Origin of the sequence: Agromyces excoecariae, assembly GCF_051715505.1 — a bacterium.
Lineage (GTDB): Bacteria > Actinomycetota > Actinomycetes > Actinomycetales > Microbacteriaceae > Agromyces.
Map to the genome: position 1 here is coordinate 1 of NZ_JBPSLA010000011.1, position 57,671 is coordinate 57,671.

Genomic DNA, 57,671 nt, shown 5'->3' on the forward strand with positions numbered 1-57,671 from the left:
GGCCGCGCGGGCGGCGCCCCCCCCCCGCGGGCGGCCCCCCCCCCCGGGGGGGGGCCCCCCCCGCTCCGTCGCTTCGGCGGTCAGCCCATCTCTGCTGCGAGCCGTTTGGCGCGGACGGCGCGCGACACCTGGGCGATGATCACGAACGCGAGGGCGACGATGAACACCGCCGACGCGATGACGTTCGCCTCGGCCGGGATGCCTCGCGACGCCGAGATGTAGATGTACTTCGGGAACGTCGTCACGGAACCGGAGTTGAAGTTCGTGATGATGAAGTCGTCGAAGCTCAGGGCGAACGACAACAGTGCAGCGGCCACGATGCCCGGTGTCAGCAACGGGAACGTGATCCGCCAGAACACCTCGCGAGGCGAGCCGTACAGGTCTCGTCCGGCCTCCTCGAGCGCCGGGTCGAGGCTCGCCACACGGGCCTTGACCGTGACCACGACGAAGCTGATGCAGAACATCGTGTGCGCGAGGATGATCGTCAGCATGTCCTTCGGCACGCCGACGGCGAGGAACTGCGCCGCGAGGCCGGCGCCGAGGACCACCTCGGGCGTCGCCATCGGCAGGAACAGCAGGAGGCTGATCGCCGACCGGGCCCGGAAGCGGTAGCGGACCAGCGCGATCGCGATCATCGTGCCGAGCGTCGTCGCGACCACCGTGGACACGAGGCCGATGAGGATGCTGTTGCCGAACGCCTCGCACACCGCGCCGCCCTCGACGTTGCAGACGTTCAGCCACTTGTCGAAGGTGAACCCGCGCCAGGCGATGTTCGACTTCAACGAGTCGTTGAACGAGAACACGAAGGTGTAGGCGATCGGGATCAGCAGGAAGATGAACGCCAGCGTCACGTAGATGGGCAGGAGCCAATCGCCGAGCCCGACCCTGCGTCGACGCGGCTGCTGGGGCCCGCGCCGATCCTCGAGCTCCTCGCTCTCGGTGAGGCCGCCGAGGACGGCCGCCGCCTGGACTTCGCCGCTCACAGCAGGTCCTCCGTTCCGGATCGCTTCACGTAGATGCCGACGAGCAGGAGGATCGCCGCCATGAGAATGATCGAGAGCGCCGCGGCCGCCGGGTAGTTCAGCAGCACGAGGAAGTTCGCCTCGATCACGTTGCCCATCATCTGCGTATCCGGACCTCCGAGGAAGTCGCGGCTCGCGTTCACGTAGTCACCGGCCGCAGGGATGAACGTGAGCAGCGTGCCCGCGACGATGCCGGGCATCGACAGGGGGATGGTGACCTTGCGGAACACCGTGAAGGCGTTCGCGTACAGGTCGCTGCCGGCCTCGAGGTAGCGCGTGTCGAGGCGCTCGAGCGTCGTGTAGAGCGGCAGCGTCATGAACGGGATGAAGTTGTACGTCAGGCCGAACACGACCGCGAACGGGGTCCCGGCGAAGTAGGCGTCCGGCGCGATCAGCGACAGGGCCTTGAGCGAGGTGATGATGATCGACTCGTCCGAGAGGATCTGCTTCCACGCGAGGGTGCGCAGCAGGAAGCTGATGAAGAACGGGGCGATCACGAGCACCAGGAGCAGGCTCTGCAGCAGCGGCCGTCGACGCGCCTTGACGCCGATGAAGTACGCGATCGGGTAGCTGAACAGGAGCGCGAACACGGTCGCGAGCAGGGCGTAGCCGAACGATCGGAGGATGTGCGGCCAGTAGTCCTGGATCACGGTGACGTAGTTCTGCCAGTTGAACGCGTAGTCGTACACGCCGATGTCGCCGAACTCGCTCGGGGCCTGCAGCGAGGTCAGGATCAGCGAGATGAGGGGCGTCAGGAAGAACAGGACGAGGTAGAGGATGCCGGGCAGGAGGAGGAAGAGCGCGATGGGGCTCTTCCTCCGCGTCGCCTGGGGCTGCGCCTCCGTCGTCGCGAATGCTGCGAAGGCCATGGCTCAGTTGCCCTCGAGCTCCGTGATGAGCGCTTCCCGGCGCTGCACCGCGATGGACTGCGTATCGGCGTCGGCGGGGAAGCGCGACGACTCGTCGGGCTCGTCGGCGAGCCCGAACCCGTGCTCGACGTCCCAGCTCAACCAGACCTCGGAGCCCTCGTGGGCGACCGGCCCGAACGTCATGTTCTGCGCGAACACCGAGATCGTGCTGACGCCCGGGACGGCGACGATGTACTCGGTGCTCACGCCGGCGAACGAGACGTCGATGACGCGGCCGGGACCGAGCAGGTTGCGACCGGCGACCTCCTCGGGCTGCTCCGCATGCAGCGTGACCTTCTCGGGGCGGACGCCCACCGTGACGAGCCCCTGGTGACGCTGCGATCGGGCCGTCGGTACCGTGAGGCGGTGCCCGCCGGCGTCGACCGTCATCGCCGTGTCGGTCGTGCCGACCACGTCACCCGTGAACAGGTTCGACTTGCCGAGGAAGTTCGCGACGAATGTCGTGCGCGGCAACTCGTAGAGCTCTTCGGGTGCCCCCATCTGCTCGATCGCGCCCTTGTTCATGACGGCGACCGTGTCGGCCATCGTCATGGCCTCCTCCTGGTCGTGCGTGACGTGCAGGAAGGTCAGGCCGACCTCCTCCTGGATGGTCTTCAACTCGAGCTGCATCTGGCGACGCAGCTTCAGGTCGAGGGCACCGAGCGGCTCGTCGAGCAGGAGCAGTGCCGGCCGGTTCACGATCGCACGAGCGAGTGCGACTCGCTGCTGCTGCCCGCCCGACAGCTGCGCGGGGCGACGCTGGGCGAGGTGGTCGAGCTCGACGAGCCTCAGCGCCTCGTGCGCCTTCGCCTCGGCGTCGCCGATACGGCGACGCTTCAACCCGAACGCGACGTTGTCGATGATCGACATGTGCGGGAAGAGCGCGTAGCTCTGGAACACCGTGTTCACGGGGCGCTGATGCGCCTTCGTGTCCGTGACGTCCTTCCCGCCGATCACGATTCGTCCCGCGGTCGGCTCCTCCAGTCCTGCGACCAGTCGCAGTGTGGTCGTCTTCCCGCAACCCGACGGGCCGAGCAGGGCGAAGAACGACCCGGCCGGGATGGTGAGGTCGAGTTCCTCGATCGCCGTGAAGCCCGGGAACCGCTTCTGGATGCCGACCAGCTCGAGGTCTGCGCCGCTCTCGGCGAACTCTCGGATCGACATCACGAACCCAGGAGGATCTGCTGGAACTGCGTCTGGTACTTCTGCTCCTCGGCGCCGGAGAGCGCTCGGAAGATGAACGCGTTCGAGAGCGTCTCCTCGTCGGGGAAGATGAGCTGGTTCTCGGCGAGCTCGGGGTCGATCGCGACGGCGGCCTCCTGGGCACCGACGACGGGGGTGATGTAGTTCACCCACGCGGCGACCTCGGCCGCGACCTCGGGCTCGTAGTAGTAGTTGATCAGGGTCTCGGCATTCGTCTTGCGCGGCGAGCCGATGGGGATCAGGAAGTTGTCGTTCCACAGCGTGCCGCCGGCGGTGGGGATCGCGAACTGCCACTTGTCGCCGGCCTCCGCGTTCAGGACCGTGATGTCGCCCGACCAGCAGATCGCCGCGAGGGTGTCCTCACTCTTCAGGTCCTCGAGGTAGGAGTTGCCCTTGATGTTGCGGATCTGGCCGTTGGCCACCTGCTCGTCGAGGATCTCGATGGCCGCATCGAACTCCGCGTCGCCCCAGTCGGGGCTCGAGATGTCCACGCCGTTCTGGAGCATGATGAGACCCATCGTGTCGCGCATCTCGGAGAGCACGCCGACGCGGCCCTTCAGCTCCGAGTTCCACAGGTCCTCGACGGTCTCGAGCCCGCCGGGGACCTTCTCGGTGTTCCAGCAGATGCCGGCGAACCCGCCCTGCCACGGGAGGGAGAACTTCCGCCCCTCGTCGAAGCTCGGGTTCGCGAGTGCGGGAGCGAGGTTCGCGATGTTCGGGATGTTGGCGCGGTCGAGCTCCTGCGTGTACCCGAGGCGGATCCAGCGCGACACCATCCAGTCGGTGAGGCACACGGTGTCGGCGCCGATGTCCTGGCCGAGCGCGAGCTGGTCCTTGACCTTGCCGTAGTAGGTGTTGTTGTCGTCGACCGCGACCTCGTAGTTGACCGAGATGCCGGTCTCCTCCTCGAAGGCCACGAGCGTGGGGTAGTTGCCATCGTCGTCCTCGTCGATGTATGCGGCCCAGTTCGCCCAGTTCAGGGTCTTGTCCGTGTCGGACGTGTCGGCCGCCGCGGTGGGCTTGGCCTGGCCGCCGCCGGTCGAGCAGGCGGCGAGGGCGAGCGCGGAGGCGCCGGCTCCCGCACCGGCGAGGAGCCCGCGACGCGACAGCTGCGCCTGACGGGCTTGCGCGACGAGGGCGCGGACGACGGGGTCCTGGGGAAGGGGACGGCTGCTCACGAGGTCTCCAATCGACATGCATGCGCGTGCAGGGGTGCGAAGATACTGACACACTGCGTGGCGGAAAGCAGCAGATGATGTCCGAATCGTTAATTTCTGCGAACATCACGCACGGAATCAGTACTTGATTCCGGTTCTGACTGACGGAATCCGTCGTATTCCGGCGGCCATGCCGCGCGTTCCATCGTCCGGTCGGCTCGGACGCGCCAGCACTGGTCGCGATCGGCGTCGAGCAGGGGCGGGAGGCCCGCTTCGCGGGCCAGTGTGCGCAGTTCCGGCCCGCCCCCGTGGACCACGAGGTCCGCCCGTGCGCGCGCCGCAGCCACGAGGCTCCACTCGGCCGCCCAGGCGTCGGCGTCGCCGACGATGATCACGCGCGAGTCGCCGACGCCGCCGCCATCGAGTTCCTGCCTCGCGCGCCGTGCCGCATCAGGACCGTCGGCCAGGCGGATGACCCGGTCGCCCGGGACGATCCGATCGAGCGCGTCCGCGTCCGCGCCCGGCCGAGCGGAGGCGAGCGCGACGTGGCGGGCCGGGTCGAGTCGCAGTGGTGCGGCGTCGATCCGCGACGACGCGGCCGAGGTGCGCTCGGCGTGCAGGAACTGGGCGGCGCGTCCGAACCACTGCCCCGCCCCGGGAGGTGCGTCCGCCCGATGCAGGCGACCCTCTCCGCCGGCGTGGACGAGATCAGCGCGACTCGGGTGCCTCAGAAGGACATCGACGGGCGCTGCGTCGCGGAAGCCCGTGCCGAGTGCGCCCGTGCGTCCCGCCGAGAGGACGATCGCGGGCCCTCCGGCCCGGACCGCCCGCATGAGGTCGGCCACCGTCGCGAGCGCGGCGAGGCGGTGCTCGTCGGGCCATCCCGCGAACCGCAGGTCGACGTCGTCGACCACGACGAGGCGTGGGACCGGCTCGCCGACCTCCGGCGACGCCCCGGCCGCGTCCCGGAGCGCAGCGAGCGCATCCCACACCGCGCTGCGCGCACCCTCCAGGCGCAGCACCGCGTCGGCGCCGTGGCGACGCGAGACCTGCATTGCGAGCGCGTCGAGGAGTTCGGTCCGACCCGAGCCCGGCGCACCGAGCACGACGAGCGGGCCGTCGACCTCCGGTGTCCACGACACCACGCTCCGGCGCTGCGCGTCGGGTTCATCGACCACGCCCAGGAGCAGCCGACGCGACTCCGCGGGCTGCTCCGTCGACGAATCGAGCGCGCCGGCCCCGACCACCGCGCCGACCTCGTCGAGCCCGATGCGCGTCGGCAGCGGATCGAGCCAGGGCCGGCGCGGCGGCGACGCGTGCGCATGCCTGGCGGCGACCAGGGCGATCGACTCCGGCTCGGCGAGCGCCGACTGGAACTCGACCACGCGGCCGTCCCCGGTGGCGACCAGCCCGCGACCCGGTCGTGCGGCGTCGAGGTGCGCAGCGCGATCGATGCCGAGCACCGCGATGCTGTCGGCCCGTTCGAGCACGCGCAGCGACACCCTGATGCCGCAGTTCGCGCTGACCTGCTCCCGCACGATGCCGTTCGGGCGTTGCGCGGCGAGCACGAGGTGCACGCCGAGCGAGCGGCCGCGGGCCGCGACATCCGCCACGACGGCCCCGAGCTCGCCGAAGCGCTCGATCATCGCCTGGAACTCGTCGACGACGACCACCAGTCGCGGGAGCGTCACCTCGCGGGGCAGGTCCGCGATGCTCCGGACACCCGACGCAGCGAGCACGCGCTCGCGGTGCCGGAGCTCGGCTCGCAGGCTCTCCACCGCGCGCGCCGCCTCGCGTTCGTCGAGATCGGTGACGAGTCCGGTCACGTGCGGGAGCCCGCGCACCGGCTCGAACGCCGCACCGCCCTTGAAGTCGACCAGCAGGAACGCCACGCGGTCCGGGCCGTACCGTGCGGACATCGCCGTCAGCCATGCGACGAGCAGTTCGCTCTTGCCGCTGCCCGACGTGCCCGCGACGAGCGCGTGCGGACCGTCGACGAGGTCGATCGCGAGCGGCCCGTTCGCAGCGATGCCCACCGTCGCCGCGAGGCTCGACCGATCCTCCGCCGGTTCTGCGTGCGCCAGCAGTGCGGCAAGGTCCGCGGTGCGCGGCAACTCCGCCGGGTCCGGTGCCGCCCCCGTGCGCACCGCGATCCGCGCGAGCCGGTCCGCGGCGCTCCTCGCCTCGGCATCGGACATCAGTTCAGGCACCATCGCACGTGGGGCGGCTCCGATGGCCCGGACGAGTGCGTGTCGCGGTGAGGTCACCTCGACCACCGTCCGCACGCCGGGCGGGAGGGCCGCGGCCACGGGCGCGACGGCGATCATGCCGACGTCGGCGATCGGGCGTTCGATCGCGTCACCACGCCGGGCGCGATCGACAGCCCCGGCATCGGCATCCGCATCCGCATCCACGATGCGGACCACGGCCGTCCCCGGTCCGGACGCCCGATGCGGCAGCCGGGCGAGCCAGTCCCACGCCGCCCTCGGGCCGACGATGCGGCACTCCACAGGCCCCGTCGCCTCGGCCACCTGCAGGATCGCGGCGCGCGCCGCCGCACGCGCGAGCGACGGCACCCCGACGAAGCCGACGCCATCGACGAGCCTGACGCACACCGGCGCATCGGCGAGCACGGCCGCCTCGGCCACCAGGCCGAGGGCGTCGGGTTCGTCGACCGTCGCCCCGTCGATCGACACCCGGCTCGCAACCGGCCCCGACCCGATCGCCACCACCTCGGGCGGCCGCGAACCCCAGGCCGGAGCACCGCGTTCCGGCAGCGATCGGGCGGCGGGCGTCGCTCGCCACGCCGCCACCCGCTCGAACTCATGGCGCCGTGCGACCTCCGCCCGGAGGCGCGCCAGGGCCTCGCCGCGGGAGATGGACCGGGCATGACGCGTCCGACGCGCGGACCGCCGTGCGTCGAGCATGGCGGCAACCGCCACGATCGGGCCGAGCGCGGCGAACGCGAGCGAGGCCATCGATCCGGTGATCGCCCAGATGGCCACGGCGCCCGCGACCGGTGCGGCGGATGCGATCCACGGGAACGAGGCACGTGGCGGCTCCGGCGGGAGCGGCGGAAGGTGGAGCGTCGGCAGCGCGTCGAGGCTCGGCACGGGGGCATCCGTCATCCCTCGAGCAGAGCACGCGAGCGCCCCTCATCCGAGCGGTCGGTGCCGGCGGTGCGGCCGATGCTCGCGATCAGTCCGCCGTGGAGGACGGGCCGCGCCGAACTCAGGCGACCACGAAGGCCTGCTCGCCGATCTCGACCCGGCTTCCCCTGGGCACCAGCACCCGGCGGCCGGGCTCGCACCGGACTCCCCCCTCTCCAGGGCGGCGCACGACCGTGCCGTTCGCGGAGAATCGATCGGCGACCCAGAGCTCGCCCTCGTGCTCCCCGAACTCGAGGTGGGTCTTCGAGACCGACAGCCCTCGGTCCACGATCTGGACGAGGTGGTCGAACGTCTCCCCCGGCTCGGCGAGGGGCCTCCGTCCGACCAGCCCACTCCCGCCGACGGTCACGACCTCGCCGGTGGTGAAGGTGAGCACGTACCGGGCGGATGGCTCGGGTGCAGTCTCCCGCGCGGGGGGCGAATCCGCCGATGCGCCGGATCGCGCCGTCGGCGGGACCTCGGGTCGCTCGCCCGCCTCGGCCTCGGCCTCGGTCGTGTCGGCGGCCTCCACCGGCTCGGCGTCGCCGGTCTCGCCCAGCGACACGCTGAGCACTCCGGACTCCGACCGGTGGATGACGAACGTGTCCCCGGGCCGGGGGTCCTGGGGGCGCCTCGACTCGGGCGTCGCAGACGTCGAGCTCCCGCACTCGCCGCAGAACATGGCGCCGTCGGGAAGCGCCGCGCCGCAGATCCGACAGGTCACGTTCCGGCCCCCCTCCGCGAGCCAGCGTAGCCGCCGAGCGAACCGAGCGAGACGCGCGCCTTCGCGCGTTCGAGCCAGGATCGCGGCTCGTCCATGCGGCGCTGCAGCTCTTCCACGGCCGCCCAGACACGCTCGTCGTCGCCGTCGCCCGGTCCGTCGGGTCCGTAGACCGCCCGGTCGACGACGGCGGCGAGCACCGCCGGCCCCAGGCCGCCGACGACCGCCGCCTGCTCGGCGCGGGTCGCGGTCTGAGCCATCGGGTAGCCGTAGTCGGTCGCCTGGTCGGCGAATTCCTCCCAGCCGCCCTCGATCCGCTCGGCGGGGGTCGACGCTCCGCGCCGCAGGCGACGGCGGCGGGTCTTCGCGGCGATCACCGCAAGGAAGGGGCTGGCGAGGAGGGCGAATGCGGCGAGCACCAGACCCGCGATGCGGAGCACGGCGAGGGCCGCGTCGAGCCAGGCGTTGCCCCGGTCCGGATCCTCCGAACCGGAATCCGGCTCGGCCGCGAGGTCGTCGACTGGCGTCGGGTCCTCCGGCGGCGGAAGCGCGGACTGCGGGCGCGAGACGACGGTCGGCTCGTCGGGCTGCCGCTCCGGGATCGGTCGGACCTCCGGATTGGGATCGATCGCGATCCACGCGCCGTCCTCCGTCTGCACCTCGATCCACGCCCGCAGGTCGGCGCTTCGGAAGACGACGGCGCCGCTCCCGGCGTCCGCGCCGTCATCGACGGCCGGCAGGTACCCGACGACCACGCGCGCCGGGAAGCCGATCGCCCGGGCGAGCATCGCCGCCGCGACGGCGTACTGTTCTCCATCCCCGACCATCGGCTTGGCGGTCGCGAGCTCGGAGATCCGATCGAGGGCATGGCCGGACCGGCTGGGGACCTCGTCCTCTCCGACGCCGTGACTGACGTAGCCCTCGCGGTGGAATCCCTCGACGACTGCCGCGAGTCGCACACCCGGTTCGTCAGAGGATCGCGTCCACCGCTCGAGGAGCCGAACGAGCGCATCCGGCGGATCAGGCGACTCGGGCAGGACCGCGCCGCCCGGGCGGAGCCCGGCGAGGTCGACCGGCTCGATCCAGGCGATCGAGTCCGCCGTGTACCCGTCCTCGCTCCGCAGGCCCGAGCGCACGCCCGCGGTGCCGGTCACGTCGTTGTACGCGAACTCGTCCTCGAGGGTGCTCGCGCGCGGGCCGGAGAACGCGATGCGCTCGAGTTGGCCCACGCCCGGCACCCAGACGTCGTCATAGGCGAGGACCGCGACCTCGAGACGAACCGACTCGCCCGGCGTCGCCGACTGGTCGAGTCGATACGGCAACCGCGAGAACTGGCCCGATGCGCCCGAGCGGTCGCTGCCACCGACCGAGTAGACGATGCCGTCGTAGGTGTCGAGCGTCGCGATCCGCAGGCCCGCGCCATCCGGGAGCCCCTCGACCCGGAGCATCTCGACGTCGGCGACCTCGGGAGCGAAGGCCGCTCTGAACGCGGCGAGCGGGCTCTCGTGATCGTTCGGCTCGAACGGCGGGCGCAGCTCCGCCCTCACCACGTCACGCGGCCCTGGCGGGAGCGCGAACGTCGCCGCGGTCGCTCCGACGAGCGCGACCGCCGCGACGACGGTCGCGCCGATGATCCGCCGCACGTCGGCCAGCGTCGACTCCGCCGAGCGCTCGACCACGGCCCTCCGGCGCTCCGCGATGCCGACGCGCACGAGCCAGGCGAGCGCGGCGATGAGGAAGGCGACGCCCGCCTCGAACGCGGCCTCGTCGTGCACCACGCCGAGCACGATCCCGGCGACGAGCAGGACCGCGGGCGGGAGCAGCGCCACGGCCGGTCTCGACGTGCGCAGGGCGATCGTCACGGCCGTCGCCGTCGCGACGATCCCGAGGAGGAACGGCGGGACGAGCAACGACTGGTACGACCCGACCGGAACGGAGATCGTCACCAGCTGCTTCCACGACAGCGCCATCGCGGCGACGAGCTCCACGAGCCCCTCCGCGGTCGGCAGAACCTCGGCATAGGCGCTCGTCGGTACGGCCACGGGCACCCCGAGCACGAGGTAGGCGCCCCCGATGGCGGATACGACCGCCCACGACGGCCACGACCACGCCGCGCCGGCGAAGCCGATCGCCGCCCCGGTGAGGATCGCAATGCCCGACGCGTGGACGAACGCCGGGCTCTCGTAGATCGGCCACCAGGGGAGCATGGCGGCGGCCACCAGGGCGATGATCATCGACGTGCTGACGATCGCCGAGCCGAGGCTCGACCCCGCGATGCGGAGGCGCACCCGACCTCGCGAGGAGCGCTCGCGGCGTGCACCGGCGATCGCGCTCATGCGACCGATGCCGTCCTCGCGAGCATCGCCGTGAGGTCCTCGAGGTACCCGATCCCGTAGACCGACAGGCCGCCGACGGATCGTGCGCTGGCCTCCCCCTCGGCCGAGCAGCGAACCGCCACGGTCTCGATGCCGAGCGGGAGGCGCGATGCCGCCTGACGCAGGTCGCCCACCGCGCGTGCCCCGCCGGTGACGACGAACGCGAGCGACACACCCGAGATCGACTCCGCAGCCGCGCGCGCCATGTCGCCCAGGCTCGACGCACGGTCGTCGGGCTCGACGAGGCACAGCGCGTCGAGCAGCCGGTCGCGGGACGCGGTGGGCAGTTCCCCGATCGCCGGCTGCCGCCGTCTCGTCCCAGCGTCGCCGTTCGCGTGCGACGCCGCGGCGGTGCCGCGTCGGGTGACCGACTCGCGACGCACCCGCTCCCGCCCTGAGACCACGAACGCGAGACTGCGGGCATCCCGGATGGCTCGTGCACCGATGGATGCGGCGACGCTGACGGCGAGCTCGAAGTCCTCCTCGTCCTCGTACCCGTCCGCCGCGAGGTCGAGGAGCACCATCAGGCGGCTCCGCCGGGTCTCCTCGAACTGGCGCACCATGAAGGTGCCGGTCTTCGCCGAGCTGCGCCAGTGGATGTACCGCCGGTCGTCACCTGGCTGGTACTCGCGCAGCGCATGGAACGCGATGTCGCTCGCCGTGAGGTCGCGCGTGGGCGAGCCCTCGAGGTCGCGCAGGAAGCCGGTGCTGAGCGCCGACACGGCGATCGTGCGGGGGTGCACGTGGAGCATCCGCACCTCCGACCACACGATCTCCCGTCGCATCAGCCCGATCGGGTCCGCGCGCACCGTGCGGACCGGACCGACCGCGACGACGCCGCGGCGTTCCGTCGGGATCGACACGCGTTCGTCGAAGGTGCCGCCCCGGGGCAGCGCGGGCACGAATCGCGAGACGACCCGCCGACCGACCGGGACCTCGATCCGCGCCCCCGAGAAGCGACGGCGCCCGGGATTCCGCGCGACGAGGTGAGCCTCGGCGGACTCGCCGACCGCGACGCGCGGCACCGGGAGCGCGAGCTCGATCGCGCCGGCGCCGCGACCTGCGAGCCAGAGGGAGGCGAGCGCGATCACCACGACCGCACCCCATCCGACGATCGCGAGTTCGAGCCATCCGAACCCGTAGCCGAGGACCAGGGCGACGACGGATGCCGCGACCGCACCCCACCCGAGGGGCGTCACGACGCTCCGATCCGGGCGGGTCCACCGCTGGACCACGGAGGTCGCCCGTCGGATCGCGACGACCGCGCGCGCGATCGTCACCGCGAGCAGGCCCTGCTTGGCGGCCTCCTCGGGGATGGACGTGCGGGTCTGGAAGGTCACCCCGCCTGCCTCGCTGAGGGTGGCGGCGTCTCGATGAGCACCTGGGCGATCAGGTTCGATGCCGTCACGCCGTCGAACTCGGCCTCGGGATCGAGGATCAGTCGATGCGCGAGGACCGGCTCGGCGAGCGCCTTCACGTCGTCGGGCACGACGTAGTGGCGGCCGCGACCGGCGGCGTGGGTCTTCGCGGCGCGCACGAGGGAGAGCGCCCCGCGGACGCTCACCCCGAGTCGGACCTCGGTGGCGGTGCGCGTCGCGTCGACCAATCGGGACACGTAGTCGTTGATGGTGGGGTCCACGTAGACCGTGCGTGCGAGGGCCGCCATCTCGACGACCTGTTCGGCGTCGAGACGCGGCTGCACGCGGTGATCGTGTGCGCGCTGGTCCGTGCCCTCCAGGATCCGGATGGTCGACGCGTGATCGGGATACCCGATCGAGGTCCGCATCAGGAATCGGTCGAGCTGCGCCTCGGGAAGTCGGTACGTGCCGGCCTGCTCGACGGGATTCTGGGTCGCGATGACCATGAACGGGCGGCCGACGGCGTGGGTCTGGCCGTCCACGGTGACCTGTCCCTCCTCCATCACCTCGAGGAGCGCCGACTGCGTCTTCGGGCTCGCCCGGTTGATCTCGTCGGCCAGGACGATGTTCGCGAACACCGGACCCGGGTGGAACTCGAAGACCCCAGAACGCTGGTCGTAGACCGAGACGCCGGTGATGTCGCCGGGCAGCAGGTCGGGCGTGAACTGGACCCGGTTGCTCGATCCCGCGACCGATTGCGCCATCGCGCGCGCGAGTGACGTCTTGCCCGTGCCCGGGACGTCCTCGAGCAGGAGGTGGCCCTCGCTCAGCAGTGCGGTGAACGCGAGCCGGATGACCCGGTTCTTGCCGAGCAGGATCTCCTCGACCGCTCCCACGAGCTCGTCGAGGTTCGACGCGAACCGTGTGGCGTCCTCGGGGGTCATGGTCATGCGGTGCTCCTCGTGGGACTCATCGGGACTCGAACCTCGCGGTGACGCCCGCGACCTCAACATCCAACCAGACGGTGTCGCCCGGCTTCGCCCCGGCCACCTGGCAGGAGGTCGCGCTCTGGGCCGTGCGCCCGACCCGGTCGCCATCGGCCCCGCACCGGAAGGCGGCCGGGAGGCCGTTGTTCGCCGGCGCCGCCGTCCACGACCAGGTCGAGGTGGCCTCATCGTACGACCGACCCGGGAGCGCGAAGGTGAGGGTCGGCGACTCATCGCCCGGGAACGTGCCCGACCATGGTCCGCACGTGCCCCAGACCGTGCAACTGCGCACCTGGAAGCGCGCCGTCTGCCCGAACGGCCGGTTGAGCAGCTGGCGCAACCAGCCGGTGCCCGAGAAGTCCTTGGGCGAGCCGACGCGGGCGCCCGCGCCGTCGATCGCGACGATCTGGAGTCGCTTCGTGCCGCCGTCGACGCTGTCGATGTACCGGTCCCACGTCTCCGCGTTGGACCAGTCCATCGCGCTGTTGACGTCCTGGATCGCGCCCGGCGCCGGGCGCACCACGGTGGTGGTCACGTCGGTCGACACGCATCCGGCACGGTTCCAGCCCCAGACGACGAAGCCGTATCGCGCCGACTCGACGTTGGTGCCGCTGAACCGGACGCTCGACGCGCCGGGACCGACCCGCACCATCTCGGCCACGCTGCCGCCCACGGTGGGGGCGACCACCGTGCCGGGCGCGGGGGTCGTGACCGAGCAGGCCTGTGCGCCCCCTGGGACCGCCGTCTCCCCCTCGACCAGGCGCTGCACGAAGTACCCGCCGATGCCGTCGCCGTTCCCGTCGAAGGGCGGCCAGGACACGACGACCGTCCCCGCCGCGGAATCGGCATCGACCGAGATCCCGCCGGCGATCGGGGCACCGAAGGGCGTCCCGGTCGTGCTCGCCTCCGTCCACGCGGCGAGCGCGGGCAGCGCGCCGTTCCGCGCACTCACCGTGATGCCCACCGAGCCGCCGTTGGCCAGCCCCTGCGACTCGACCGAGCAGACGGACGCCGTGCAGGCGCGATCGGCGTCGAGCTCGACGGGGGAACCGGCGATCCACACGACGTAGGTGCTGACGGGACTTCCCGCACCGGCCGCGACGGGAACCCACTCGACTCGCAGCCGGCCGTCGAGCGGCACCGCTCGGAGTCCGGACGCTGCGGGCGGGATGACGTCGGACCAGACGGGGGTCGGGAGCTGCACCGCCTCGCCGAGCCCGATCGCGTTGCGCGCCTGGATGCGCACGACGACCGCGGCGCCGGGCCCGTTGCCGGGCGTGGGCACCGTGCAGGTGGTCGCCCCGCACTCCGAGGCGGCGAGCTCGTCCCCTCCACCGGGGTCCGACAGGCTGATCCGGTAGGCCTCGATCGGCGAGTTGTTCGACGCGCCGGCGCCGAACGAGAGGTCGAGCTCGCCGTCGCGGAATCCGGTCAGTCGCGCATCGGTGACGGGGTCGGGACGGTCCTGCACGGAGATGGTCACCGTGCCCCATGCGTATCGGCTCGAGTCGTTCGTGGCGTCGGCGACCTGGTACTCCAACGTGGTGTTGACCGGCTCGGCTCCGGGCGAGACCGTGACCGACAGGCGCGAGCGGTCCGCGTCGGGCACGACGGTCAGTCCCGCCGGCAGGTTCTCGGCCCCGAGCCCCCGAACCCGGATGACCCGCAGCGGCGTGCCGGGGAACGGGTTGCCGGCAGCGTCGTTGTCCAGCACGTCGACCGCGGTCGTCAGTCCGCGCGGGGCGACCGCGACATCCGGAGCAGGTCGCGCGAGCGGCCGGGTGGACGGAACGACGCGAAGTTCGATCCGACCGGGCGTGCCCTCCACCCCGTCGGCCGAGACGCCGACCGTGATCGAGGTGCGGGTGCCCTGCAGCGTCGACTCCGACGCGCGGACCCGGAGTTCCTGGCCGTCCAGCGCAGCCCCGAACCCGTCGGGAAGGTCCCCGATGAGGCGGAACTCGAGGTCGGCATCGTCGCCTCCCGGGAGGCTCGTGAGGCGTTCGAGGTCGATCGCCTTCTCCTGTCCGGGTTCGAAGTCGATGACGCCCCCCTCGAACGCGGGCGGCTGGCCGGCCCGCGGCGTCACCTCGATCGGGATGACGATGGTTCCGGTGCGCCCCTCGGGGTCGTCCGCCGAGTCGCCGTCCGTGACCGTGAAGGAGATGGACGCCGGACCGAAGTATCCGGGCTCGCTCCGGAACCGGACGGTGTCGGCGTCGACGGCGAGCTCGCTGTCATCGGAGTGGGACGCACGAACGGTCGCGGCGTCGGTGAGCCTGACCGGCCGGCCGGACGCGGCGACGACGTAGTCCTCGAGGTCGAGGACGACCTCCTCGCCGCTCGTCACCTCGACCGGCGGCGCGTCGGTGCGCAGCTGCGGCAGCGCGTCGTCCCGCCCCGGCACCCAGATGAACGCGTAGGCGCGCAGGTCGGGATCGTCGGGGTGCGCGACGGAGAACGGCACGATGCGACGCCGGTCCTGGACCGCGATCTGCACGGTGCCGCCGGACACGCGCGCCCCGTCGGAGTACCCGGGGACCAGCGCGACATCCGCGTCGGCGGCGTCGGCGTCGGCGATGAAGACCTCGTCAAGCACGTCGACGTCGACCTCCTCCTCGTCGAGCACGTCGGTGAGGCTCAGGGCGACGTCGGCCGCCTCCGGCCGGCTCAGCGGCGCGTCGGGGTCGGCGGTGATGCGCACGTAGCTCGACGCGCTCGCCTGTCGCTCGTTCTCGACGGTGTAGATCGCGCCGTACAGGCCCGGCCCGCTCGGGACGTCGACGACGACCATGTCGTCGACCTGCTCGACGGCCGCTCCCGGGGTGTTCGCCTCGACGCCGGTGAGCCGCAGCGCCGATCCGTCGGGGTCGGTGTCGTTCTCCAGGACGCGGACGGCGACGGTGCGTCCCGGTCGCACGGTCACCTCGTCCTCGATCGCCACCGGATGCCGCGCACCCTCCAGGCCGGGCGCGACGCCGACCCGCACGGTGCCGGTCGCCCGCGCGCCCAGGGCGTCGACGACGGTGTACGCGAACGTATCGGTTCCGGCGGAGTAGTCTCCGGCGCGGTACTCGAGCCAGTCCGTTCCGCGGTCGACGACGGTGCCGCGTTCCGGGTTGGACTCCTGGCCGATCAGCTGCACGGAATCGCCGTCCGGATCGATGCCTCCGAGTGCGATCGGGATCCGCACCGTACCGCCGGCGAGGACCCGCGCCGTCGCGGTGCGCGGGACGGGCGGCGAATTGCTCTCGATGTCGGCGTCGCGGACCGTGATCCGGACCGAGGCGGTCCCGAACTGCCCGTCGGGTCCCTCGACCCGGTAGACCGCCTCGAATTCGCCGGGTCGGTCCGGGGCGTGGTAGCGCAGGCGCGATCCGGAGGTGAACAGGAGCCCGGCCTCGGGCTGCTCGACGAGCTCGGGCGAGAGCGTCAACCGGTCGCCGTCGGGATGCTCGTCGTTGTCGAGCACCGGGATGTCGACGACGTCGCCGGTCCGCGCCGACGCGGTGTCGGCGACCGCGACGGGGGGCTGGAACTGCTCGGGGTTCGGCACCTCGACGACCGTGACCGATCCGGTCGCGTCGCCGAGGCCATTGCTCACGCGGTACCCGAACGTGGTGGAGCCGGTCGCGAGCGGCTGCATGAGCGTGACCCGCAGGACCCGATGCTCCACGATCTCGACCCGGAGCGCGGGGTCGATCGTGTCGGCGAGCCCGGTGATGATGAGCAGGCCGCCGGTGGGGTCGATGTCCGAGGCGAGGACGTCGACCTCCATGGGCTGCTCGAGCCGGAGGAACGCCGTGTGGGGCACCGTGACCGGGGTCGTGTCGCGTTCCGGGGGCGCCGAGACCTCGACGCGGACGAGCCCGGTGGCGGTGCGTCCCTCGTCGGTGACGGTGTACTCCAGGTAGTGCGTGCGCACGTCCTCGGTCCGGAACCGGAAGGTCCCGGCATCGAAGTCGGGGGTGATCACGGCCTCCGGCTTCGCCGGGACGGCGGTGAGGTGGGGCATCCCCGTGCCGCCGCGGACGTGGCGGAGCGGTTCGAGCTCGATCTCCTCGCCGGCGGTGGCGAGCGCCACGAACGACTCGGCGATCAGCGGCGCTTCGCCGGGCGCGCGCACGGCCACGACCAGGGCGCCGACTCCCTCGTCCCGTCCATCCGAGACGGCGAGCGAGACGGTCCGCGACGCCCCCTCGCCGGCCTCGTCGAACACCACGACGCCGTCGGCGGTCGAGGAGACGCGGTCCGGCGCGTCCACGCTCGCGCGGCGGAGGAAGATCGGATCGCCGTCCGGATCGACCCACTCCCCGAGCACCGCCGTCGTGACCCGTCCGCCCTGCTCGACGATCGCCCGGCTCTCGCGCACCTGGCGGGGCGCCTCGTTCTCCTCCGGAGGCCGCACCGTGATGCTGACGAGGGCCCGAGCCGTACCACCGCGGCCGTCGTCGATCGTGTAGCCGAACTCGAACGCGCCCTGGGCCGAATCGTCGAGCGTCACCTGCACCTGCTGTCGATCGGCGACGAGGTCGAGCCGGGCACCGTCGGGCAACTCGCCGTCGACGGCCGAGACCACCAGGACGTCGCCGTTGGCGTCGTAGTCGTTCAGGAGGACGGGAAGCAGCGTGGCCCGCCCGGGGCGGGCGCCGAACTCGTCGTCGAGGGCGACCGGAGCCACCTGGGCCTTCTCGATCGTCGGCGTCGCGTCCGGATCGTTCTGCTCGACCGTCTCGTCGTCACGTTCGATCGCGAGGAGGTCGTCCCAGTTGTCGATCAGGCCGTAGTCGCCGGATGCCGCCCAGGTCGCGCCCGATCGCCGGTCGTTCAGCACGACGGTCTCGCCGTTGGCCCGGAAGTCCGGCGACAGGGCCCCGTCGGCCCCGCGCAGGTCCACCGAGGCGCCGACGCCGCCGTCGCACTCGCGCCACGCCGTGCCGTCGCCCCACGCCGCGTGGCGGCAGCCCCCGTGGACGAACGGCGGCGCGGGCTCCCCGGCGTGTCCGTCGGCGAGCTCGACGGGTTCGGAGCCGTCGAACGGGAGCTCGAGCAACCGCTCGCGCGTCGACACGAGCACCCCGCCGCCCGCCGTCGCGGGCCGCTGGAGGACCGGTTCGTCGCCGGGACCCGCGAGCCCTTCGAGGGAGGTCGTCGCCCCGCCCTCGAACGTCACGACCGACGCATCCTCGTCGAGGATCGCCCACCTGCCCGCCACCGAGGTGATCTGGGTCACGACGTCGTCGTCGAGCGGTCCGAGCTGCCAGGTGGCCTGGGTCCGGTCGGGGTCTGCCGCCGACACGCGCGAGACGACGCCGGTGGTCGGCGTGTAGGCGAGGATGCGTCCCGATTCGTCGACCGAGATGGTCGAGCCTGCTCCGAACGACAGCGCGGGGTCGGCCTCGGCTGCGAAGGTGGCGAACTCGTCGACCGGCCAGACCCAGAGGTCGCCGCCCGCGGTGACGACGACCCGGTCGCCGGCCAGCGCGAGCTCGGCGTCACCGGGAACCGCGACGGTCGCCGTCACGGTCGACGTGGTCGGGTCGACGATGCCGACGCTGGCGCGATCGCGGTCGAGGACGAGGACCGTGGCACCGCTCTGGACGACCTCGGAGCGCGTCCCCCCGGTGTCGACGACGGCGTTCAGCTCGTGCACGGCGGTGTTCGCTCGTCCGACGGTCTGCAGTCCGTCGTTGGCCACCCACACGGAGGCATCCCCGAGGTCGACGCGCTGGGCCGTGTAGCCGCCGGATGCCACCGCGATCCCCGCCACGAGGGCGACGACGGCCGTGACCGACGCGCCGGTCACGATCGCGGAACGCCGTCGTGCCCACGCGGCCCGCAGGTTCATCGCGGCACCTCGTCGACCTCGGCGCAGCGCTCGGCGCTCGGCTCCCCGGTCCTGCCGTCGCGCCAGACGGTGACCGTGGCGCAGACGGTGCCCGGTTCATCGATGGTGACGGCGTACTCCGCCGCGCGCTGCGGTGCGGAGGACCGCCCCTGCACGGTGACGATGTAGGCGTCGCCCTGGCGCAGGCCCGGGTCGTCCCAGGTGAACTGCACCGTGCCGCCGTCGGTGCCGGCTCGCACGTCGGCGACGACCGGGATGTCGCTCGCGCTCCCCGCCACCGTGAGGAGTCCGGCGACGACGAGCCCGACGAAGACCGCGGCGGCGATCGCGACGCCCAGGATGAGTCGCCCGGTCGACGGCGGCGAGCTGCGCCCGCGCCCGGAGAGCGACCCCTGCGAGTGCGGGTCGAGGCTGCGCGGCGCCGCGCGGGACGCCCCGGACCGGCGTCGCCGCGAACGCCCCGACGACGCGGCCACGCTCGTGCCGGCCCCGATGCGCGTGCGCTCGTCGAGGTCGATGGCGGTCGCGAGCGCCCAGTCGTCCATCGCGACCTCGAGCTGCGTCTGCGGGAGGGCGAGCTCCTCCTCGACCGCCTGCAGGTCTCGGATGAACTCGAGGGCGCTCCCCTGGCGGTCGGCCGGCCGCCTGGACATCGCACGGGCGAGCACCGCCTCGAGGCTGCGCGGAACGTCGGGTCGGCCGGTGGGCGGCACCTTCGCCTTCTCGATCCGACCGACGAGGGCGACCGTGCCGTTGTCGCCGCCGGGGACCTCGAACGGACTGCGACCGGCGAGGAGCGAGTACACGGTCGCGCCGAGCGACCAGACTTCGCTCGCGACCGTCCCCGCGACCTCGTCGAGGAGGACCTCCGGGGCCGACCACGGCACGGACAGCCCGATCGCATCGCTCGCCTCGGCCTGGCCGAGCGTCGCGGCGATGCCGAAGTCGGAGAGCACGGGATGCCCGTAGGCGGTGGTCAGGATGTTCGACGGCTTGATGTCGCGGTGCAGCACGCCCTGCCGGTGCGCCGTCTCGACCGCGCTCGCGATCCGGACGCCGATCGAGAGCACCTCCGCGAGCGGGAGCTGGACGGCCCGGTAGCGCTGCCCGAGCGTCGCGGAGCAGTACTCCATGACGAGGTAGGGCCGGCCGTCGGCGGCGACGCTCGCCTGGTACACGGTGAGGATCGACGGATGGCTCGACAGCTGCGCCATCAGGTTCGCCTCGGCCTGGAACATCTGGCGCACTTCGTCGTTGACGACCTCGGTGAGCAGGACCTTCACCGCGACGAGGCGGCGCGGCATGTTCTGCTCGTACAGGAACACGTCGGCGAACCCGCCCGACCCGAGCACCCGGATGAACGAGAACCCGGGCAGGTTGGGCGGCGTTGACGGCAGTCGCCTCGACACGATCCTCCCGCCAGCCTCAGGTGCGATGCGGCCCGGGCGACCGGCACCGCGGGCATCGCCCCAATTCTAGGGTCGGGCGGGTCGGACGGGATCAGTCCTGGTCGCCCGTTGTGGACGGACGTTGCACCCGGAGCACGTCGACCACGACGACCGTGACGTTGTCCCGGCCGCCGTTGCCCACGGCGGCCTCGACGAGCTGTCGCACGGCCTGCTCCGGTGAACGGCCGGAGATCAGGAAGTGACGTATGCCGTAGGGCGTCAACTCCTTCGTCAGCCCGTCGGAGCAGACGAGGATGCGCATGCCCTCCTCGAGCGGGATGGCCCGGTAGTCGGGGATCGGCGCCTCGTGGAACCCGACCGCGCGCGTGATCACGTTCGAGTGCGGATGGGTGTCGGCCTCCTCGCGCGTGATCTGGCCCGCATCGACCAGTTCCTGCACGATCGAGTGGTCGACGGTGAGCTGCTCGAGCGCGCCGCCCACGAGGCGGTACACGCGCGAGTCGCCGATGTTGAAGACGATCCAGGCGGGCTCCTCGCCGATCACGCCGAGGGCCACCCCGGTCACCGTCGTCCCACTCCCCTCATCGGTGACCCCGGCGCCACGCCCCATGTCGCGCACGGCGAGCTTCAGGGCGCCGTCGATGTCGGCCGTGCCGATGGACGCCTTGCCGCCGTGCTCGGCGAGTCGGGTGACGACGGCGGCGCTGGCGAAGTCGCCCGCGGCGTGGCCGCCCATGCCGTCCGCGACGGCGAAGAGCGGCGCCTGCGCCACGAAGCTGTCCTCGTTCACGGCGCGTCGGAGTCCGGTGTCGGTGGCGGCCGCCCAGGCGAGCGTCACCTCGGTGCCGTCGGGCAGCACAACCGTGTGACGGCTGTTGCCGTTGCCGATCTGCGTCACCCGGTCCCCCAGTGTCCGATCGAGGTCATGCGTCGACGCTCCCGAGCGCCGGGAGGATCTCGACGATCGTATCCCCTCCGAGCTGCAGGCTCGTGCCCGGCGTGACCACGAGCGACTCGCCGGACCGGAGGCGGCGCTGCCCCGCCGCCGTCCGGACGACGGTGCCGTTCGTCGACCGGAGGTCCGCGGCGACGAGTCGCCCGCCCTCCATGCGCAGTTCGAGGTGCGTCGCGGAGACGACCCCGGCCGGCGAGTCGACGCGCACGAGCACGACGTCGCCGGTCGCCACGCGGGGGGCGCTGGGGCTCCGGCCGATCAGCACCGGGACGGACACCTCGCCCGCCTCGCCGCCCACGATCCGGTAGCGAAGGGTCGACTTGCCGTGGCCGGCGCCCTGTGGCGAGGCGGATGCCGCGGCATCCGCCTTCGCGTCGTCTCGGCGCATCTCGGCGAGGCGGGCTCGCGCCGCACTCGTGAGGACGGTGTCGGCGTCGGCCGCGTTCCCGCGGACGAAGCGGACGGTGTCGTCGTCGACGACCGGCATGGGCGCCGTCGGGACCCCGGACGTGGGTGGCCGCCGCTCGCGGACTCCGCGCCACGGTCGGGCGAGCCGGGTGTCGACCTCGGGGTCGCCGGCCGGCGAGTCGGGGCGGACCGGGACGTCGCGCCACGACCACTCCACCGCCGACGCCCGGAATGCCGCCCGATCAGCCGGCACGGCCGATCCGCGGAGGCCGGCCTGCCGCACCTCGTCGAGCGGCGAATCCTCGCCGGCGATGCGGAGCCGCGTGACGGCCGTGAACTCCGCGAGGTGCCACGGGGTGATGCCCCGGGAGTCCAGTCGGCGCGCCCCGCCCGGCGAGGCGAGGTCGATCACGGCCGCTCCGCGGACGACCGCGGTGAGCGGGTCACCGGATTCCGGCCACCAGACCAGCGCGAAGTGCTCGACCCGGCCTTCGCCCAGTGGAATCCGTGCGACCAGCTGCTCGAGTGCGAGCGACGCCTCGCCGGCGACCTCCGCGAGTCGGGCGAGGACCCGGTCCGGGGCCGGTGCCGCGACGGCCGCGATGAAACGCGACCCCACGACGACGTCCCATTCCGGGGAACCGGACTCGTCCCGGCGGCGCACCGCACCATCGACCATGGGGTCCAGTCTGGCACCGCGCGGCTGGTTCAGCCGATGAAGCTCATGACGTGCTTCAGCCGCGTGTAGTCCTCGAAGCCGTACTGCGACAGGTCCTTGCCGTAGCCGGAGTGCTTGAAGCCGCCGTGCGGCATGTCCGAGACGAACGGGATGTGGGTGTTGATCCAGACGCATCCGAAGTCGAGGTGCTTGGCGAAGCGCATGGCCCGCCCGTGGTCGCGGGTCCACACCGATGCCGCGAGCGCGTAGTCGACGCCGTTGGCCATCGCGAGCGCGTCGCGCTCCTCGCGGAACGGCTGGACGGTGAGCACCGGGCCGAAGATCTCGCGCTGGACGGCCTCGTCGTCCTGACGCAGGCCGGTGACGACGGTGGCCTCCCAGAAGTAGCCCCGGTCGCCCTGACGCCGGCCGCCCACGGCGAGGTCGGCGTGGTCGGGGAGCCGGTCGATGAAGCCCGACACGTTGGCGAGTTGGGTCGGGTTGTTGAGCGGGCCGTAGAACACGCCGTCCTCGCGCGGACCTCCCGTGCGGGCGCTCGTGCGGATGCGCTCGACGAGAGCCGCGACCAGCTCGTCGTGCACCGACTCGTGCACGAGCACCCGCGTCGCCGCCGTGCAGTCCTGGCCTGCGTTGAAGTACGCGGCCGAGACGATCCCCTCGGCGGCGGCCGCGAGGTCGACGTCGTCGAACACGACCGCAGGGGCCTTTCCGCCGAGTTCGAGGTGGACCCGCTTGAGATCGGATGCCGCGGCGCGCGCGACCTCCATGCCCGCGCGAACCGATCCGGTGATGGCGACCATCTCGGGCGCCGGGTGCTGGAGCAGCGCCGCGCCGGTCGCGCGGTCGCCGGTCACGACGTTGAGGACGCCCGCGGGCAGGAACTCGGCGGCGACCTCGGCGAGCTTCAGCGTCGCGAGCGGGGTCGTGTCGGACGGCTTCAGCACGACGGTGTTGCCCGCGGCGATCGCCGGTGCGATCTTCCACACCGCCATGTTCAGCGGGTAGTTCCACGGCGCGACCTGGCCGATGACGCCGATCGGCTCACGACGCACGTACGAGGTGTGGTCCGCCAGGTACTCGCCCGCCGCGCGCCCCTCGAGGTTCCGTGCCGCGCCCGCGAAGAAGCGCAGCTGGTCGACCGACTGCAGGATCTCGTCGTCCACGAGGCTCGCTCGAGGCTTCCCCGTGTCCTGCGACTCGAGGTCGGCGAATTCCTCGGCCCGTTCCTCCAGCGCGTCGGCGATGCGGAAGAGCGCCAGCTGCCGCTCGGCCGGAGTCGTCTCACCCCAGGCTTCGAACGCGGTCGAGGCGGCCTCGTACGCGGCGTCGATGTCGTCGCCGGTCGAGACCGGAGCGCTCGCGTACACCTCCTCGGTCGCGGGATCGACGAGGTCGAGGGTCTCGTCGCCGCGCGCGTCGACGTACGCGCCGCCGATGAAGTTGCGCAGGAGCTCGGTCACGGGAATCCTCCGTCGGTCTCGGGTGGCCGACCACGTGGCGGCGCACGGGCGCACCGGTTGGATCCGGGCGCAGGTGCCGACCATGCTCGCACACGAGTGCGACGAACGGAAGAGGCCAAACGATGGAATCCGTGGAGAATCGCCCTGAAATCGACGGAATCGCTTGTGATTCACGGATGTCACTGTCATGATCGGACGCATGACGAACGGGAACCGCCCGACGAGCCAGAAGCCGGTGCAGCTCGACGACGTCTCCAAGGCGATCATCGAGCAACTCCAAGCAGACGGTCGGCGCTCCTACGCCGACATCGGCAAGGCCGTCGGCCTCAGCGAAGCCGCGGTGCGCCAGCGCGTGCAGCGGCTCACCGAGGCCGGCGTCATGCAGATCGTCGCGGTCACGGACCCGATGCAGCTGGGCTTCACGCGGCAGGCCATGATCGGCATACGCGTGACCGGCGACACCCGCGCGCTCGCAGAGGAGCTCGCGGCCATCCCCGAGATCGACTACGTCGTGCTCACCGCGGGCAGTTTCGACCTCCTGGCCGAGGTCGTCTGCGAGGACGACGAGCAGCTCATCACGCTGCTCAACTCCCGCATCCGTACGCTCGACGGCGTCCAGACCACGGAGACGTTCGTCTACCTGAAGCTGCAGAAGCAGTTCTACAACTGGGGCACCCGCTGAGGCGGGGCCGCCCGGAAGGAGATCCCGATGAGCACCCCCGACACGGCTGCGCGCCTCGGCACGGCCGGCTTCGACGACGCTGCGCTGCAGCAGAAGGCGAAGGACCATCTCTGGATGCATTTCTCGCGCCAGTCGACGATGGAGCAGCACGGCGTGCCCATCATCACGCGTGGCGAGGGGCACCACGTCTTCGACGCCCAGGGGCGCAAGTACTTCGACGGCCTCTCGGGCCTCTTCGTCGTGAACGCCGGACACGGTCGCCGCCGGCTCGCCGAGGTCGCCGCGAAGCAGGCGGAGGAGCTGGCCTTCTTCCCGATCTGGTCCTACGCGCACCCGGCCGCGATCGAGCTCGCCGACCGGCTCGCCGGCTACGCGCCGGGCGACCTCAACCGCGTGTTCTTCTCCACCGGTGGCGGCGAGGCCGTCGAGACCGCGTTCAAGCTCGCGAAGTACTACTGGAAGCTCAAGGGGCAGCCCACCAAGCACAAGGTCATCTCGCGCGCGGTCGCCTACCACGGCACGCCGCAGGGTGCACTCGCGATCACCGGCATCCCGGCCATGAAGCAGATGTTCGAGCCGCTCACCCCCGGTGGCTTCCGCGTGCCGAACACGAACTTCTACCGCGCCGCCGATGTCGGGGCGCCCTCCGACGACCTCGAGGCGTTCGGCCAGTGGGCGGCGAACCGCATCGAGGAGATGATCCTGTTCGAAGGCCCGGAGACGGTCGCCGCCGTCTTCCTCGAGCCGGTTCAGAACTCGGGCGGCTGCTTCCCGCCCCCTCCCGGCTACTTCCAGCGGGTGCGCGAGATCTGCGACCAGTACGACGTCCTGCTCGTCTCGGACGAGGTCATCTGCGCATTCGGTCGCATCGGGCACATGTTCGCCTGCGACGCCTACGGCTACGTGCCCGACATGATCACCTGCGCGAAGGGGATGACCTCGGGGTACTCGCCGATCGGCGCGACGATCGTGTCGGAGAAGATCTACGAGCCGTTCAAGACCGGCGACACGTCGTTCTACCACGGCTACACGTTCGGCGGGCACCCGGTCTCGGCCGCCGTCGCGCTCGAGAACCTCGACATCTTCGAGGAGGAGGGGCTCAACGAGCGGGTCCGCGAGAACTCGCCGCTCTTCCGCGCCGAGCTCGAGAAGCTGCGCGACATCCCGATCGTCGGCGACGTCCGAGGCGACGGCTACTTCTTCGGCATCGAGCTGGTCAAGGATCGCGAGACCCGTGAGACGTTCAACGACGAGGAGTCGGAGGACCTGCTGCGCGGCTTCCTGTCGAAGGCGCTGTTCGACGCCGGGCTCTACTGCCGCGCGGACGACCGTGGGGACCCCGTCATCCAGCTCGCTCCGCCGCTGACGATCGGCGTTCCGGAGTTCCAGGAGATCGAGCAGATCCTGCGGGGGGTCCTCACCGAGGCATCCGAGCGCGCCGCGCGGTTCACCGGTCACCGGCACGGCGGCGAGCACCTGCTCGTTCCCGCCCGGGTCTGACTCTGCAGCGCGACCCCGAAGCGCCCGGATCCCGACGGATCCGGGCGCTTCGGCGCGAACCGACCTCATCATCAGGCCGAACCCCCTACGCGGCGTGATCCGCGGCTGGTGACGCGCCCGGAAGCGGGTCGGAGAACGCCCACTCCGGGAGCTCGCCGAGGGCGAGGAAACGGTGCAGGAGTTCGGCCATCGTGTGCTCGGGCGTCTCGCCGAGGGCGAGGTCCATCAGCGCACCAGCGGCGGATCCACGCCCGAGCGTCCAGGCGAGCCACCCCGCCACGCACAGCGCACCCGTGCGGCGGCCGGTCGGCGCGTTCCCGATTGCGGTGCCGAGCACCTCGAGCGTCGCCCGAACTCGGGCGACATCGGGTCGGATCGTCGAGCGCCCGAGCATGAGCCGCGACAGGAACTCGTCGACGGTCTCGTGTTCGTTCGGCGAGGGACTCCGCGCCGAGACCCGATCGCCGGGTGCGCCGAGTCCGCGATCCCTGTTCCGGCGAACGCAGTCGTCCTCGGCCGAGTCGAGCGCGAGTTCGCCGACGACCGGTCCGAACGCCGCCTGGAGCATCATCGCGTCCCTGATCGGCGGCTGGTCCGCCAGGGCGAGCAGCCAGGCGAGCTCCTCCGGACTCCGGTCGCCCCGTCCGGCGGCGACCCGCTCCACGAGGACGAGCGGATCGACCGCCTCTCCGAGCGCCCGCTCGACGAGGTCGATGACGGCGTCGTCGTCGGCGCCGCCGCGACCGTCCTGTGCCGGCAGCTTCTCGAGGATCACCCGGATCGGGCCCGCCAGCGCGTCATCCGGCTCGGCGATGCGGACGAGATCTCCGGCGGATTCGACGACGGCTGCGGCCAATTCGGCCACCTCGGCCGGGCCCTCGGACACGGCCTCACTCTCCTCGATGAGGCGGAGCGGCATCCCCTCCTCGGGGAGATCGTCGTCGAAGATCGAGCCCCAGCCGTTCGGTGCCACCGTCAGCGCATCGCGCACGAGGAATCCGGCATCCTCGGCTCGACGGACGAGGCACTCGAGGATACGCCGGTTCGGCATGGCGTCGCCCCGGACGAACGGCTGGTCGCCGTAGGCGACGGGCACGATCGCATCGACCCGCGGGATGCGGCACAGAGTGCCGAGGAGCGCTGTCGCCAGGGCGTCGGCACGGTCGTCGTCGGGCAGGTCGTGTCGAAGCAGGGCGGTGGTGCGGTTGCCCTCGAACGCGACGCAGACGAGCGAGCGAGCGGGGCGGTAGCCGGCGAGGACGGGGACGAGGGCGAGGAAGTCGTGCGCCGCACCGGCACGGATGATGGTCGTCATACGGGCATGCTCCTCGGACGAGCGAGGCTCGGAGGCTCGCGCCCGCATCCTGGACGGTCGCCGGCAGTCCCACCGGTTGTGGAGGACGGGCCGCCCGGGATCGCGGCCGAGTCGTCCTCCACAGCCAGCGCTCCGCGGCGACGGCGCGCGGTGTCCGATTCCCGCCAGTCGATGACGGATGCCGCGCCTATCCTCGAACCATGACCTCCCCGTACCTCATCCGGATCCCCAGCCCCATCGGGCGGATCGAGCTCCAGGCCGACGACGATTCGCTCACATCCCTGACCATCGAGCGCGACGGCGTGCTCCCGCACGACGACCTCCCCGAGCGAAGCTCCCCCCTCCTCGATTCCGCGCGCGACCAGCTCGCGCAGTACTTCGACGGGCGGCGTTCGAGCTTCGACCTCCCCGTCCGCCTCGACGGGACGCCGTTCCAGCGCGCCGTGTGGGCCGAACTCCAACGGCTCGGCTGGGGTGAGGCGACCTCGTACGGCGCCATCGCAGCGGCTGTCGGCAAGCCCGGCTCCGCCCGCGCGATCGGGGGCGCCGTCGGCGCGAACCCGATGCCCATCATCATCGGTTGCCATCGCGTGCTCGCCTCAGACGGCCGCATCACCGGTTACTCCGGCGGCAACGGGATCCCGACCAAGCTCTGGCTGCTCGGACACGAGCAGATCGGCTTCGCGGCGTGAGTTCGCCGACCCGTCCTGACGTGGTGGTCGGCGAGGACGGCCTCGCTCGGTGCGCATGGGGGGCGACCGACCCCGAGTACCGGCGCTACCACGACGAGGAGTGGGGCACGCCTCAGCACGATTCGAACGTACTGTTCGAGAAGCTCTGCCTCGAGGGCTTCCAGGCCGGCCTGTCCTGGATCACGATCCTGCGCCGCCGCCCGGCGTTCCGGGAGGCGTTCCACGGCTTCGAGCCCGAGCGCGTGGCCGAGATGACCGACGACGACGTCGAGCGGCTGCTCGGAGATGCGCGCATCATTCGCCACCGCGGCAAGATCGAGGCCACCATCTCCAACGCCAAGGCGACGCTCGCACTCGAGAGCTCGCTCGGCGAGCTGCTGTGGAGCTTCGCTCCGGCGCCACGATCCGCGCCCCCGGTGAGCTTCACCGACGTCCCGGCGACGACCGCGGAGTCGACCGCGCTCAGCAGGCGACTGCGCGCGCTCGGCTTCCGGTTCGTCGGGCCGACGACCATGTACGCGCTCATGCAGGCGATGGGGATGGTCGACGATCACCTCGCCGGATGCCATCGGTCCCGCACGGGCGCGGAGTTCGGTTCCGGTCGCTCGAGCACGCCGACCGCCGCTGCGCGCGGCTGATCGCGGGAACCGGGGTCAGACGACGAGTTCCAGCTCCATCGGCGACGACGGACGCTCGACCCCGGGTTCGAGTCGGAAACCAGCTCTGGTGGACCATGCGATGAGGTCCTCGGCGGACTCGAGCGACGGTCGGGTCTCCAGCAGCGCTCGTGTGAACAACCCTTTCGCCCGCTTGTTGAAATGGTTCAGCGCGCGCCGGCGGCCGGATCCGTCGATCGATACCACGCGGAGGAAGACCGAGTCCGACCGCACGGGTGCAGGGCCCAGATCCGCATACCCCTCCGAGCGGAGATCGACGATCAGTCCCTCGCGGCGAACGAGCTCTTCCCGGATCACCTCACGCCACAGCGACTTCAGCCGGAGCCCGGGAAGGCGGGAATCGTGGGAGAGCCGGTAGGCGGGGATCGGGTCGCCGGCCCCGACCAGGCCGAGCAGTGCCGAGTGCACCGCCACGTGCCGCGCAGCGAACGCTCGAGCCGAGAGGTCCAGGCTCGGCGCATCCAGGGCGTCGTAGAGCACGCCCGTGTACCGATCGATCGCCGGCATCGTCGCCGAGCTCGTGAGACGCCGGTTGCGGTCGACCTCGGCGGCCTGCCGCGGCCCGAGCTTCAACGCGCGCATCATCGCGTCGGCATCCGCAGCGAGTTCGGATGTCGCGCGGATCGCCTCGCGGCGTGGCCCGGTGAGTGAGGCGAACGAGAGCGCATCGAGCGACAGCCCGTCATCGCCACCCCCGTCGCGCTTGGTCTCGGACGGCGGAAGCAGGACCAGCACTACGCGGCGATGAAGGCCAGGGCGGCCTCGACGTTCACGCCGAGCGGATCGACGCTGTCGATCGTGACGCGAGGCAGGGCCGAGCTCGGCCCCGTCCAGGGAGCGTACCCGTCGAGGCTCTGTTCCACCGCGCGCCACGTTGTCTCATCGAGGTGCGGGAGGTTGCGCTCGCGCTTCTCGAGACGCTCCTTGTGGATCGAGGCATCTGAGCACACCACCTCGATGACGCGGAGGCGAACCTCGGCTCGCTCGGCGAGGTCGCGCCACTGCAGGCGCGCCGACTCGGCCGCATTCACGGCGTCGACGATCACGGTGCGACCCGAATCGAGCTCCTTCTCCGCGATCTGCTCGGCGACCAGGTACGCGGCGAGGCCCGTCGGCTGGTCCGCATCGATCCCGGCGCGCAGGATCGCGGACTCGATGGGGTCCACCGACACGACCGTGGCGCCGAGCCGGGCGCCGACGATCTCGCCGATCGTCGACTTGCCCGCGCCCGGCAGCCCGGCCATGACGATGAGCTGGGTGACGCTGAGGTCACCGAACTGGCGGTCGAACGGCTGCTCCCCCTGCATCCGTGCTCCTTCAGGCGAGGGCAGCGCGCGACGCGACGACCTGCACGGCGTCGGACTGCACCGAGAGGAACCCGTCCTCTGCGTTCGCGGTGATCTTCTCACCGCCGGGCAGGGTGACCCGAACCTCGCCGCCGGCGAGGATCGCGAGCATCGGCTCGTGACCCGGCAGGATGCCGATCTCGCCTTCGACGGTGCGCGCCACCACCATGGCCGCCTCGCCCGACCAGACTTCCTGGTCGGCCGCGACGACGCTCACGTTGAGGGCGGCCATGATCAGCCGTTCTCCTTCTGGATCTGCGCCCACTTCTCCTCGACGTCGGAGATCGGGCCGACGTTGAAGAACGCCTGCTCGGCGACGTGGTCGAACTCGCCCTTGGCGATGGCGTCGAACGACTCGATGGTGTCCTTCAGCGGAACCGTCGATCCCTCGACACCCGTGAACTTCTTCGCCATGTAGGTGTTCTGCGAGAGGAACTGCTGGATGCGGCGCGCACGCGACACCGTGATCTTGTCTTCCTCGGAGAGCTCGTCGACACCGAGGATCGCGATGATCTCCTGCAGTTCCTTGTTCTTCTGGAGGATCTGCTTGACGGTGGTCGCCACGCGGTAGTGGTCCTCGCCCAGGTAGCGCGGGTCGAGGATGCGCGACGTCGAGGTCAGCGGGTCGACGGCCGGGTAGAGGCCCTTCGACGCGATCTCACGCGAGAGCTCCGTCGTGGCGTCGAGGTGCGCGAACGTGGTCGCCGGGGCCGGGTCGGTGTAGTCGTCCGCGGGCACGTAGATCGCCTGCAGCGAGGTGATCGAGTGGCCGCGCGTCGAGGTGATGCGCTCCTGCAGGATGCCCATCTCATCGGCGAGGTTCGGCTGGTAGCCCACCGCGGAGGGCATGCGGCCGAGCAGCGTCGACACCTCGGAACCCGCCTGGGTGAAGCGGAAGATGTTGTCGATGAAGAGGAGCACGTCCTGCTTCTGGACGTCGCGGAAGTATTCGGCCATCGTGAGCGCCGAGAGGGCGACGCGCAGACGCGTCCCCGGGGGCTCGTCCATCTGGCCGAAGACGAGCGCGGTCTTGTCGAAGACGCCCGCCTCCTCCATCTCGTGGATGAGGTCGTTGCCCTCACGGGTGCGCTCGCCGACGCCCGCGAACACCGACACGCCACCGTGGTCCTGGGCGACGCGCTGGATCATCTCCTGGATGAGGACCGTCTTGCCGACGCCCGCACCGCCGAAGAGGCCGATCTTGCCACCCTGCACGTACGGCGTGAGGAGGTCGATGACCTTGATGCCGGTCTCGAAGAGCTGGGTCTTGGACTCCAGCTGGTCGAAGGTCGGGGGCTTGCGGTGGATCGGCCAGCGCTCGGTGATCTCGATCGTCTCGCCGGGCTCGCCGTTCAGCACATCGCCGATGACGTTGAAGACCTTGCCCTTGGTCACGTCGCCGACGGGCACCGAGATCGGAGCGCCGGTGTCGTGCACCTCCTGGCCGCGCACGAGGCCGTCGGTCGGCTTCAGTGCGATCGCGCGGACGACGTCGTCGCCGAGGTGCTGGGCGACCTCGAGCGTCAGCTCCGACGTCTGGTCAGCGATCGTGATCGTGGTCTTCAGGGCGTTGTAGATCTCGGGGATCGAGTCGTGCGGGAACTCGATGTCGACGACGGGGCCGGTCACGCGTGCGATGCGGCCGACGGCGCCCGTCGTGTCCTGGACTGGCGCGGTTGCGGTGTCAGTCATGTTCTCTTCCTTCTGGATGAATCTTGGCTACTTGGAGGAGGAGAGCGCGTCCGCTCCACCCACGATTTCTGCGATCTGCTGCGTGATCTCGGACTGGCGCGCCTCGTTGGCCAGTCGCGTGTAATCCGTGATCAGCTTGTCGGCGTTGTCGGTGGCCGACTTCATCGCCTTCTGCGTGGCCGCGTGCTTCGCGGCGGCCGACTGCAGCATGGCGTTGAAGATGCGGCTCTCGATGTACACCGGGAGCAGTCCGTCGAGGACCGTCTCGGCGTCGGGCTCGAACTCGTAGAGCGGGAAGACCTCGGCCTTGCCCGACGGCGCGGCCTCCTCCTCGGCCTCGACGACCTCGAGCGGCAGCAGTCGCGTGACGACCGGAACCTGTGTGATGCGGCTGACGAACCGGTTGTAGACGATGTGGATCTCGTCGACGCCGCCGTCGGCGCTGTCGCGGAGGAACGCCTCGAGGACGGCGTCCGCGACCTCCTTGGCGGTATCGAACTCGGGGTTGTCGGTGCCGCCGATCCAGCTGCGCTCGTAGTCGCGGCGTCGGAACGAGAAGTACCCGACGGACTTGCGGCCGATCAGGAAGTACACGACCTCCTTGCCCTGGCTGCGGAGCAGCTCGGCGAGCTCCTCCGACTCGCGCAGGACCTGCGAGTTGAACGCGCCCGCGAGGCCGCGGTCGGACGTGAAGATCACGATCGCCGCGCGGTCGACCCGCTCCGGCTCGGTCGTGAGCACGTGCGAGACGTTCGAGTAGCTGGCCACCGCCGAGACCGCGCGCGTGATCGCGTCGGAGTACGGCGTCGACGCGGCGACGCGCGCCTGCGCCTTCTGGATCCGCGAGGCGGAGATGAGCTCCATCGCTCGCGTGATCTTCTTGGTCGTCTGCGCCGACTTGATCTTCTGGCGGTAGACCCGAAGCTGCGCTCCCATGTTTCTCCTGTGTCCTGGCTTCCTGTTCCTGAGGCTCTCGGTTCGGCCGGTGCGGCCACGCCCCCGAGAGCCTCAGGGACGGCGGCATCGACTAGCGACGACCCTTGACGATCTTCTCCTGGCCGACCTCTTCCTCGTCGATCGCCTCGAACTTCTCGCTGCCGACCGAGGCGAGCGGCTTGCCCTCGCCGGTCTGGAACTCGAGCTTGAACTTGTCGACCTCGGACTCGAGGGTGTCGACCGTCTCATCGGAGAGCACGTTGGTCTCGCGGAGGTCCGAGAGCACCGACGTGTTGCGCCCGAGATAGTCGATGAACTCGCGCTCGAAGCGCAGGATGTCCTCGACCGGGACCTCGTCGAGCTTGCCGTTGGTGCCGGCCCAGATCGAGACGACCTGCTCCTCGACGGGGTACGGCGAGTACTGCGGCTGCTTGAGGAGCTCGGTCAGGCGAGCGCCCCGCTCGAGCTGGCGGCGGCTGGCCGCGTCGAGGTCGGAGGCGAACATCGCGAACGCCTCGAGCGAGCGGTACTGCGCGAGCTCGAGCTTCAGCGTGCCCGAGACCTTCTTGATCGACTTGACCTGCGCGTCGCCGCCGACTCGGGACACCGAGATGCCGACGTCGACCGCCGGACGCTGGTTCGAGTTGAACAGGTCGGACTGGAGGAAGATCTGGCCGTCGGTGATCGAGATCACGTTGGTCGGGATGTACGCCGAGACGTCGTTCGCCTTGGTCTCGATGATCGGCAGGCCGGTCATCGAACCCGCACCGAGCTCGTCCGAGAGCTTCGCGCAACGCTCGAGCAGCCGCGAGTGCAGGTAGAAGACGTCACCGGGGTACGCCTCGCGGCCCGGCGGGCGGCGGAGGAGCAGCGACACGGCGCGGTAGGCCTCGGCCTGCTTCGACAGGTCGTCGAAGATGATCAGGACGTGCTTGCCGTCGTACATCCAGTGCTGGCCGATCGCCGAGCCGGTGTAGGGGGCGAGGTACTTGAAGCCCGCGGGGTCCGAGGCCGGAGCGGCGACGATGGTGGTGTACTCCATCGCGCCCGCGTCCTCCAGGGCGCCCTTGACCGAGGCGATGGTCGAACCCTTCTGGCCGATCGCGACGTAGATGCAGCGGACCTGCTTGGTCGGGTCGCCCGACTCCCAGTTCGCCTTCTGGTTGATGATCGTGTCGATCGCGATCGCGGTCTTGCCGGTCTGGCGGTCGCCGATGATCAGCTGGCGCTGGCCGCGACCGACGGGGATCATCGCGTCGATCGCCTTGATGCCGGTCTGCAGCGGCTCGTGCACCGACTTGCGCTGCATGACGCCCGGCGCCTGGAGCTCGAGCGCACGACGACCCTCGGTGGCGACCTCGCCGAGGCCGTCGATCGGGTTGCCGAGCGGGTCGACGACGCGGCCGAGGTATCCCTCGCCCACGGGCACGGAGAGGACCTCGCCCGTGCGGGTCACCTCCATGCCCTCCTCGATGCCGGTGAACTCGCCGAGCACGACGACACCGATCTCGTCCTCGTCGAGGTTGAGGGCGAGGCCGAGCGTGCCGTCCGCGAACTTGACGAGCTCGTTCGCCATGACCGAGGGCAGGCCCTCGACGTGGGCGATGCCGTCAGCCGCGTCGGTGACGTACCCGACCTCGGTCTTCTGCGCCGCGCCCGGCTCGTAGTCGCGGGCGAACTCCGAGAGAGCCGAACGGATCTCGTCGGGGCTGATGGAGAGTTCTGCCATTGCCATTTCCTTTTCTGAAGGGCCAGGCCCTTTTCTGTACCGCTTGTACAGCTACTGGTGTGTCGCGGCGCAGGACGCCGGTCGTTGTCGTCCGGCGTCAGCCGGCAAGCTTCTGCCTCAGGTCGTTGAGGCGGGTGGCGACGCTGCCGTCGATGACGTCGTCGCCGATCTGCACCCGCACACCGCCGAGGACCTCGGGGTCGACGATGGCGTCGAAGCGGATGCGGCGGCCGGCCTGGGCCCCGAGCGTACGCTCGAGGCGGGCGATCTGGTCGTCGGTCAAGGGGGCGGCCGACGTCACGGTGGCGACGTCGAATCCGCGCTGGTCGGCGACGACGGATGCCGCGCCGCGCAGCATCTCGCCGATGCGACGACCGCGGGGCGACTGCACGAGGTGGCGGACGATGAGCGTCGTCGCCGGCGCGGCCTTCGTGCCGAGCAACCGCTCGACGAGTGCGACCTTCGCCTCGGACGAGCCCAGCTTGGACCCGAGGGCCAGCTCGAGCTCGGCGTCGGACGAGACCGTGCGCTGGAACGCGTACAGCTCGCCGTCGACCTCCGCGTCACCCGCTGCATCCGCGGCGACTCGGAAGCCGATCTCCTCGAGCCCGTCGAGGAAGTCGGCCTGCGAGGACCACCGCTGCGACGCCGCGCTCACGAGGAGCGACGCCGCGGTCGCGGAGATCCGACCGCCGAAGACGCGCTGCACGAGCTCGGTCTTCTGCGCGGCGTCGGCCTCGTTGTCGGTGAGCGCGGTCCGCAACTGCGGCGTGACCGCGATCACCCGGGTCGCTGCGAGGAGGTCGCCGGCCACCGGGAGGTCGGCCCGGCCGAGCGCCGCGAGCTCTGCTCGCGTGCCGGCCAGGGCCACTCTCGTTGCGCTGCCCATGGGTTACTTCTTCCCCCCTGCGGCGGCCTGCTCGGACGCCTCGAGGTCGGCGAGGAAGCGGTCGACCACGGCCTTGGCCTTGGCGTCGTCGGAGAGCGACTCCCCGACGACCCCCGAGGCGAGGTCGATCGCGATGGTGCCCACCTCGGAGCGGAGCGACACGAGCGCCGACTGGCGCTCGGCCTCGATCTGCGCCTGGGCGCTCGCGTTGATGCGGGCGGCCTCGGTCGACGCCTGCTCCTTGGCCTCGGCGACGATCTTCTTGCCGTCCTCGCGGGCCGTCTCGCGGATCTTGCCCGCCTCGGCGCGCGCGTCGGCGAGCTGGGCGGTGTACTCCTCGAGGGCGGCCTCGGCCTTGCGCTGGGCCTCGTCGGCCTTCGCGATGTTGCCCTCGATCGCCTCGGCGCGCTCGTCGAGCAGCTTCTGCATGCGCGGAAGCGCGTACAGCCAGAAGAAGACGAGGATGATGGCGAAGCAGACCGCCGACCAGACGATGTCGTAGGTCGCGGGCAGCACCGGGTTGTGAGTCTCGCCCTCGGTTGCAGCTCTCAGCACTGCGTGAAGCACGTTGGCCTCCTCAGTTGGGACGGGACGATCAGACGAAGATGAAGTAGGTCGCGATACCGATGAAGGCGAGCGCCTCGGTGAAGGCGATACCGATCCACATCAGGACCTGGAGGCGGCCGGCGAGCTCGGGCTGGCGAGCCACGCCCTCGATGGTCTTGCCGACGACGATGCCCACGCCGATGGCCGGGCCGATGGCGGCGAGGCCGTATCCGACGGTCGCGATGTTTCCATCGATGGCAGCGAGAACGGTGGTTGCGTCCACGTTGGGTTTCCTTTCTTGGGGTTGCTTCGGGCGGGCGCCCTGGCTCAGTGCTCCTCCGCCACCGCGAGCTGGATGTAGACCGCGGTGAGGAGCGTGAAGACGTAGGCCTGCAGTACGGCGACGAGGATCTCGAACAGCGTGAACACGAAGCCGAAGGCGAGCGTGCCGACGCCGAGCAGGGTGTACCAGCCGCCGAGGTTGAAGATGAAGAACTGCGTCGCCGCGAAGAACAGCACGAGCAGCAGGTGGCCGACGATCATGTTCATCATGAGTCGCAGCGTCAGGGTGACGGGGCGGATGACGAACGTCGAGATGAGCTCGATCGGCGTGACGATGATGTACACCGGCCACGGCACGCCCGAGGGGAAGAGCGAGTTCTTGAAGAAGTTCTTGGGGCTCTGCTTGATGCCCGCGTAGATGAACGTGACGTACGACACGATCGCGAGCACGAGCGGGACGCCGATGACGGAGGTACCGGCGATGTTCAGTCCCGGGATGATGCCCGTGAGGTTCATGAACAGGATCAGGAAGAACATCGAGGTGAGGATCGGCAGGAACCGCTTGCCGTCCTTCTTGCCGAGCAGGTCGTCGGCGACGTTCACGCGGATGAAGTCCAGGCCCATCTCGACGATGCTCTGGAATCGACCGGGGACGACGCGCATGCTGCGCGTGCCGAGCCAGAAGACCAGGAGCAGCGCGGCGACCGCGACGAAGCGCACCAGCATGATGCGGTTGATCTCGAAGGGGGTGCCCTCGAACAGGAGGGCGCCGGGGAAGAACTCCTCGATCGACGGCCCGTGGAATTCACCATCATCGGTTGAAATCGGAACCAGCAGGTTCACAGCGTTAGCTAGCAGCGCTATCTCCTGTTTCGGGGCGTGGAGCGGAGCTCTCGCGTCGACGAACATGGAAACGGTCCGGTGCCCATGCCTGAGCAGGGCGGAACCGTGGGGGATCGCCCCTACTGTAGCAAGACTTCGGCGCTCCGCCGAATCGCCACACGCTGTAGAACTGGCCGCCGACCGGGCAGCATGCCGTTCGGCGCATGCCACGGCGCGGACGGGCGCGGATGATGACTCGCTGCGGCGCCGGCGCCGGCCCACGCCCGAAGCGGAGACGAGACCCCGCCGGACTCGCGATACGACCCGGCGGGGCGCCGAGGCGAGCCCTGCAAACGACGACGCCGCCCCTTCGGGCGGCGTCGGTCGTTCAGTCGTCGGTCGGGGGTGGCGGGAGCTGCGCGTCGCTCGCGTAGGGCAGTCGCGAGCGGGCGACGACGAGCACGTCGACCACGAGCGAACCGATCACGCCCGCGACGATCGACAGGAAGAGCACGACAGGGTCGAGCCAGTCGACCCCCCGCAGCAGCACCACCAGCACGATGAACACGATGAACTTCACGAGCCATCCGCCGAGCACGATGCCGAAGAAGGCGCCGACGAAGAGGTCGGATCCGGCGAAGCGGTTGGCGAGCAGGATGCTCGCCCCGGTGATCCCCATGAAGACCACGGCGAGGAGCGTGCCGAGCAGGGCGCTCACGAGCCCGTCGGTGCCGGCGAAGGCGAAACCGAGGATGCCGCCCACCACGGCGATGCCGGCGGCGATGCCCGCGCCCCAGACGAGGGCGCGGCGCAGTACCGGATTCGAGGTCGGCGTGCGGTCGGCGGGGTCGCGAGGTTCGGTGCTCATCGGGCTCCTGTGGGGTGCTCGCCCGGGGTCGGGCGGTCGGGGACGGTTGCGGGATTCGGGTCGGCCCCGGACGAGGGGGCGGCGAGTTCGTCGAGGCCGGGTGCGGATGGCGTGCCGTCGGCATCGGCCTCGGCCGCGACGGTCTGGCGCTTGCGCCGGCCGAGTGGTGCCAGCGTGAATGCGGCGAGCACGACGAACCCGATGCCGATGAAGAGGAAGGCCGAGCCGGAGTCGATGCCGAAGTAGACGGGCAGGACGAACGCGAGGAGGCAGCCGAACGAGGCGACCGCGGTCCAGCCGTAGAAGATGAGCACCGCGTGCAGGTGCGAGTGGCCCATGTCGAGCAGGCGATGGTGGAGGTGCTTGCGGTCGGCCGCGAAGGGCGACTTGCCGGCCCGCAGGCGACGCACGACCGCGAGCCCGAAGTCGAGCAGCGGGATGAGCAGCACGGCGAACGGGATGATGATCGGGATGAACGCCGGGAACAGTTCGTCGGTGCCGAGCTGCGACGGGTCGACCTGGCCGGTCACCGCGATCGCGGAGGTCGCCATGAGCAGGCCGACGAGGAGCGCCCCGGCATCGCCCATGAAGAGCTTCGCGCGGTGCCAGTTCAGGGGAAGGAAGCCGGCGCAGGCCCCCACGACGACGACGGCGAGCAGCGACGCGAGGTTGAAGTAGTTCGTGGGCGAGGTCTGCTGCACGAGCAGGTAGGAGTACAGGAAGAACACGCCGCTCGAGATGAGGGCGACCCCCGCCACCAGGCCGTCGAGCCCGTCGATGAAGTTGATGGCGTTCATCACGAGCACGATCGTGAAGACGGTCACCGTCGCGCTCATCCACGAGGAGCCCACGGTGATGCCCCCGTCGGGCCCGCCGATCGGGAGCGAGACGATCGACACGCCCTGCCAGGCGATCAGGCCGGCCGCGATGAACTGGCCGGCGAGCTTCGTGAGCCAGTCGAGGTCCCAGATGTCGTCGGCCACTCCGATCGCCACGATGAGCCCGGCCGCGAGCAGGATCGCGAGCACCTGGAACGGGTCCTGGAACACGATCTGCAGGTTCGCGAAGCGCGCGATGCCGAGCGAGGAGATCCAGGCCGCCGCGGCGAAGCCGACGAGGATTCCGAGGAACATCGCGATGCCGCCGAGCCGCGGGGTCGGTCGGGTGTGCACGTCGCGCTCGCGGATCTTCGGGTAGAGCCGGTACTTCAGGCTCAGCTTCCAGACCACGAGCGAGCCGGCGAACGTCACGATCGCCGTGACGAGCGCGAGCAGCACGAACAGGGTCATGACGCGGCGGGATCCGTCCGGTCGACGGGCGTCGGCTCGGCGTCGACGGCGGCCTCCGTCCCGGCGACCACGTCGGCCGGCTCGGAGTCGACGTCGGCCGGCTCGGCGTCGACCGCGGCCGGCTCGGCGTCGACGGATGCCTCGGAGCCGACGCCGGCGTCCGCTTCGGCGTCCGCGCCGGCGGGAGCCGCCCCGCCGACCGGCGCGAGCAGCTCCTCCCCCACGACCTCCGCGATCCGCTCACGCGAGATCACGCCGGCGCGCACGATGCGCAGCACGCCCGTTCCGTCGGCGGCGAGCCCGGTCGCATCGACGATGGTGGACGACGTGTCGCCGGGCCGATCGCCGATCGCCTCGTACGCGACGCCCGCGGCGCCGCCGTCGAGGTAGACGGAGACGCGATCGCCGAGCATGTCGGCGGCCTCGCCCGCGGTCGTCGCCGACGGCATGCCGGACAGGTTCGCGGACGACACCGCCAGGGGACCGGTTTCGGAGAGCAGCTCGAGTGCGATGCGGTGGTCGGGCATGCGCAGGGCGACCGTGCCCCGCGTCTCGCCGAGGTCCCAGTGCAACGACGGCTGCGCTCGGAGGATCACGGTCAGCCCGCCCGGCCAGAACTCGGCCACGAGGGAGCGCACGGCATCGGGCACCTCTGCGGCGAGGGCGTCGAGGGTCGGGATGCCGGGCACGAGGACGGGCGGCGGCGACGTGCGCTCCCGCCCCTTCGCATCGAGCAGGCGCTGGACGGCGGCCGCGCTGAACGCATCGGCGGCGACGCCGTAGACGGTGTCGGTGGGGATGACGACGAGCTCGCCGCTGCCGATGGCGCGACGGGCCAGGCGCATGCCGGCGAGGAGCTCGGACTCGACCGAGCAGTCGTGGATGAGTGTCATGACCGCTCGATTCTAGACGTGACGGACCGCTCGAGGCTGGGCGCGTCGGATGCCCCGGGCTCAGCGACGCGCGGTCGTCACCCGGTCGCGCCCGGTGAGGTCCCGGTGGTGCGCGATGGCGTGCCATCCGTCGGCCTCGAGGATCGCGGCGATGTCGGCCGCCTGCGTCTCGCCGTGCTCGATGAGCAGCGCGCCGCCGGGGTGCAGCAGTTCGCGTGCGCGCCGCGAGAGCACGCGCACGACCTCGAGCCCGTCCGGCCCGCCGTACAGGGCGCGCTCCGGGTCGTGCAGGCGCACCTCCGGGTCGCGCGGGATCGCATCGTCGGGGATGTACGGCGGGTTCGACGCGACCACGGCCGCGCGACCGTCGAGTTCGGGGAGCGCCTCGGAGAGGTCGCCGAACACCAACTCGAGGTTGGGGGCCGCGACCTCGTCGACGTTGCGCCTCGTCCACGGGAACGCCTCGGGCGAGTTCTCGACGGCCCAGACCCGCGCGTGCGGCACCTCCGTGGCCATCGAGAGCGCGATCGCGCCGCTTCCCGAGCCCAGGTCGAGGCCGATCGGCTCGGGTCCGGCCGCGGCCCGCAGCGCATCGATGGCGAGTTGCGCGAGCAGCTCCGTCTCCGGGCGCGGGACGAACACACCTGGTCCGACGGCGAGCTCGAGCGATCGGAACGCGGCGCGCCCGGTTAGGTGCTGCAACGGCTCGCGCCGGGCGCGGCGCTCGACGAGCCGGGCGAGCGCGGCGGCATCCGTCGTCGACAGCCGGTCGCCGATCACGAGGCGCGCGTGCACTCCGCCGCGGGAGAGCCCGAGCACATGCCCGATCAGCAGGTCGGCGTCGACCTCGGCGTCGGCGATGCCGGCCGCTCGAAGGGTGCGCACCGTCTCGTCGCGCACCTCGCGGAGGGGGCGGGATTCCGGCTCGTCGGGCGTCGCATTCACGCAATGGAATGTAACCCACTCCCGGCGTGCTGCCGCCCTCCGTATGCTGGTGCCGGCAGCAGGACGCCGCCGTCACGAGAGGGAACGAGATCATGGCCCAGGTCTACGAGAACATCACCGACGTCTTCGGGCGCACCCCGCTCGTGAAGCTGAACCGCGTGACGGATGGCGCGGGCGCCACCGTGCTCGCGAAGCTCGAGTTCTACAACCCCTCGGCCAGCGTCAAGGACCGCCTCGGCATCGGCATCGTCGACGCCGCGGAGGCGTCGGGCGAGCTGCAGCCCGGCGGCACCATCGTCGAGGGCACGAGCGGCAACACCGGCATCGCGCTGGCGATGATCGGCGCCGCGCGCGGCTACCGGGTCGTCATCGCCATGCCCGAGACGATGTCGAAGGAGCGCCGCGCGCTGCTCCGCGCCTACGGCGCCGAACTCGTGCTCACGCCGGGCTCGGAGGGCATGAAGGGCGCGGTCGCGCGCGCCGAGCAGATCGCCGCCGAGACCCCCGGTGCCGTGCTCGCCCGCCAGTTCGAGAACCAGGCGAACGTCGACATCCACCGCCGCACCACGGCCGAGGAGGTGTGGAACGACACCGACGGCGGCGTCGACATCTTCGTGTCGGGCATCGGCACGGGCGGCACGCTCTCGGGCGTGGGCCAGATACTGAAGGAGCGCAAGCCCGAGGTGCAGATCGTCGGCGTCGAGCCGCTCGAGTCGCCGATCCTGAACGGCGGCCAGCCCGGCCCCCACAAGATCCAGGGCATCGGCGCGAACTTCGTGCCCGCCATCCTCGATCGCGACGTCTACGACGAGATCATCGACGTGAACATCGACCAGGCCGTCGCGACCGCACGCCGCCTCGGCGTCGAGGAGGGCATCCTCGGCGGAATCTCCTCGGGCGCCACCGTCCACGCGGCCACCAAGCTCGCCCAGCGGCCCGAGAACGCCGGCAAGACCATCGTCGTGATCGTCGCCAGCTACGGCGAGCGATACCTGTCGACGGTGCTCTACGAGGACCTGATCGACTAGTCGCCCCGGGCGATCTGGTTGACTTGACGAGTGGGAATCCTCGGCCGCCTCAGGGAAGACATCGCGACGGCACGATCCCACGACCCCGCCGCCCGCAGCCGCATCGAGATCGTCCTGGCCTATTCGGGCCTGCACGCGATCTGGGCGCACCGGCTCGCGCACCGCTTGTGGCGGGTGCCGCTGCTCCGGCTGCCCGCCCGCGTGGTGTCGCAGCTCGTGCGCTTCCTCACCGGCATCGAGATCCATCCGGGCGCGACGATCGGGCGGCGGTTCTTCATCGACCACGGCATGGGCGTGGTGATCGGCGAGACCGCGGTCGTCGGCGACGACGTCATGCTCTACCACGGCGTCACGCTCGGCGGGAAGGCACCGCGCGGTGCGCCCCGCGGGTCCAAGCGCCACCCGACGCTGGGCGACGGGGTGACGGTCGGCGCCGGGGCGAAGGTCCTCGGCGACATCGAGATCGGCGCCGGAAGCGCCATCGGTGCGAACGCCGTCGTGACGAGGAGCGCTCCCCCGCACTCGCTGCTCGTCGGCATCCCGGCGGTCGCCAAGCCCTTGTCGCCCGCCACCGCGGATGCGGCGCGCGGCATGCACGACTGGCACGTCGACTTCCACATCTGAGGCGGACGAGGCGGATGCCGCGGCATCGGCCACTCGTCGTCGCCGCTCACGGCGGCAGGAACCCGCTCAGAGCGGCAGGAACCCGCTCAGAGCGGCAGGAACATGACGTGCAGCCCGACGCGGCCGTGTCGCGGCGAACGGAACACGCCGGGGACCGTGCCGATGACCTCGAACCCGACCGAGCGCCACAGGGCGACCGCGGCCTCGTTCGACGCGACGACCGCGTTGAACTGGATGCCCTCGAAGCCCTCGCGTCGGTGCCAGTCGACGACCCACTCGGCGAGTCGGCGTCCGACGCCCTCGCCGCGCGCTTCGCCCGCGACCATGAACGACGCGGTACCGATGTGGTCGCCGTGCCCGGGGCGGTTCGGTCCCATCTTCGCGGTGCCGACGATCCGACCCTCGCGTTCGGCCACCACCGTGAGCCCGGGCGGCGTCTCGATCCAGAGCGCACGGGCCTCGTCGGCCGAGAGCGGCGTCGGATAGGCGTACGTCTCGCCCTCGCCGACGACCTCGTCGATGATCGCGAGCACCGCTGGCCAGTCGCCGTCGGCGAAGGGCCGGATGGAGAGCTCGGTCACTGGTCGCCGAGGTCGGCGAGCCGTGCCTCCTCGTCGGCGTGGATCGCCGAGTCGATGATCGGCTCGAGTGCGCCGTTCATGACCTGGTCGAGGTTGTACGCCTTGTAGCCCGTCCGGTGGTCGGCGATGCGGTTCTCGGGGAAGTTGTACGTCCGGATGCGCTCGGAGCGGTCCATCGACCGGATCTGCGACTTGCGCGCATCGGATGCGGCCGCCGCGAGCTCCTCCTGCTGGCGTGCGAGCAGGCGCGCACGCAGCACGCGCATCGCGGCCTCGCGGTTCTGCAGCTGCGACTTCTCGTTCTGCATGGCCACGACGATGCCGGTCGGCACGTGCGTGATCCGCACGGCGGAGTCGGTCGTGTTCACCGACTGGCCGCCGGGCCCGGACGACCGGTAGACGTCGATCTTGAGGTCGTTCTGGTTGATCTCGACCTCTTCAGGCTCATCCACCTCGGGGAAGACGAGCACGCCGGTCGTCGAGGTGTGGATGCGGCCCTGCGTCTCGGTCACGGGCACCCGCTGAACTCGGTGCACGCCGCCCTCGTACTTCAGGTGCGCCCAGACGCCCTGCGACGGATCGGAGGCGTTCGACTTGATCGCGACCTGCACGTTCTTGTAGCCGCCGAGATCGGACTCGTCGCGCTCCAGGAGCTCGGTCTTCCACCCCTTGGACTGTGCGTACTGGATGTACATGCGCAGCAGGTCGGCCGCGAAGAGGGCGCTCTCGGCGCCGCCCTCGCCGCCCTTGATCTCCATGATCACGTCGCGGCCGTCGTCGGGGTCGCGCGGGATCAGCAGGCGCCGGAGCTTCTCCTGGGACTCCGCGAGGTGCTCCTCGAGCCCGGGCACCTCCTCGGCGAACGCCTCGTCCTCCTTGGCGAGCTCACGCGCCGCCTCGAGGTCCTCCTGCGCCTGCCGCCATCCGTCGTGCGCGGCGACGATGCGGCTGAGCTCGGCGTAGCGCCGGTTCACGCGCTTCGCTCGCGCCGCATCGGCGTGCAGCGCCGGATCGGCCAGTTCCTCCTGGAGCGACGCGTGCTCGGCGATCAGTGCCTGGACGGACTCGAACATCGATCAGCGGTGGTCGGACTCGTGCCCGTGCCCGTTGCCGTTGCCGCCCACCGGAGCCGACTTCTGCATGAGCAGGAGGAACTCGGTGTTCGACTGCGTCTCGCGAAGGCGTCCGAGCACGGCCTCCAGGGCCTGCTGCGGCTCGAGGCCGGCGAGGGCGCGACGGAGCTTCCACGTGATCTTCACCTCGTCGGGCGAGAGCAGCATCTCCTCGCGACGCGTCGACGACGCGTTCACGTCGACGGCGGGGAAGATCCGCTTGTCGGCGAGGTGGCGCGAGAGTCGCAGCTCGGAGTTGCCGGTGCCCTTGAACTCCTCGAAGATCACCTCGTCCATCTTCGATCCGGTCTCGACGAGCGCGGTGGCGAGGATGGTCAGCGAGCCGCCGTTCTCGATGTTGCGCGCCGCACCGAAGAACCGCTTCGGCGGGTACAGCGCCGAGGCGTCCACGCCGCCCGACAGCACCCGGCCCGAAGCGGGTGCGGCGAGGTTGTAGGCGCGGCCGAGGCGCGTGATCGAGTCGAGGAGCACGACCACGTCGTGACCGAGCTCGACGAGTCGCTTCGCACGCTCGATCGCGAGCTCGGCGACGGTCGTGTGGTCCTCCGCCGGCCGGTCGAAGGTCGAGGCGATGACCTCGCCCTTGACCGTGCGCTGCATGTCGGTGACCTCTTCGGGACGCTCGTCGACGAGCACGACCATGAGGTGGACCTCGGGGTTGTTGATGGCGATCGCGTTCGCGATCTGCTGCAGCACGATCGTCTTGCCGGCCTTGGGCGGCGCGACGATCAGGCCGCGCTGGCCCTTGCCGATCGGCGCGACGAGGTCGATGATGCGCTGGGTCAGCTTGGTCGGCTCGGTCTCGAGACGCAGGCGGTCCTGCGGGTAGAGCGGGGTGAGCTTCTGGAAGTCGACGCGTGCGGCGGCCTCGTCGGCCGTCTGCCCGTTGATCGAGTCGATCTTCACGAGCGCGTTGTACTTCTGGCGGCTGCTGCCCTCGCCCTCGCGGGGCTGCTTGATCGAGCCGACGACCGCGTCGCCCTTGCGCAGGTGGTACTTCTTCACCTGGCCGAGCGAGACGTACACGTCGCTCGGACCGGGCAGGTAGCCCGTCGTGCGGACGAACGCGTAGTTGTCGAGCACGTCGAGGATGCCGGCGATCGGGATCAGCACGTCGTCGTCGAGGATCTCGGGCTCGATCTCGTCGCCCTGGCCCTGGCCACGGCGCTTTCGGTCGCGGTACCGGTTGCGCCGGCCGCCGCCTTCACCGTCGGCCTGCTGCTGGTCGCCGCGGCCCTGCTGGCCCTGCTGGCCGCGACCGCCCTGCTGGTCCTGCTTGGCCTTCTCGGCCTCGCCGCCCTGACGACCCTTGTCGGAGTCGGCCTGACGGCCCTTGTCGCCGTCGGCCTGCTCGTCGGCATGGCGTCCGCCCTGCGGCTGGTCGGCCTTCTGGCCCTCGCCGCGGTCGGCGCCGCCGCGGCGACCCCGGTTGCGGCTCCGGCCCTGCCGCTGTTCCTGCGCGGGCTGGTCGGCCTTGCCGTCGCCCTCGGACTGGTCCTCGGCCTGGCCCTCGCCGGCCTCGCCCTTCCGGCCCCCGGCCGTCGCCGCGGCGAGCTGCTCGCGAACGGCGGCACGCGCGGCCTCGCGGGCCTCGTCGTCGGACGAACCGGCTGCGGGCTTCTCGTCGGCCTGCGCGTCGGAGGGCACGAGCTCGACGCCGGTCGCTCCGGCGTTCGCGTGGGCCGCAGCGGCCGTGGCGCTCGTGGCGCGACGCGGCTGGCGGCCACGACGGACCGGCTCGGCCGCGGGCGCCTCGGCGGCCTGCGCCTCGGCGGCCTGCACCTCGGGCGCCTCGGCGGCGGCGGGCGCGTCGTCGGCCGGCGCGGGCGCGTCGACGGGAGCTTCGGCCTCGGCGGGCGCGGCGACGGGCTCGACGACGTCGTCGGCCGCGACGGCCGCGACGCCGTCGGTGTGGGCGGAGATCAACTCCACGAGTTCTCCTTTTCGGCGCTTCGACGCGCCGGCGATGCCGAGCGATGACGCGAGCTCCTGGAGCTCGGCGACCTTCATGGTCGACAGGCGAGCGGCGTCCACGCGCTCGGCGTGGTCGGTTCCGTTGGTCACTGGGATTTTTCCTTTCCCCTGGCCAGGCGTTTGGGGTTGGCCGAGGAGAGCTGGTCGCGGCACGTCGCAGACGTGCGCACGAGGCGCAGATCTGCGCGATGGCGAAAGCATGGGATGCCGGGAATCGCACCGAACGGCGGGGACGCGAGTGGTGCAGCGACTGCCGGGTGCGGGCTCCAGTCTAGCACCCGGCGCTCGGCGGTCGGACCACGCGCCACGCCGTCGACGGTGCGTCCCGACGGCGTTCGGGCCGGGTCGCAGGTCAGTCGTCGTCGGCCGGAGTCACCGTCGCGCCGAGGAAGTCGACCGCGAGCGGGAGGGCCTGCCAGGCGGTGTCGGCCGTCTCCTCCACGAGGCGCGCGGCATCCGCTCGCTCGCTCGGGTCGCTGGCCAGCACCAGGATCGACGGCCCGGCCCCCGAGACGACCGCGGGGTGCCCCGCCTCGCGCAGGCGCCGGATGAGCCGATCGGTCTCCGGCATCGCCTCGGCGCGATAGCGCTGGTGGAGCTTGTCCTCGGTGGCGGCGAGCAGCAGCTCGGGACTCTGGATCAGCGCCGCCACGAGCAGCGCCGAGCGCGAGACGTTGAACACCGCGTCCTCGTGGGGCACCGACTGCGGCTGGAGGCTGCGCGCGAGGGCGGTCGACATCTCGTGCTCGGGCACGAGCACGAGCGGCGACACGCCGCGGTGCACCATGAGCTTCTTGTGGCGAGGCCCATCGGGCGTGACCCATGCGATCGTCAGACCGCCGAAGAGCGCGGGCGCGACGTTGTCGGGGTGGCCCTCGAGCTCGGTCGCGAGCTCGAGCAGCCCGTCGGGCGAGATCTCGACCTCGGGCTCCAGGAGGCCCTTCGCGGCCATCACGCCCGCCACGATGGCCGCACCCGAGGATCCAAGGCCGCGACCGTGCGGGATGGAGTTGTGCGCGACGAGCCTGATCGGAGGGAGTTCGCGCCCGTATCGCGCGAAGGTGTGCGCCATCGCACGCACGACGAGGTGCGTCTCGTCGAGCGGCACCTCGCCCTCGCCGACGCCGTGCACCTCGATCTCGAGTCCGGACCCGACGACCTCGACCTCGAGCTCGTCGTAGCGCGCCAGCGCGAGGCCGAGCGTGTCGAACCCCGGTCCGAGGTTCGCCGACGTCGCGGGCACCTTGACGTGGACCCTCCGCCCGAGGAGGGTGCCGGCCGACGCGGGCGTCGCCTCCGCCGAGGCGGCGGCGCTCATGCGCCGAGCCCCAGCACCTCGGCGACGTGCGCCACGTCCGCGGGGACGACCGTCGGTGCGACCTCGGAGCCGTCGGGCCGGCGCAGCGCCCACTGCGGGTCCTTGAGTCCGTGCCCGGTGACGGTCAGCACGACCTTCGCACCGGCCGGCACCTCACCCGCCGCGGCCCGCTCGAGCAGGCCGGCGACGCTGATCGCGGACGCCGGCTCGACGAAGATGCCGACCTCGGCCGAGAGGATCCGCTGGGCCTCGAGGATCTTGTCGTCCTCGATCGCGCCGAAGTACCCGTCGGTGAGAGCGCGCGCCTCGAGCGCGAGGTGCCACGAGGCGGGGTTGCCGATGCGGATGGCGCTCGCGATGGTCTCGGGATTGCGCACCGGCTCGCCGAGCACGAGCGGCGCCGACCCGGCGGCCTGGAACCCGAACATGCGCGGCAGCTTCGTGGCGTTGCCCGCCTCGATGTCCTCGCGGTAGCCGCGCGTGTAGGCGGTGTAGTTGCCTGCGTTGCCGACCGGAATGAAGTGCAGGTCGGGCGCATCGCCCAGCACCTCGACGACCTCGAACGCGGCCGTCTTCTGCCCCTCGATGCGGTCGTTGTTGACCGAGTTGACGAGGTGCACCGGGTAGTTCTCGGCGAGGTCGCGTGCGATGTCGAGGCAGTCGTCGAAGTTGCCCTGGATCTGGATGAGCTGCGCGTCGTGCGCGATCGCCTGGCTGAGCTTGCCCATCGCGATCTTGCCCTCGGGCACGAGCACCGCGGCCTTGATGCCCGCGTGCGTGGCGTAGGCCGCGGCCGAGGCAGACGTATTGCCGGTCGAGGCGCAGATCACGACCTCGGCGCCGCGCTCGACCGCCTTCGTCACGGCCATCGTCATGCCGCGGTCCTTGAACGATCCGGTCGGGTTCATGCCCTCGAACTTGACCCAGACGTCGGCGCCGGTGCGGCGCGAGAGCGCGGGTGCGGGCAGGAGCGGCGTGCCGCCCTCGCCGAGGGTCACGATCGGGGTGGCGTCGGTCACGTCGAGGCGGTCGGCGTACTCCCGGATGACGCCGCGCCACTGACGCGACGGCGCCTTCGTTGCCTGGTGGTTCACTCTGCTCCTTCGACTCGGATGACGGATGCGACCGAGGTCACGACGGGGCTGTCGGCGAGTGCCCGCACCGTCTCGGCGAGCGCGGACTCGCGCGCCTCGTGGGTGCCGATCACCAGCGTAGCCCGGCCGTTCTCGTCGTTGATGGTCTGCTCGAGCTCGCCGACGGAGACGCCGTGGTCGGCGAACACGTGGGCGATCGTCGCGAGCACGCCCGGCTGGTCGGCCGCCTCGAGCGTGATCGCGTAGCGGGTGGTGATTCGGCCGATCTCGAGCACGGGCAGCTCGGCGTGGGTCGACTCCGCGGTGCCCGGTCCGCCGAGCACGTGGCGGCGCGCGATCGCCACCAGGTCTCCCAGCACGGCCGAGGCCGTCTGCACGCCGCCGGCGCCCGCGCCGTAGAACATGAGCGGACCGGCGGCGGCTGCCTCGACGAAGACGGCGTTGTTCGCCCCGTGCACGGCGGCGAGCGGATGGCTCCGGTGCACCATCGCCGGGTAGACGCGCGCGGACACGCCCTCCTCCCCCGTCTCGGGGTCGGCGAGGCGCTCGCAGATCGCGAGGAGCTTCACGACGTAGCCGGCGCGCTTGGCCGACTCGACCTGGGCCGCGGTGACGCCCGTGATGCCCTCCCGGTGCACCCGGTCGACCGGCACGCTCGTGTGGAAGGCGAGGCTCGCGAGGATCGCGGCCTTCTGCGCGGCGTCGTAGCCGCCGATGTCGGCCGTCGGGTCGGCCTCGGCGTAGCCGAGCTCGGTGGCCGTCGCGAGCGCATCCTCGAGCGAGGCGCCCGTCGTGTCCATGCGGTCGAGGATGAAGTTCGTCGTGCCGTTGACGATGCCGAGGATCCGGTCGATGCGATCGCCGGCGAGGCTGTCGCGCAGCGGCCGGATGATCGGGATGGCGCCGCCGACCGCCGCCTCGTAGGACAGCTGCGCGCCGACCTGCTCGGCCGCGGCGAAGAGCTCGGGACCGTGGGTGGCCAGGAGCGCCTTGTTTCCCGACACGACGTCGGCCCCCGAGGAGATCGCCTTGAGGATGAGCGTCCGGGCGGGCTCGAGCCCGCCCATGAGCTCGATCACGATGTCGGCGCCCAGGATCAGCGACTCGGCGTCGGTCGTCAGGAGCTCCCGCGGCAGCGCGGCGTCGCGCGGCGCATCGACGTCGCGGACGGCGATGCCGACGAGCTCGATCCTCGCACCGATGCGATTGGCCAGCTCGTCGCCCTGCTCGAGCAGGAGTCGGGCGACCTGGGAGCCGACCGAGCCGGCGCCGAGCAGCGCCACGCGGATGGAACGGTATTCGATCATGCGGTGACTCCGTGTGCGTCATCGTCGTGGTCGGAGAGTCCGGCGTCGCGAGCGAGGAGATCCTCCTCGGTCTCGCCGCGCACGATCACGCGTGCGATGCCGCCGGAGACGGCCACGACCGGCGGTCGTGGCACGTGGTTGTAGTTCGACGCGAGCGACCAGCAGTACGCGCCGGTCGCGGCGACCGCGACGAGGTCGCCCGGGGCGACGTCGTGCGGCAGCCAGTCGTGGTCGACGACGACGTCGCCGGACTCGCAGTGCTTGCCGACCACACGCACGAGCGAGGCCGGATCGGCGGAGACGCGCGACGCGAGGCGCACCGTGTAGTCGGCGCCGTACATCGCGGTGCGGATGTTGTCGCTCATGCCGCCGTCGACCGAGACGTAGTGGCGCCATCCCTCGTCGGTGGGCACGGGCTTCACCGTGCCGACCGTGTAGAGCGTGATGCCCGCCGGGCCGATGATCGAGCGGCCCGGCTCGAACGCGAGTCGGGGCACCGGCACGCCGAACCGCTCGCACGCCCGGGCGACCGCGCGCGCGATGCCGTCGGCGATCTGCTCGATCGGGGCGGGCTCGTCGGCCTCGGTGTAGGCGATGCCGAAGCCGCCGCCGAGGTTCAGCTCGGGGACCGGCGCGACCGCCGACAGCTCGGCGTGGACGGCGAGCAGCCGCTCGGCCGACTCGGCGAAGCCCCCGTCGTCGAAGATCTGCGAGCCGATGTGGCAGTGCAGGCCGACGAAGTCGAGCGAGGCGTGGGAGCGGATGTCGGCGACGATGCGCCCGGCGTCCGGCAGTGCGATCCCGAACTTCTGGTCCTCGTGCGCGGTCGCGAGGAACTCGTGCGTCGACGCGTGCACGCCGGAGTTGACCCTGAGGCGCACGCGCTGCACGCGGCCGGCGCGGGAGGCGGCATCCGCCACCCGGAGCACCTCGACCTCGCTGTCGATGATGATCGTGCCGACGCCTGCGGCGACGGCGCGCTCGATCTCGCGCGCGGACTTGTTGTTGCCGTGGAAGCCGATGCGGGCGGGGTCGGCGCCGGCGGCCAGCGCGACCGCGAGCTCGCCACCGGTCGCGACGTCGATCGCGAGCCCCTCGTCGGTCATCCAGCGAACGACCGCGCCCGAGAGGAACGCCTTGCCGGCGTAGTAGACCGTCACCGAGGTGCCGACGGATGCCGCGGCCCGTTCGAACGCGGCGCGCGTGCGCGCGGCGCGCGAGCGCGCGACCCCCTCGTCGACCACGTAGAGCGGGGTGCCGAAGCGTTCGGCGAGGGCCTCGGCGTCGATGCCGCCGACGACCAGTCGACCGGCCTCGTCGCGATGCGCGCCCTCGGGCCACACCTTCGGGTCGAGGGCGTTCGGATCCGCGGGCGCGCCGCGCAGCGCGGGGACGGATGCGCTGGAAGACACGGGGAACCCTCACGGACGATGGAACGACGGATCGCTCGGACGGCGAGCGAACCCGGATCGGTTCCTGAAGCCTCGGTGCGGACCGCCCTTGTGGGGCGGCGTACCGGCGAGTCTACCGACGCCCGGCGCGGTGGCCGAATCGGCGACGACACCGGGCGTCGCCGTCGTCGCGACGGCGTGCCGGCGTCGCGGGGACGGACGTCAGCCGCAGGTGCCGGTGGTCGCGAGGGTCTCCTCGGCGAGCGGGAGCCCGCTCGCCTCGAGGCGCACGGTCACGAGGTCGGGCTCGACGTCGATGCCGGAGACCTGGACACCCTCGGGCAGGCGATCGGCGACGCAGATCGGGACCGGGTCGCCGCCGAGGATGCGGTCGACGAGGCCCGATGCGTCGAAGCTCCCGCCGCCGGCGCTGATGTCGGCCGCGACGGGTCGGAGCAGCACGCGGTCGCCCGCCGCCTCGGGCTCGGCCGTGATCGAGAAGCCGATCGGGATGCCGAGGAAGGTGGTCTCGTCCTCGTAGGCCACCGTGCCCTCGCCGAGCGTCAGACCACCGGTGATCCCCTGCGACGCGGCGATCTCGTCGACGGCGTCGCCGTCGATCGACGCCTCGACCTCCCCCCGCTCGAGCGTGCCGCCCTCGGCGAGCGGGACGCCGTACGCGGTGACGGTCACGTCGACCGGGACGCCGTTCACGACGAGGTCGGGCGCGGTGGCGACCATCTCGTCCATCCGGCCGGTCATCGCCTGCCACAGCGCGGAGAACCCGCGGATGTCGACCTCGACCTCGCCCTCGACGCCCTCGGGCAGCGACTGCTCGATCGAGTCGGCGACGTTCCGCTCGGCGATGGCGCGGCCGACGGTCTCGACCAGGACCAGCAGCGCGGCGACCACCGCGACGAGCACCAGCACGCCGATCACGGCGCGCGCACCGCGGCGGGAACGGCGCGGCGCGGGATCCGCCCCGCCCAGCGGTCGGACGGGCACGGTCTCGGCATCGCGCGAGGTCATGCGGGCGAGGCTACATGCGCTCCGGCGCCGACACGCCGAGCAGGTCGAGGCCGTTGCGGATGACCTGGCCCGTCGCGTCGTTCAGCCAGAGGCGCGTGCGGTGCAGGTCGCCGATCGGCTCGTCGCCGAGCGGAAGCACGCGGCAGTTGTCGTACCAGCGGTGGTACAGGCCCGCGAGCTCCTCGATGTAGCGCGCGATGCGGTGCGGCTCGCGCAGCTCGGCGGCCTGCGCCACGATGCGGGGGAACTCCTGCAGGGCGCCCAGCAGCGCCGACTCCGTCTCGTGCTCGAGCAGTTCCGGCGCGAACGCGGAGCGGTCCACGCCGGAGGCGTGGGCGTTGCGCGCCACGGCCGAGGTGCGGGCGTGGGCGTACTGCACGTAGAAGACGGGGTTGTCGTTCGTGCGACGACGCAGCTGCTCGGGGTCGATCGCGAGCGGCGAGTCGGCCGGGTAGCGGGCGAGCGTGTAGCGGAGGGCGTCGGTGCCGAGCCAGGCCTGCAGGTCGTCGAGCTCGATGATGTTGCCTGCGCGCTTGGAGAGCTTCGCGCCGTTGATCGAGACGAGCTGTCCGATGAGCACCTCGATGTCGCGCTCGGGGTCGTCGCCCGCGGCGCCCGCGAGCGCCTTCAGGCGGTGCACGTAGCCGTGGTGGTCGGCGCCGAGGAGGTAGACCTTGTGCTCGAACCCGCGGTCGCCCTTGTCGAGGTAGTAGGCGGCATCCGCGGCGAAGTAGGTGTAGACGCCGTTGGCGCGGCGGATGACGCGGTCCTTGTCGTCGCCGAAGTCGGTCGTGCGGACCCAGACCGCGCCGTCCTCGTCGAACACGTGGCCCTGGGCCCGCAGGCGCTCGACCGCGGCATCGATCGCCGAGACGCCGTCGTCGTCCTTCGCGTGCAGGGCGCGCTCGCTCGTCCAGACGTCGAAGTGGACGTTGAAGCGCTCGAGCGAGGCGCGGATCTCGCCGAGCTGCAGCTCGTACGCGATCTCGCGCGCGGTGTGCAGCGCGACCTCGTCGTCGAGTTCGAGCAGGTGCGGCTCGCGCTCGAGCACGCGCGCGGCGAGGTCGGCGATGTACTGCCCCGGGTAGCCGTTCTCGGGCGTCGGCTCGCCCTTCGCGGCCGCGATGACCGAGGCCCCGAAGTTGTCCATCTGGTTGCCCGCGTCGTTGATGTAGTACTCGTTCGCGACCTGCGCGCCCGCAGCACGGAGCACGCGCCCGATCGAGTCGCCGAGCGCGGCCCACCGCGTGTGGCCGATATGAAGCGGCCCGGTCGGGTTCGCCGAGACGAACTCGAGGTTGACCACCCGGCCGGCGAGCGAGTCGCCGCGTCCGTACGCCGTGCCCGCGTCGACGATGACCTTCGCGAGCGCGCCCGCGGCCGCGGCATCCAGCCGGATGTTGATGAAGCCCGGGCCGGCGACCTCGGCGCTCGCGACGCCGTCGACCTCGGCGAGGCCCGCAGCGAGCTCGGTCGCGATCTCCCGGGGGCTCGCGCCGAGCGGCTTGGCGATGCGCAGGGCGATGCTCGACGCCCAGTCGCCGTGCTCGCGCAGCTTCGGACGCTCGAGCGTGACCGCATCCGGCGAGAGGCGCAACTCGACCTCGGCACCGGCCTCGCGTCGTCGCGCGACCAGGGCGATGACGAGGTCGTACAGGGCACGCGAGAGGTCGGCGGGAGTCACTCGAAGATCCTACCGGGCGCCGTTGCTATCGTTTCCCGCATGCCGCGCCCGAACGACTCCCGCCTCCGCCTCCGCCCGGTCACGCTCGCGTTCGCCGGGGCGTCCGCGCTGGCACTCCTCCTGTCGGCCTGCACCGACCCCGGCGCGTCGCCCTCCGAGACGAGCGAGCCGCCCGCGGCGACGGGCTCCGCTGCGGCGACCGCGCCGTCCGACCCGAGCGCCGAGCCCGAGCCGACGGAGGAGCCGATCCCCTTCGACATCGCCTGCGACGCCATGCTCACTCCCGACCAGGTCTACGAGTTCAACCCGAACTACGGGACCGCGCCCGACTTCTCCCCCTCCTCCGAGACGGTCCGGGACGTGGTCGCCGCGTCCGGCACCGCATGCGGCTGGAGCAACCAGACGAGCGGGGAGGTCATCGAAGTGGGAGTGGCCACGCTCCCCGAGCACGCGTACGAGCTGCAGGTCGGCGACGCCGCGATGCATTCGAACCCGGTGCCGACGTACGGCACTCCGCCCGACGTCGAGGGATTCTTCCGCCAGTCCGGCGAGGTCGGCCAGGCGCAGGTGTTCTCGAACGGGTACTGGATCGTGATCGAGTCGGCCGCGCTGTTCGAGCCCGGCGACGCACAGGGCCTCGTCGCCGACGTCCTCGCGAACGTCGCGGGCTGAGTATCGACGGGTCCCCGGACGTGCGCCGGGGAACCGCGCAGGTGGTAGTGTTTCCTGCTGTGCGCCTCCGTAGCTCAGGGGATAGAGCGCCGGTTTCCGGTACCGTAGGTCGGGGGTTCGAATCCCTCCGGGGGCACGTCGTGAAGAGCCCGGTCCACTCAGCCAGCTGAGGGTCCGGGCTCGTTCCGTTTCCGGGCGCGCAGCCTCCCCTGCCGTGCTGCGTCGCCCGTGATCGCCGGGCTGCTGAGCGTCCGCTCGGAGTCGTGGACGCTCGTCGGAGCGCCCCAATAGACTCCACACATCGGCTCCGAGGGGAAGGGCACTGTCGCATGCGGTCGGTTCGGAGGGGTTCGATCGCGTTCGCCGTCCTGATCGCATCGACGCTGCTCCAGATCCCCGCGGTCGCGAACGCCGAGCAGCCCGTCGAGTTCGGCGCGAGCCCGATCGTCGACACGGTCGGTGCGCTGACGGCCGACGAGGCGGCGGAGGTCGAGGCGGCGATCCGGGAAGCGGCCGACGAGACCGGTCGCCAGCTGTTCGTGGCGTACGTCAGCGAGTTCGACGATCCCGCCGACGCGGGGTCCTGGGCGACCGAGACCGCCAACGACAACAACATGGGCAGCGAGGACTACCTGCTCGCCGTCGCGATCGACGGGCGGGCGTACCAGTTGTCCGCCGCCGAGGACGCCTCGCTCTCGGCCGACGAGGTCGATCGCATCGCGGTGCAGGTCGTCGAGCCGCACCTGCGCGACGGCGACTGGGCGGCCGCCGCCCTCGCCGCCGCGGAGGCGATCGGCGGAGGTGGCGCGCAGGGCGGCGGACTCGGCTGGCTGTGGATCCTGCTACTCGTCCTCGTCGTGGCGGCGGCGATCGTGCTGGCGATCGTGCTCGCCCGGAGGCGCGCGCGGCGCGGCGCAGCACCGGCGCAGGGGCCACCCGCGATTCCGGTCGGGGAACTGCATCGGCAGGCCGGCGGCGCGCTGATCGCCGCCGATGACGCCCTGAAGACCAGCGAGGAGGAGCTCGGCTTCGCGGTCGCCTCGTTCGGCGAGGAGGCGGTCGCCGACTTCCGCACCGCGCTCGCCACGGCGACGTCGAAGGTGCGCGAGGCCTTCGGCCTCCAGCAGCGACTCGACGACCACGAGCCCGACACCGAGCCGCAGCAGCGCGAGTGGTACACGGGCATCCTCCGCCTGACCGGGGAGGCGGAGGCGCTGCTCGACGCGCAGGCCGAGCGCTTCGACGCCCTGCGTGCGCTCGAGCAGAACGCACCCGCCGCGCTCCGGCGCGTGGAGGACGCGATCCGCGATGCCGAATCCGCGATCGGTCCCGCCTCCGCGCGGCTGCAGGCCCTGGCTGCCCAGTACGCGCCTGCGGCGCTCGCCGCTGCGGTCGACAATCCCGAGCAGGCGCGCACGCGCATCGCGTTCGCCCGCGACTCGGCCGCCGAGGCCTCCTCGGCGATCGCGCGCGGCGAGAACGGCGCCGCCGCCGTGGACATCCGCGCTGCGGAGGAGGCCGCCGACCAGGCCCGGCTCCTCACCGCCGCGGTCGAGCGCCTGGCGGCCGACCTCGGCGACGGCGACCGTGCCGTCGCCGCGGGGGTCGACGACCTCGACGCCGACGTCCGGACGGCCCGCGGAATGCCCGAGGCCGACCTCGCCGGGCTCGCCGACCGCGTCGAAGCCGAGGCGAGCGCACTGCGCGCCGACCTCGGCCGCCCCGGGCGCTCGCCGGTCGAGCTCGCAGCACGCCTCGACGCCGTGAACCGCGAGATCGACGCCGCGATCCAGGGCGCGCGCGACGCAGCGGTGCAGGCGCAGCGCGCACGCGCAGAGCTCGATCGCACCCTCCTCGCCGCGCGGTCGCGCGTGCAGGCCGCAGAGGACTACCTGGTCGCACGTCGCGGCGCGATCGGCGCCGAGGCACGCACGCGTCTCGCCGAGGCGGGGCGGCTCGTGGTCGAGGCGCAGTCGCTCGCGGCGACCGATGCGGCCCGGGCACTCGCCGCGGCGCAGCGCGCCGAGGGACTCGCCGGCCAGGCGATGTCGCTCGCGCAGCAGGACGTCGGCGGCTTCGGCGCCGGGTACGGAGCCGGAGTCCCGTCGGGGCGCGGCGGGAGCGGCGGCGACGTCTTCGGGGCGGTCCTCGGGGGCATCCTCATCGACTCGATGCTCGGCGGCGGGCGCCGCGGCGGCGGATTCGGCGGAGGCGGCGTCTCCGGCGGGCTCGGTGGGCTCGGCGGCGGCCGACGCGCTCCCGGCAGCTTCGGCGGATCCGCGACGCGCTCGAGGCGCGGGAGCGGGGGCCGCTTCTGACGCGCCGCTTCGACCAGTACGACCCCGTTCGATCACCACACGGAAGGACACACCGATGACCAAGCAGTCCATCTTCGGGCGAATCTCGCAGCTCCTGCGAGCCAACGTCAACGCCCTCATCGACCAGGCCGAGGACCCCGAGGTCATGCTCGACCAGATGGTCCGCGACTTCACGAACTCGATCGCCGACGCCGAGGCCGCGATCGCCGAGACGATCGGCAACCTGCGGTTGCTCGAGGACGACCACCGCGAGGACGTGAACGCCGCGCGCGAGTGGGGCGACAAGGCGCTCGCCGCGAGCCGGAAGGCCGACGAACTCCGCACCGCGGGCGACACGGCGGGTGCCGACAAGTTCGACAACCTCGCCAAGGTCGCCCTGAGCCGCCAGATCTCGTCCGAGAACGAGGCGCGCGCGGCCGAGCCGCAGATCGCCGCCCAGACCGAGGTCGTGGAGAAGCTCAAGGCCGGGCTCAACGGCATGAAGCAGAAGCTCGTCGAACTGAAGAACAAGCGCAGCGAGCTCATCGCCCGGTCGAAGACGGCCGCGGCGCAGCAGCAGGTGCACGAAGCCGTGAAGTCGATCGACATCCTCGACCCGACGAGCGAGCTCGGCCGCTTCGAGGACAAGGTGCGCCGCGAGGAGGCGAAGGCGCGCGGCCAGGCCGAGCTCGCCGCCTCGAGCATCGACGCGCAGTTCAACGAGCTCGAAGACCTCGGCGAGTTGACCGAGGTCGAGGCGCGGCTCGCCGCGCTGAAGACCGGCGGCGCCCAGGGCCA

47 protein-coding genes and 1 tRNA gene (1 of these 48 running past the window's edge) are annotated in these 57,671 nt (G+C 71.5%); 10 read left to right on the top strand and 38 right to left on the bottom strand.

The features are described from left to right. Window positions 1-80: 80 nt before the first annotated feature. The 14 genes from ACSJD1_RS10300 to ACSJD1_RS10365 form a co-directional block, all read right to left on the bottom strand. Complete coding sequence (locus ACSJD1_RS10300; protein ID WP_438855484.1) at window positions 81-863, bottom strand: ABC transporter permease; 783 nt, start codon at window positions 861-863, stop codon at window positions 81-83. A gap of 116 nt (window positions 864-979) precedes the next feature. Further along, window positions 980-1,891: an ABC transporter permease gene (locus ACSJD1_RS10305; RefSeq protein WP_438855222.1), complete on the bottom strand. Its 912-nt coding sequence runs from the start codon at window positions 1,889-1,891 to the stop codon at window positions 980-982. Between the two features lie 3 nt (window positions 1,892-1,894). Then, the gene (locus ACSJD1_RS10310; protein ID WP_438855485.1) at window positions 1,895-3,094 is read right to left on the bottom strand and encodes an ABC transporter ATP-binding protein; all 1,200 of its coding nucleotides are present in this window, start codon (window positions 3,092-3,094) and stop codon (window positions 1,895-1,897) included. Further along, window positions 3,094-4,311 (bottom strand): ABC transporter substrate-binding protein, encoded by a 1,218-nt coding sequence (locus ACSJD1_RS10315; RefSeq protein WP_438855223.1) that lies wholly within the window; start codon window positions 4,309-4,311, stop codon window positions 3,094-3,096. Before ACSJD1_RS10315 ends, ACSJD1_RS10310 begins: the two co-directional genes overlap by 1 nt. 89 nt (window positions 4,312-4,400) lie before the next feature. Then, window positions 4,401-7,418 (bottom strand): FtsK/SpoIIIE domain-containing protein, encoded by a 3,018-nt coding sequence (locus ACSJD1_RS10320; protein ID WP_438855224.1) that lies wholly within the window; start codon window positions 7,416-7,418, stop codon window positions 4,401-4,403. A gap of 103 nt (window positions 7,419-7,521) precedes the next feature. Then, window positions 7,522-8,013 (bottom strand): FHA domain-containing protein, encoded by a 492-nt coding sequence (locus ACSJD1_RS10325; protein WP_438855225.1) that lies wholly within the window; start codon window positions 8,011-8,013, stop codon window positions 7,522-7,524. Window positions 8,014-8,159: 146 nt separating this feature from the next. Further along, on the bottom strand, window positions 8,160-10,496 hold the full coding sequence (locus ACSJD1_RS10330) for a transglutaminase domain-containing protein (RefSeq protein ID WP_438855226.1): 2,337 nt from the start codon (window positions 10,494-10,496) through the stop codon (window positions 8,160-8,162). After that, window positions 10,493-11,875, bottom strand: a complete 1,383-nt coding sequence (locus tag ACSJD1_RS10335; RefSeq protein ID WP_438855227.1) for a DUF58 domain-containing protein — start codon at window positions 11,873-11,875, stop codon at window positions 10,493-10,495. The genes ACSJD1_RS10330 and ACSJD1_RS10335 overlap by 4 nt, the downstream gene beginning before the upstream one ends. Next, on the bottom strand, window positions 11,872-12,843 hold the full coding sequence (locus tag ACSJD1_RS10340; RefSeq protein ID WP_438855228.1) for an AAA family ATPase: 972 nt from the start codon (window positions 12,841-12,843) through the stop codon (window positions 11,872-11,874). Before ACSJD1_RS10340 ends, ACSJD1_RS10335 begins: the two co-directional genes overlap by 4 nt. Window positions 12,844-12,862: 19 nt before the next feature. Beyond that, on the bottom strand, window positions 12,863-18,727 hold the full coding sequence (locus tag ACSJD1_RS10345; protein WP_438855229.1) for an Ig-like domain-containing protein: 5,865 nt from the start codon (window positions 18,725-18,727) through the stop codon (window positions 12,863-12,865). Next, the gene (locus ACSJD1_RS10350) at window positions 18,724-20,136 is read right to left on the bottom strand and encodes a serine/threonine-protein kinase (protein ID WP_438855230.1); all 1,413 of its coding nucleotides are present in this window, start codon (window positions 20,134-20,136) and stop codon (window positions 18,724-18,726) included. The genes ACSJD1_RS10345 and ACSJD1_RS10350 overlap by 4 nt, the downstream gene beginning before the upstream one ends. A 91-nt stretch (window positions 20,137-20,227) precedes the next feature. Then, window positions 20,228-21,034 (bottom strand): PP2C family protein-serine/threonine phosphatase, encoded by an 807-nt coding sequence (locus ACSJD1_RS10355; RefSeq protein ID WP_438855231.1) that lies wholly within the window; start codon window positions 21,032-21,034, stop codon window positions 20,228-20,230. Between the two features lie 25 nt (window positions 21,035-21,059). After that, on the bottom strand, window positions 21,060-22,178 hold the full coding sequence (locus ACSJD1_RS10360) for an FHA domain-containing protein (protein ID WP_438855232.1): 1,119 nt from the start codon (window positions 22,176-22,178) through the stop codon (window positions 21,060-21,062). Window positions 22,179-22,207: 29 nt separating this feature from the next. Then, entirely contained in the window at window positions 22,208-23,644 is a 1,437-nt protein-coding gene (locus ACSJD1_RS10365) for a gamma-aminobutyraldehyde dehydrogenase (RefSeq protein WP_438855486.1), read from the bottom strand. A 193-nt stretch (window positions 23,645-23,837) separates the two neighbouring features. Between ACSJD1_RS10365 and ACSJD1_RS10370 the strand changes: the two genes are divergently transcribed. Together ACSJD1_RS10370 and ACSJD1_RS10375 are read left to right on the top strand one after the other, a co-directional pair. After that, window positions 23,838-24,320 (top strand): Lrp/AsnC family transcriptional regulator, encoded by a 483-nt coding sequence (locus ACSJD1_RS10370; protein WP_438855233.1) that lies wholly within the window; start codon window positions 23,838-23,840, stop codon window positions 24,318-24,320. Window positions 24,321-24,347: 27 nt separating this feature from the next. Continuing rightward, complete coding sequence (locus ACSJD1_RS10375; protein WP_438855234.1) at window positions 24,348-25,820, top strand: aspartate aminotransferase family protein; 1,473 nt, start codon at window positions 24,348-24,350, stop codon at window positions 25,818-25,820. 85 nt (window positions 25,821-25,905) lie between these two features. Here the strand turns inward: ACSJD1_RS10375 and ACSJD1_RS10380 are convergent, their stop codons facing one another. Beyond that, complete coding sequence (locus ACSJD1_RS10380) at window positions 25,906-27,135, bottom strand: DUF4192 family protein (RefSeq protein ID WP_438855235.1); 1,230 nt, start codon at window positions 27,133-27,135, stop codon at window positions 25,906-25,908. 200 nt (window positions 27,136-27,335) lie between these two features. Here ACSJD1_RS10380 and ACSJD1_RS10385 point away from each other — a divergent pair, with 200 nt between their 5' ends. Together ACSJD1_RS10385 and ACSJD1_RS10390 are read left to right on the top strand one after the other, a co-directional pair. Then, complete coding sequence (locus ACSJD1_RS10385) at window positions 27,336-27,827, top strand: methylated-DNA--[protein]-cysteine S-methyltransferase (RefSeq protein WP_438855236.1); 492 nt, start codon at window positions 27,336-27,338, stop codon at window positions 27,825-27,827. Next, window positions 27,824-28,465: a DNA-3-methyladenine glycosylase I gene (locus ACSJD1_RS10390; RefSeq protein WP_438855237.1), complete on the top strand. Its 642-nt coding sequence runs from the start codon at window positions 27,824-27,826 to the stop codon at window positions 28,463-28,465. The genes ACSJD1_RS10385 and ACSJD1_RS10390 overlap by 4 nt, the downstream gene beginning before the upstream one ends. A 15-nt stretch (window positions 28,466-28,480) precedes the next feature. On the opposite strand, the gene ACSJD1_RS10395 is transcribed toward ACSJD1_RS10390, so the two are convergent. The 14 genes from ACSJD1_RS10395 to prmC all read right to left on the bottom strand — a co-directional run bounded on the left by ACSJD1_RS10395 (window position 28,481) and on the right by prmC (window position 40,696). Then, window positions 28,481-29,239 (bottom strand): YaaA family protein, encoded by a 759-nt coding sequence (locus tag ACSJD1_RS10395; protein WP_438855238.1) that lies wholly within the window; start codon window positions 29,237-29,239, stop codon window positions 28,481-28,483. Continuing rightward, on the bottom strand, window positions 29,239-29,811 hold the full coding sequence (locus tag ACSJD1_RS10400; RefSeq protein WP_438855239.1) for an AAA family ATPase: 573 nt from the start codon (window positions 29,809-29,811) through the stop codon (window positions 29,239-29,241). Before ACSJD1_RS10400 ends, ACSJD1_RS10395 begins: the two co-directional genes overlap by 1 nt. 10 nt (window positions 29,812-29,821) lie before the next feature. Beyond that, window positions 29,822-30,082 (bottom strand): F0F1 ATP synthase subunit epsilon, encoded by a 261-nt coding sequence (locus ACSJD1_RS10405; RefSeq protein ID WP_438855240.1) that lies wholly within the window; start codon window positions 30,080-30,082, stop codon window positions 29,822-29,824. Window positions 30,083-30,084: 2 nt separating this feature from the next. Beyond that, window positions 30,085-31,542: a F0F1 ATP synthase subunit beta gene (gene atpD, locus ACSJD1_RS10410; protein WP_438855241.1), complete on the bottom strand. Its 1,458-nt coding sequence runs from the start codon at window positions 31,540-31,542 to the stop codon at window positions 30,085-30,087. A gap of 27 nt (window positions 31,543-31,569) precedes the next feature. Then, window positions 31,570-32,478, bottom strand: a complete 909-nt coding sequence (locus tag ACSJD1_RS10415) for a F0F1 ATP synthase subunit gamma (protein ID WP_376927819.1) — start codon at window positions 32,476-32,478, stop codon at window positions 31,570-31,572. 91 nt (window positions 32,479-32,569) lie between these two features. Continuing rightward, a complete protein-coding gene (atpA, locus tag ACSJD1_RS10420; protein ID WP_438855242.1) occupies window positions 32,570-34,207 on the bottom strand; it encodes a F0F1 ATP synthase subunit alpha in 1,638 nt (545 codons plus the stop codon). 97 nt (window positions 34,208-34,304) lie between these two features. Then, complete coding sequence (locus ACSJD1_RS10425; protein WP_438855243.1) at window positions 34,305-35,096, bottom strand: F0F1 ATP synthase subunit delta; 792 nt, start codon at window positions 35,094-35,096, stop codon at window positions 34,305-34,307. A 3-nt stretch (window positions 35,097-35,099) separates the two neighbouring features. Beyond that, entirely contained in the window at window positions 35,100-35,663 is a 564-nt protein-coding gene (locus ACSJD1_RS10430; protein WP_353815489.1) for a F0F1 ATP synthase subunit B, read from the bottom strand. A 28-nt stretch (window positions 35,664-35,691) separates the two neighbouring features. Beyond that, window positions 35,692-35,925, bottom strand: a complete 234-nt coding sequence (gene atpE / locus ACSJD1_RS10435; protein ID WP_438855244.1) for an ATP synthase F0 subunit C — start codon at window positions 35,923-35,925, stop codon at window positions 35,692-35,694. A gap of 44 nt (window positions 35,926-35,969) precedes the next feature. Further along, entirely contained in the window at window positions 35,970-36,767 is a 798-nt protein-coding gene (atpB, locus tag ACSJD1_RS10440; protein WP_438855245.1) for a F0F1 ATP synthase subunit A, read from the bottom strand. 367 nt (window positions 36,768-37,134) lie between these two features. Continuing rightward, entirely contained in the window at window positions 37,135-37,614 is a 480-nt protein-coding gene (locus ACSJD1_RS10445; protein ID WP_438855246.1) for a hypothetical protein, read from the bottom strand. Further along, window positions 37,611-38,903, bottom strand: coding sequence for an MraY family glycosyltransferase (locus tag ACSJD1_RS10450; protein WP_438855247.1), 1,293 nt, complete (start codon window positions 38,901-38,903; stop codon window positions 37,611-37,613). The genes ACSJD1_RS10445 and ACSJD1_RS10450 overlap by 4 nt, the downstream gene beginning before the upstream one ends. Further along, entirely contained in the window at window positions 38,900-39,796 is an 897-nt protein-coding gene (locus ACSJD1_RS10455) for an L-threonylcarbamoyladenylate synthase (protein ID WP_438855248.1), read from the bottom strand. Before ACSJD1_RS10455 ends, ACSJD1_RS10450 begins: the two co-directional genes overlap by 4 nt. A gap of 60 nt (window positions 39,797-39,856) precedes the next feature. Continuing rightward, window positions 39,857-40,696, bottom strand: coding sequence for a peptide chain release factor N(5)-glutamine methyltransferase (gene prmC, locus ACSJD1_RS10460; protein WP_438855487.1), 840 nt, complete (start codon window positions 40,694-40,696; stop codon window positions 39,857-39,859). Between the two features lie 137 nt (window positions 40,697-40,833). Here prmC and cysK point away from each other — a divergent pair, with 137 nt between their 5' ends. Beyond that, entirely contained in the window at window positions 40,834-41,769 is a 936-nt protein-coding gene (gene cysK / locus ACSJD1_RS10465; RefSeq protein ID WP_438855249.1) for a cysteine synthase A, read from the top strand. 30 nt (window positions 41,770-41,799) lie between these two features. Then, complete coding sequence (epsC, locus tag ACSJD1_RS10470) at window positions 41,800-42,393, top strand: serine O-acetyltransferase EpsC (RefSeq protein WP_438855250.1); 594 nt, start codon at window positions 41,800-41,802, stop codon at window positions 42,391-42,393. Between the two features lie 86 nt (window positions 42,394-42,479). Here epsC and ACSJD1_RS10475 read toward each other — a convergent pair whose 3' ends face one another. The 9 genes from ACSJD1_RS10475 to ACSJD1_RS10515 all read right to left on the bottom strand — a co-directional run bounded on the left by ACSJD1_RS10475 (window position 42,480) and on the right by ACSJD1_RS10515 (window position 53,904). After that, complete coding sequence (locus ACSJD1_RS10475; protein WP_438855251.1) at window positions 42,480-42,974, bottom strand: GNAT family N-acetyltransferase; 495 nt, start codon at window positions 42,972-42,974, stop codon at window positions 42,480-42,482. Beyond that, window positions 42,971-44,047 (bottom strand): peptide chain release factor 1, encoded by a 1,077-nt coding sequence (gene prfA, locus ACSJD1_RS10480; RefSeq protein ID WP_438855252.1) that lies wholly within the window; start codon window positions 44,045-44,047, stop codon window positions 42,971-42,973. The genes ACSJD1_RS10475 and prfA overlap by 4 nt, the downstream gene beginning before the upstream one ends. Before the next feature lie 3 nt (window positions 44,048-44,050). Then, the gene (rho, locus tag ACSJD1_RS10485; protein WP_438855253.1) at window positions 44,051-46,282 is read right to left on the bottom strand and encodes a transcription termination factor Rho; all 2,232 of its coding nucleotides are present in this window, start codon (window positions 46,280-46,282) and stop codon (window positions 44,051-44,053) included. A gap of 151 nt (window positions 46,283-46,433) precedes the next feature. Further along, window positions 46,434-47,399, bottom strand: coding sequence for a homoserine kinase (gene thrB, locus ACSJD1_RS10490; RefSeq protein WP_438855254.1), 966 nt, complete (start codon window positions 47,397-47,399; stop codon window positions 46,434-46,436). Continuing rightward, on the bottom strand, window positions 47,396-48,493 hold the full coding sequence (gene thrC, locus ACSJD1_RS10495; protein WP_438855255.1) for a threonine synthase: 1,098 nt from the start codon (window positions 48,491-48,493) through the stop codon (window positions 47,396-47,398). Before thrC ends, thrB begins: the two co-directional genes overlap by 4 nt. After that, on the bottom strand, window positions 48,490-49,800 hold the full coding sequence (locus tag ACSJD1_RS10500) for a homoserine dehydrogenase (RefSeq protein ID WP_155051871.1): 1,311 nt from the start codon (window positions 49,798-49,800) through the stop codon (window positions 48,490-48,492). Before ACSJD1_RS10500 ends, thrC begins: the two co-directional genes overlap by 4 nt. Further along, window positions 49,797-51,212, bottom strand: coding sequence for a diaminopimelate decarboxylase (gene lysA / locus ACSJD1_RS10505; protein WP_438855256.1), 1,416 nt, complete (start codon window positions 51,210-51,212; stop codon window positions 49,797-49,799). The genes ACSJD1_RS10500 and lysA overlap by 4 nt, the downstream gene beginning before the upstream one ends. A gap of 201 nt (window positions 51,213-51,413) precedes the next feature. Continuing rightward, window positions 51,414-52,220, bottom strand: a complete 807-nt coding sequence (locus ACSJD1_RS10510) for an LmeA family phospholipid-binding protein (RefSeq protein ID WP_438855257.1) — start codon at window positions 52,218-52,220, stop codon at window positions 51,414-51,416. Window positions 52,221-52,230: 10 nt separating this feature from the next. Further along, window positions 52,231-53,904, bottom strand: coding sequence for an arginine--tRNA ligase (locus ACSJD1_RS10515; RefSeq protein ID WP_438855258.1), 1,674 nt, complete (start codon window positions 53,902-53,904; stop codon window positions 52,231-52,233). Between the two features lie 39 nt (window positions 53,905-53,943). Between ACSJD1_RS10515 and ACSJD1_RS10520 the strand changes: the two genes are divergently transcribed. From ACSJD1_RS10520 to ACSJD1_RS10535, 4 genes are all read left to right on the top strand, one after another. After that, window positions 53,944-54,576, top strand: coding sequence for an iron ABC transporter ATP-binding protein (locus tag ACSJD1_RS10520; protein WP_438855259.1), 633 nt, complete (start codon window positions 53,944-53,946; stop codon window positions 54,574-54,576). 63 nt (window positions 54,577-54,639) lie between these two features. Next, window positions 54,640-54,712: transfer RNA gene (locus ACSJD1_RS10525), tRNA-Arg, on the top strand. A gap of 193 nt (window positions 54,713-54,905) precedes the next feature. Continuing rightward, the gene (locus ACSJD1_RS10530; RefSeq protein ID WP_438855260.1) at window positions 54,906-56,894 is read left to right on the top strand and encodes a TPM domain-containing protein; all 1,989 of its coding nucleotides are present in this window, start codon (window positions 54,906-54,908) and stop codon (window positions 56,892-56,894) included. A gap of 55 nt (window positions 56,895-56,949) precedes the next feature. Beyond that, a protein-coding gene (locus tag ACSJD1_RS10535; protein ID WP_438855261.1) for a PspA/IM30 family protein crosses the window boundary here: on the top strand, window positions 56,950-57,671 show its 5' portion. The gene runs 16 nt beyond the window's last position; 722 of the gene's 738 nt are visible here — the first part of the coding sequence; its start codon is at window positions 56,950-56,952; the stop codon falls past the right edge of the window.

Bases quoted from the DNA above. Each gene is read 5' to 3' on its own strand.
- ACSJD1_RS10305 (WP_438855222.1), bottom strand. From the start codon at position 1,891: ATGGCCTTCGCAGCATTCGCGACGACGGAGGCGCAGCCCCAGGCGACG.
- ACSJD1_RS10310 (WP_438855485.1), bottom strand. From the start codon at position 3,094: ATGTCGATCCGAGAGTTCGCCGAGAGCGGCGCAGACCTCGAGCTGGTC.
- ACSJD1_RS10320 (WP_438855224.1), bottom strand. From the start codon at position 7,418: ATGACGGATGCCCCCGTGCCGAGCCTCGACGCGCTGCCGACGCTCCAC.
- ACSJD1_RS10330 (WP_438855226.1), bottom strand. From the start codon at position 10,496: ATGAGCGCGATCGCCGGTGCACGCCGCGAGCGCTCCTCGCGAGGTCGG.
- ACSJD1_RS10340 (WP_438855228.1), bottom strand. From the start codon at position 12,843: ATGACCATGACCCCCGAGGACGCCACACGGTTCGCGTCGAACCTCGAC.
- ACSJD1_RS10345 (WP_438855229.1), bottom strand. From the start codon at position 18,727: ATGAACCTGCGGGCCGCGTGGGCACGACGGCGTTCCGCGATCGTGACC.
- ACSJD1_RS10360 (WP_438855232.1), bottom strand. From the start codon at position 22,178: ATGGTCGATGGTGCGGTGCGCCGCCGGGACGAGTCCGGTTCCCCGGAA.
- ACSJD1_RS10370 (WP_438855233.1), top strand. From the start codon at position 23,838: ATGACGAACGGGAACCGCCCGACGAGCCAGAAGCCGGTGCAGCTCGAC.
- ACSJD1_RS10375 (WP_438855234.1), top strand. From the start codon at position 24,348: ATGAGCACCCCCGACACGGCTGCGCGCCTCGGCACGGCCGGCTTCGAC.
- ACSJD1_RS10380 (WP_438855235.1), bottom strand. From the start codon at position 27,135: ATGACGACCATCATCCGTGCCGGTGCGGCGCACGACTTCCTCGCCCTC.
- ACSJD1_RS10385 (WP_438855236.1), top strand. From the start codon at position 27,336: ATGACCTCCCCGTACCTCATCCGGATCCCCAGCCCCATCGGGCGGATC.
- ACSJD1_RS10400 (WP_438855239.1), bottom strand. From the start codon at position 29,811: ATGCAGGGGGAGCAGCCGTTCGACCGCCAGTTCGGTGACCTCAGCGTC.
- ACSJD1_RS10405 (WP_438855240.1), bottom strand. From the start codon at position 30,082: ATGGCCGCCCTCAACGTGAGCGTCGTCGCGGCCGACCAGGAAGTCTGG.
- atpD (WP_438855241.1), bottom strand. From the start codon at position 31,542: ATGACTGACACCGCAACCGCGCCAGTCCAGGACACGACGGGCGCCGTC.
- ACSJD1_RS10415 (WP_376927819.1), bottom strand. From the start codon at position 32,478: ATGGGAGCGCAGCTTCGGGTCTACCGCCAGAAGATCAAGTCGGCGCAG.
- atpA (WP_438855242.1), bottom strand. From the start codon at position 34,207: ATGGCAGAACTCTCCATCAGCCCCGACGAGATCCGTTCGGCTCTCTCG.
- ACSJD1_RS10425 (WP_438855243.1), bottom strand. From the start codon at position 35,096: ATGGGCAGCGCAACGAGAGTGGCCCTGGCCGGCACGCGAGCAGAGCTC.
- ACSJD1_RS10445 (WP_438855246.1), bottom strand. From the start codon at position 37,614: ATGAGCACCGAACCTCGCGACCCCGCCGACCGCACGCCGACCTCGAAT.
- ACSJD1_RS10450 (WP_438855247.1), bottom strand. From the start codon at position 38,903: ATGACCCTGTTCGTGCTGCTCGCGCTCGTCACGGCGATCGTGACGTTC.
- ACSJD1_RS10455 (WP_438855248.1), bottom strand. From the start codon at position 39,796: ATGACACTCATCCACGACTGCTCGGTCGAGTCCGAGCTCCTCGCCGGC.
- cysK (WP_438855249.1), top strand. From the start codon at position 40,834: ATGGCCCAGGTCTACGAGAACATCACCGACGTCTTCGGGCGCACCCCG.
- prfA (WP_438855252.1), bottom strand. From the start codon at position 44,047: ATGTTCGAGTCCGTCCAGGCACTGATCGCCGAGCACGCGTCGCTCCAG.
- rho (WP_438855253.1), bottom strand. From the start codon at position 46,282: ATGCTTTCGCCATCGCGCAGATCTGCGCCTCGTGCGCACGTCTGCGAC.
- thrB (WP_438855254.1), bottom strand. From the start codon at position 47,399: ATGAGCGCCGCCGCCTCGGCGGAGGCGACGCCCGCGTCGGCCGGCACC.
- ACSJD1_RS10500 (WP_155051871.1), bottom strand. From the start codon at position 49,800: ATGATCGAATACCGTTCCATCCGCGTGGCGCTGCTCGGCGCCGGCTCG.
- ACSJD1_RS10510 (WP_438855257.1), bottom strand. From the start codon at position 52,220: ATGACCTCGCGCGATGCCGAGACCGTGCCCGTCCGACCGCTGGGCGGG.
- ACSJD1_RS10520 (WP_438855259.1), top strand. From the start codon at position 53,944: ATGCCGCGCCCGAACGACTCCCGCCTCCGCCTCCGCCCGGTCACGCTC.
- ACSJD1_RS10530 (WP_438855260.1), top strand. From the start codon at position 54,906: ATGCGGTCGGTTCGGAGGGGTTCGATCGCGTTCGCCGTCCTGATCGCA.